Annotated in this window: 44 protein-coding genes (1 of these 44 running past the window's edge); 31 read left to right on the top strand and 13 right to left on the bottom strand. The window is 67.7% G+C overall.

Annotated features, from left to right (window positions below; genetic code table 11):
* The 3 genes in view from D3H34_RS21130 to D3H34_RS21120 are tightly spaced (at most 16 nt apart) and all read right to left on the bottom strand, a layout consistent with a single transcriptional unit that may run on beyond the window.
* Positions 1 to 790 carry the beginning of a CHASE2 domain-containing protein gene (locus D3H34_RS21130; protein WP_119556209.1) on the bottom strand. 1,583 nt of this gene lie to the left of the window's left edge, so 790 of the gene's 2,373 nt are visible here — the first part of the coding sequence; its start codon is at positions 788 to 790; the stop codon falls past the left edge of the window.
* A 16-nt stretch (positions 791 to 806) separates the two neighbouring features.
* Positions 807 to 2,126, bottom strand: a complete 1,320-nt coding sequence (locus D3H34_RS21125) for a FecR family protein (protein ID WP_119556208.1) — start codon at positions 2,124 to 2,126, stop codon at positions 807 to 809.
* The gene (locus D3H34_RS21120; protein WP_119556207.1) at positions 2,126 to 2,869 is read right to left on the bottom strand and encodes a response regulator transcription factor; all 744 of its coding nucleotides are present in this window, start codon (positions 2,867 to 2,869) and stop codon (positions 2,126 to 2,128) included. The genes D3H34_RS21125 and D3H34_RS21120 overlap by 1 nt, the downstream gene beginning before the upstream one ends.
* Positions 2,870 to 3,190: 321 nt before the next feature.
* Here D3H34_RS21120 and D3H34_RS21115 point away from each other — a divergent pair, with 321 nt between their 5' ends.
* From D3H34_RS21115 to D3H34_RS21105, 3 genes are read left to right on the top strand one after another with little or no spacing between them, the layout of a single operon-like run.
* The gene (locus D3H34_RS21115) at positions 3,191 to 17,203 is read left to right on the top strand and encodes an ESPR-type extended signal peptide-containing protein (protein WP_119556206.1); all 14,013 of its coding nucleotides are present in this window, start codon (positions 3,191 to 3,193) and stop codon (positions 17,201 to 17,203) included.
* Positions 17,204 to 17,226: 23 nt separating this feature from the next.
* Positions 17,227 to 18,087 carry an OmpA family protein gene (locus tag D3H34_RS21110; protein ID WP_119556235.1) on the top strand — a complete coding sequence of 287 codons (861 nt, stop codon included), beginning with the start codon at positions 17,227 to 17,229 and terminating at the stop codon, positions 18,085 to 18,087.
* Between the two features lie 2 nt (positions 18,088 to 18,089).
* On the top strand, positions 18,090 to 18,527 hold the full coding sequence (locus D3H34_RS21105) for a hypothetical protein (protein ID WP_119556205.1): 438 nt from the start codon (positions 18,090 to 18,092) through the stop codon (positions 18,525 to 18,527).
* A 60-nt stretch (positions 18,528 to 18,587) separates the two neighbouring features.
* Here the strand turns inward: D3H34_RS21105 and D3H34_RS21100 are convergent, their stop codons facing one another.
* From D3H34_RS21100 to D3H34_RS21090, 3 genes are all read right to left on the bottom strand, one after another.
* Positions 18,588 to 19,382, bottom strand: a complete 795-nt coding sequence (locus D3H34_RS21100; protein ID WP_119556204.1) for a winged helix-turn-helix domain-containing protein — start codon at positions 19,380 to 19,382, stop codon at positions 18,588 to 18,590.
* 3 nt (positions 19,383 to 19,385) lie between these two features.
* Positions 19,386 to 19,622 carry a hypothetical protein gene (locus D3H34_RS21095; protein ID WP_119556203.1) on the bottom strand — a complete coding sequence of 79 codons (237 nt, stop codon included), beginning with the start codon at positions 19,620 to 19,622 and terminating at the stop codon, positions 19,386 to 19,388.
* A gap of 721 nt (positions 19,623 to 20,343) precedes the next feature.
* Complete coding sequence (locus tag D3H34_RS21090; protein WP_119556202.1) at positions 20,344 to 21,165, bottom strand: ferritin-like domain-containing protein; 822 nt, start codon at positions 21,163 to 21,165, stop codon at positions 20,344 to 20,346.
* A gap of 282 nt (positions 21,166 to 21,447) precedes the next feature.
* On the opposite strand from D3H34_RS21090, the gene alaS reads away from it, so the two are divergent.
* The 21 genes from alaS (at position 21,448) to D3H34_RS20985 (ending at position 45,802) form a co-directional block, all read left to right on the top strand.
* On the top strand, positions 21,448 to 24,081 hold the full coding sequence (gene alaS / locus D3H34_RS21085) for an alanine--tRNA ligase (RefSeq protein WP_119556201.1): 2,634 nt from the start codon (positions 21,448 to 21,450) through the stop codon (positions 24,079 to 24,081).
* Positions 24,082 to 24,126: 45 nt separating this feature from the next.
* Positions 24,127 to 25,143 carry a 2-dehydropantoate 2-reductase gene (locus D3H34_RS21080; RefSeq protein ID WP_119556200.1) on the top strand — a complete coding sequence of 339 codons (1,017 nt, stop codon included), beginning with the start codon at positions 24,127 to 24,129 and terminating at the stop codon, positions 25,141 to 25,143.
* A gap of 210 nt (positions 25,144 to 25,353) precedes the next feature.
* Positions 25,354 to 26,340: a Bug family tripartite tricarboxylate transporter substrate binding protein gene (locus D3H34_RS21075; protein ID WP_119556199.1), complete on the top strand. Its 987-nt coding sequence runs from the start codon at positions 25,354 to 25,356 to the stop codon at positions 26,338 to 26,340.
* A gap of 29 nt (positions 26,341 to 26,369) precedes the next feature.
* The gene (locus tag D3H34_RS21070; protein WP_119556198.1) at positions 26,370 to 27,185 is read left to right on the top strand and encodes an SDR family oxidoreductase; all 816 of its coding nucleotides are present in this window, start codon (positions 26,370 to 26,372) and stop codon (positions 27,183 to 27,185) included.
* A gap of 39 nt (positions 27,186 to 27,224) precedes the next feature.
* On the top strand, positions 27,225 to 27,773 hold the full coding sequence (locus D3H34_RS21065) for a cupin domain-containing protein (protein ID WP_119556197.1): 549 nt from the start codon (positions 27,225 to 27,227) through the stop codon (positions 27,771 to 27,773).
* A gap of 17 nt (positions 27,774 to 27,790) precedes the next feature.
* Positions 27,791 to 28,660 carry an alpha/beta fold hydrolase gene (locus D3H34_RS21060; RefSeq protein ID WP_119556196.1) on the top strand — a complete coding sequence of 290 codons (870 nt, stop codon included), beginning with the start codon at positions 27,791 to 27,793 and terminating at the stop codon, positions 28,658 to 28,660.
* 35 nt (positions 28,661 to 28,695) lie between these two features.
* Entirely contained in the window at positions 28,696 to 29,532 is an 837-nt protein-coding gene (locus D3H34_RS21055; RefSeq protein WP_119556195.1) for an IclR family transcriptional regulator, read from the top strand.
* A 27-nt stretch (positions 29,533 to 29,559) separates the two neighbouring features.
* The gene (locus D3H34_RS21050; protein WP_119556194.1) at positions 29,560 to 30,399 is read left to right on the top strand and encodes an SDR family oxidoreductase; all 840 of its coding nucleotides are present in this window, start codon (positions 29,560 to 29,562) and stop codon (positions 30,397 to 30,399) included.
* Positions 30,392 to 32,089, top strand: coding sequence for a thiamine pyrophosphate-binding protein (locus tag D3H34_RS21045; protein ID WP_119556193.1), 1,698 nt, complete (start codon positions 30,392 to 30,394; stop codon positions 32,087 to 32,089). The genes D3H34_RS21050 and D3H34_RS21045 overlap by 8 nt, the downstream gene beginning before the upstream one ends.
* A gap of 20 nt (positions 32,090 to 32,109) precedes the next feature.
* Positions 32,110 to 32,907, top strand: a complete 798-nt coding sequence (locus tag D3H34_RS21040; protein WP_119556192.1) for an aspartate dehydrogenase — start codon at positions 32,110 to 32,112, stop codon at positions 32,905 to 32,907.
* Between the two features lie 8 nt (positions 32,908 to 32,915).
* Positions 32,916 to 34,391, top strand: a complete 1,476-nt coding sequence (locus D3H34_RS21035) for an aldehyde dehydrogenase (protein ID WP_119556191.1) — start codon at positions 32,916 to 32,918, stop codon at positions 34,389 to 34,391.
* A gap of 17 nt (positions 34,392 to 34,408) precedes the next feature.
* A complete protein-coding gene (locus D3H34_RS21030; protein ID WP_119556234.1) occupies positions 34,409 to 35,380 on the top strand; it encodes a VOC family protein in 972 nt (323 codons plus the stop codon).
* A gap of 14 nt (positions 35,381 to 35,394) precedes the next feature.
* Entirely contained in the window at positions 35,395 to 36,381 is a 987-nt protein-coding gene (locus tag D3H34_RS21025) for a Bug family tripartite tricarboxylate transporter substrate binding protein (protein ID WP_119556190.1), read from the top strand.
* Between the two features lie 32 nt (positions 36,382 to 36,413).
* Entirely contained in the window at positions 36,414 to 37,586 is a 1,173-nt protein-coding gene (locus D3H34_RS21020) for an FAD-dependent monooxygenase (RefSeq protein ID WP_119556189.1), read from the top strand.
* 35 nt (positions 37,587 to 37,621) lie between these two features.
* Positions 37,622 to 37,843 carry a recombinase-like helix-turn-helix domain-containing protein gene (locus D3H34_RS21015; RefSeq protein WP_119556188.1) on the top strand — a complete coding sequence of 74 codons (222 nt, stop codon included), beginning with the start codon at positions 37,622 to 37,624 and terminating at the stop codon, positions 37,841 to 37,843.
* Positions 37,844 to 37,854: 11 nt separating this feature from the next.
* Complete coding sequence (locus D3H34_RS21010; RefSeq protein WP_119556187.1) at positions 37,855 to 38,907, top strand: aromatic ring-hydroxylating oxygenase subunit alpha; 1,053 nt, start codon at positions 37,855 to 37,857, stop codon at positions 38,905 to 38,907.
* A 23-nt stretch (positions 38,908 to 38,930) separates the two neighbouring features.
* Positions 38,931 to 39,899, top strand: coding sequence for a PDR/VanB family oxidoreductase (locus D3H34_RS21005; protein WP_119556186.1), 969 nt, complete (start codon positions 38,931 to 38,933; stop codon positions 39,897 to 39,899).
* A gap of 53 nt (positions 39,900 to 39,952) precedes the next feature.
* A complete protein-coding gene (locus tag D3H34_RS21000; RefSeq protein WP_119556185.1) occupies positions 39,953 to 41,059 on the top strand; it encodes a porin in 1,107 nt (368 codons plus the stop codon).
* Positions 41,060 to 41,105: 46 nt separating this feature from the next.
* Entirely contained in the window at positions 41,106 to 42,422 is a 1,317-nt protein-coding gene (locus D3H34_RS20995; RefSeq protein ID WP_119556184.1) for an MFS transporter, read from the top strand.
* A gap of 651 nt (positions 42,423 to 43,073) precedes the next feature.
* Positions 43,074 to 45,311 carry a M1 family metallopeptidase gene (locus D3H34_RS20990; protein WP_119556183.1) on the top strand — a complete coding sequence of 746 codons (2,238 nt, stop codon included), beginning with the start codon at positions 43,074 to 43,076 and terminating at the stop codon, positions 45,309 to 45,311.
* An 83-nt stretch (positions 45,312 to 45,394) separates the two neighbouring features.
* Positions 45,395 to 45,802, top strand: coding sequence for a lipoprotein (locus D3H34_RS20985; protein WP_119556233.1), 408 nt, complete (start codon positions 45,395 to 45,397; stop codon positions 45,800 to 45,802).
* A 13-nt stretch (positions 45,803 to 45,815) separates the two neighbouring features.
* On the opposite strand, the gene D3H34_RS20980 is transcribed toward D3H34_RS20985, so the two are convergent.
* The 5 genes from D3H34_RS20980 to D3H34_RS20960 form a co-directional block, all read right to left on the bottom strand.
* The gene (locus D3H34_RS20980; RefSeq protein WP_119556182.1) at positions 45,816 to 46,550 is read right to left on the bottom strand and encodes a transporter substrate-binding domain-containing protein; all 735 of its coding nucleotides are present in this window, start codon (positions 46,548 to 46,550) and stop codon (positions 45,816 to 45,818) included.
* A gap of 70 nt (positions 46,551 to 46,620) precedes the next feature.
* Entirely contained in the window at positions 46,621 to 47,472 is an 852-nt protein-coding gene (locus tag D3H34_RS20975; protein WP_119556181.1) for a substrate-binding domain-containing protein, read from the bottom strand.
* 49 nt (positions 47,473 to 47,521) lie between these two features.
* On the bottom strand, positions 47,522 to 47,725 hold the full coding sequence (locus tag D3H34_RS20970) for a type II toxin-antitoxin system antitoxin (protein WP_119556180.1): 204 nt from the start codon (positions 47,723 to 47,725) through the stop codon (positions 47,522 to 47,524).
* A 51-nt stretch (positions 47,726 to 47,776) separates the two neighbouring features.
* Complete coding sequence (locus D3H34_RS20965; protein WP_119556179.1) at positions 47,777 to 48,673, bottom strand: SPFH domain-containing protein; 897 nt, start codon at positions 48,671 to 48,673, stop codon at positions 47,777 to 47,779.
* A gap of 24 nt (positions 48,674 to 48,697) precedes the next feature.
* Positions 48,698 to 49,618 (bottom strand): LysR family transcriptional regulator, encoded by a 921-nt coding sequence (locus tag D3H34_RS20960; protein WP_119556178.1) that lies wholly within the window; start codon positions 49,616 to 49,618, stop codon positions 48,698 to 48,700.
* Positions 49,619 to 49,727: 109 nt separating this feature from the next.
* Here D3H34_RS20960 and D3H34_RS20955 point away from each other — a divergent pair, with 109 nt between their 5' ends.
* Both D3H34_RS20955 and D3H34_RS20950 read left to right on the top strand, forming a co-directional pair.
* Positions 49,728 to 50,159, top strand: coding sequence for a VOC family protein (locus D3H34_RS20955; RefSeq protein WP_119556232.1), 432 nt, complete (start codon positions 49,728 to 49,730; stop codon positions 50,157 to 50,159).
* Positions 50,160 to 50,169: 10 nt separating this feature from the next.
* On the top strand, positions 50,170 to 51,084 hold the full coding sequence (locus D3H34_RS20950) for an amino acid ABC transporter substrate-binding protein (RefSeq protein WP_119556177.1): 915 nt from the start codon (positions 50,170 to 50,172) through the stop codon (positions 51,082 to 51,084).
* Between the two features lie 42 nt (positions 51,085 to 51,126).
* On the opposite strand, the gene D3H34_RS20945 is transcribed toward D3H34_RS20950, so the two are convergent.
* The gene (locus D3H34_RS20945) at positions 51,127 to 51,897 is read right to left on the bottom strand and encodes a TIGR04325 family methyltransferase (RefSeq protein ID WP_119556176.1); all 771 of its coding nucleotides are present in this window, start codon (positions 51,895 to 51,897) and stop codon (positions 51,127 to 51,129) included.
* 419 nt (positions 51,898 to 52,316) lie between these two features.
* Here D3H34_RS20945 and D3H34_RS20940 point away from each other — a divergent pair, with 419 nt between their 5' ends.
* Positions 52,317 to 52,667: an alpha/beta hydrolase gene (locus D3H34_RS20940; RefSeq protein WP_119556175.1), complete on the top strand. Its 351-nt coding sequence runs from the start codon at positions 52,317 to 52,319 to the stop codon at positions 52,665 to 52,667.
* 99 nt (positions 52,668 to 52,766) lie between these two features.
* Positions 52,767 to 53,687 (top strand): MurR/RpiR family transcriptional regulator, encoded by a 921-nt coding sequence (locus D3H34_RS20935; RefSeq protein WP_286186010.1) that lies wholly within the window; start codon positions 52,767 to 52,769, stop codon positions 53,685 to 53,687.
* Here the strand turns inward: D3H34_RS20935 and D3H34_RS20930 are convergent.
* Positions 53,624 to 54,475 (bottom strand): HAD-IIA family hydrolase, encoded by an 852-nt coding sequence (locus D3H34_RS20930; protein WP_119556174.1) that lies wholly within the window; start codon positions 54,473 to 54,475, stop codon positions 53,624 to 53,626. The genes D3H34_RS20935 and D3H34_RS20930 overlap by 64 nt on opposite strands.
* Positions 54,476 to 54,705: 230 nt before the next feature.
* Between D3H34_RS20930 and D3H34_RS20925 the strand changes: the two genes are divergently transcribed.
* The 3 genes from D3H34_RS20925 to phnE are packed head-to-tail and all read left to right on the top strand — an operon-like array spanning position 54,706 to position 57,445.
* The gene (locus D3H34_RS20925; protein ID WP_119556173.1) at positions 54,706 to 55,641 is read left to right on the top strand and encodes a phosphate/phosphite/phosphonate ABC transporter substrate-binding protein; all 936 of its coding nucleotides are present in this window, start codon (positions 54,706 to 54,708) and stop codon (positions 55,639 to 55,641) included.
* Positions 55,642 to 55,649: 8 nt separating this feature from the next.
* On the top strand, positions 55,650 to 56,450 hold the full coding sequence (gene phnC, locus D3H34_RS20920) for a phosphonate ABC transporter ATP-binding protein (RefSeq protein ID WP_119556172.1): 801 nt from the start codon (positions 55,650 to 55,652) through the stop codon (positions 56,448 to 56,450).
* Positions 56,447 to 57,445 (top strand): phosphonate ABC transporter, permease protein PhnE, encoded by a 999-nt coding sequence (gene phnE / locus D3H34_RS20915; RefSeq protein ID WP_119556171.1) that lies wholly within the window; start codon positions 56,447 to 56,449, stop codon positions 57,443 to 57,445. Before phnC ends, phnE begins: the two co-directional genes overlap by 4 nt.
* Positions 57,446 to 57,671 lie beyond the last annotated feature (226 nt).

Raw genomic sequence — 57,671 nt, 5'->3', positions numbered from 1 at the left:
CGCGGATGCCGGCGTTCGGTGTGAGCGTCTGGTCGCCGAGACCGGGCGCGGTGGCGCCGACGAGCAGCAGCTTGTCGCGCAGCAGGTCGGGCGGCACTTCGCCGCGCAGCACGCTGACATAGGGCACCGTGCGGTAGCTGCCGCGCGGGCCGGCGAACAGCAGGCGCAGCGGGCTCTGGCGCAGCCAGTCGAGCGATGTCGCGTCGGGGGCGGGCGTGGGCGGTGGGGTTCGATGCGCCATCAGCGCGCCCACGTAGGGTTGCAGATGGTTCGGGTAGCCCTCGAGCAGGTACAGCGTGCGCGCCACGCCGTCGGTGTCGGGCGCGAGGCCGGCATGTCCCACGCCGCGGGCCTGCGCGGCGAACTCCGGCAAGGGCGGCAGGAAGCCCGGCCAGTCGTGGCCCGTGAAGGCCAGGGGGCTCGCGTGCAGCAGCGGCAGGTACACGGGCAGCAGGCCCATGGCCTGCGCCAGGCGCGCATCCTCGCGCGGGTCGGTGCTCGGCTCGGTCAGGAAAAGGTCGAGCAGCACCGCGCGCGGCGCCGTCGGTGCGAGCCCTTCGAGCAGGCGGGCATGGGTTTCGCGGCTCCACGGCCAGCGCCCGAGTTCGCGCAGGCTGTGCTCGTCGATGGCGATGATGAGGATGTCGGGCGACGCCGTGTGCGCGGCGAGGATCAGCAGGCGGTCGTGGATGTACGCATCGAGCTGCAGCAGGCCGGGGCGCTGCGCCAGGCCGAGCATGGCCAGCGGCAGCAGCAGCGCCATCAGCAACCGTTCGATGAGGAGCCGCATGGGCGTGGCCCTCGTTTCAGCGCGCCGGAATGTCGAAGCTTCCGCTGAAGCCGGCCGCGGCAGGCGCGGTGCTGTCAGCGGTGGCCTGGCGCGCGCGCCAGTGGTAGCGCCCACCGAGCGCGAAGGGGCCGAGCGTCATGCCGGTGGCATAGACCGCGGGCTCGTTGACCAGCAGCACGGCGAAGTCGGCGCTGCGCGAGAGTTCGAAGGCGTAGCGCTGTCCCGCGACGCCCGGCCACCGGACTTCCACACGCCCGTCGGACAACACCGACGACGTGCCCTGGCCGGCAGTGCCGCTGCCGGCGCTCGCGGGCAGGTAGATCGTGCTGTCGCCCGGCAGCCCTTCGAGCCGCGCGGCGTCGAAGGCCGTGAGGCGCAGCTGGTAGAAGCCCGGCTCCAGTTCTGCCGGCACCTCGAACGAGGGCCCGGGCCCGCGCTGCTCGTGAACCGGCAGCAGGAAGCGCTCGTCGCGTGCCAGCTGCAGGCGGTAGGTTTGCGCGCCCGGCACGGGCGAGAAACGGAAGGTGCGATTGCTGCGCTGCGCGGTTTCGTTCAGCAGCTGGGGCGCCGGGAGCAAGCCCCTCGCCACGGACGGGCCGTTGTCCAGCAACACCGCGCCGCTGCCCGCGCGCAGCACGAGCGGTGGTTCGGCCGGGGCTGCCGAGGCTGTCGTCGTGGCCTGCGCGGTTCTTTCCACGACCACCTCGCCCGAGATGACTTCGCCGGTCAGCAGGCCGTCTTCGTCGCGCACGCGGAAGTGCGTGCCCCGCACACCCAGGCCCATCGACCGCGCGCGGATCTCGAACTGCTGGTTCGGCTGCTGCTTCTGCACCTGCGATTCGACACGCCCCTTGATCAGCCGCAGCCGGACCGTGGTCGCATCGATGGCCAGCACCTCGAGCGCGCTGCGCGAGGGCAGCACGATCCGGCTGCCACCGGTCAGCCCGAGGGTCACGAAGGCATCGGTGCCGGTGATGAGCGTGTCGCCGGCCTGGATCGGCATGCCGGGCGTGAGGGTCTGTTCGGCCCCGCCCGCGCGCTGGCGGGAGGCCTGGCCCTCGACCGCGGCGACCACCGCGGCGCCTTCGGGCACGAGCCGGCCGTCGGCAAAGTACAGCACCGTGCCCGGTTGGAGCAGGCGGGGTTCGCCCACCTGGTTGCGCTCCTGCACTTCGGGCCAGCGCAGCGGCGTGGACAGCTGCTGGCCCGAGATGCCCCAGAGGGTTTCGCCCGGCTTCACCACGTGCGGCGCTTGCGCATTCGCCGCCGCTGTGGCGACCAGCCCGGCACATGCCACGAGGCGGCGCAGGCGAAGTTTGATGTCGTTCGTCGGCATCAGGAATCCGCCTGCGGTTGATGCGTCGATTCGAGCCGGTAGCCGCGGCCATAGACCGTGCGCAGGCTCAGTCCGCTCTCGGCTTCGAGGCCGAGCTTGCTGCGCAGGCGGTAGATGTGGCTGTCCAGCGTGCGCGAAGGCAGCTCTTCGGTGCTGTAGCCGGCGCTTTCGAGCAGGTGGGCGCGCGACACCACGTCGCCCATGTGCTGGAACAGCGTCAGCGCCAGCTTGAATTCACGGTCGGTGAGGGCGTGCCGCTGCGGCGGTGCGTCGTCGCCCGGCGCGGGATGGATCAACACGCTTTGCGACACCCGTTCGAACTCCCAGCGGCCGAAGCGCTCGCCGTCGGACGGCGCGACCGGCACGCGCCGGGCCATCAGGCGTTGCACACGCGCACGCAGTTCGAGCGGTCGGAAAGGTTTGACGATGTAGTCGTCGGCGCCGAGGTTCAGCGCCTGCACCACGTCCTGTTCGGCGGCGCGCGAACTCAGCATGAGCACCGGCACCTTGTCGGTCTGCCACTTGCGCAGCCACTGCAGCAACTCGACGCCGGCCATCCCGGGCACGTTCCAGTCGAGTACCAACAGATCGAAGCTTTCGCGCCGAAGCGCCTGCTGCAGGGTCGACCCATTTGAAAACGTGATGCAAGTCACAGACGTCTCGCCAATTGTTAACAGCTGCTCCAGGGTTCGCACCAGATGCGAGAGCTGGTTTGGGTCGTCTTCAAGGATGGCGATGCGCATGGACTCCAGAGGTGGCGAGGGCAATTCTGACAGTGAATCCAAACCGGAAATCTGACGAATTCCAAAACGTGAACTTAAGCAACATTGTTGGCGATGGTTATGAAGTAGTAAAGAAATTCACAAACGCGAACGAAAGCTGCTTCCAAATCTGACCAAACCTCACGTTTGCCCTTTGCCCTCCGAGGGCCCTCGACATCATCCGCCCCCTGTAGCGCCACCCGGCGCTCCGATCACTCCACATCTGCGGCCATCTCCGCCGACCCGCCACGTTGCGGTTCAGCGAAGAACGGCCGGCTTGAATGAATCCGAGGAACTGGGGAAATGAACAAGTCATATCGATCCATCTGGAATGAGGCGCTGGGCGCCTGGGTTGCCGCGTCGGAAATCGCGTCGGCCCGAGGCAAGAAGAGCCGCAGCGCGCAACGCCAGCTCGCGACACTGGGCCTGGGCATGCTCCTGCTGGGCGGTCCAGCACTCGCGCAGGTCGGTATCGGGACGCCGAACCCGGATCCCAGTGCCTGGTTGACGATCGGTGCGGAACCGGGCCCGGGTGTGCCGAACAAGGGCGTCCTGATGCCGCGCGTGGCATTGGGCGATGCGACGACCTGGGGGCTTGCCGCGCCCACGCCGGTGGAAGGCATGGTCGTTTTCAACACCACCGCAGGCACTTCGGCCAACGGTCTGGGCGTGGGGCTGATGACCTGGAAGGGCGGCCGCTGGGTGAATGTCGACGAGACGCCGTACCTGCATGTGAATTCGACGGCGGTCGGCAATTCGACGCAGGCGAATTCGGGGGCCGTTGGCGCCGACAGCGTGGCCATCGGACCCGACGCGAAAGCGCTCGAGGCCAACACCATCGCCATGGGCAACGGTGCCCAGGCCGTCAAGAAGGGCGATGTCGCCACGGGCTTCAATGCCGTCGCCAGCGGGGGCGATGTCCTGACCGCACGCGACAACAACTGGAGCTCCGTGGCGGTGGGCGCCTATGCCTCCGCCACGGAGGGCAACTCCGTGGCCCTGGGCGGCTCGTCGAAGGCCGAGGGACGTGGCACGGCGCTGGGTTCGCGCGCCGAAGCAGGCTATGACACCGTGGCGATCGGCGTTTACGCAGGCATGGGCCGGCCCGCCAAGGCCGACCCCAATGACTTCAGCAACGGACTCAACACTTTCGTCGGCAGCGGTTCGGGCGCGTCCGGCGATGGTGCCCGCAACTCCTTCGTCGGCAACCAGGCCGGCGCCATTGCCAGGGGCGATGAGAACAGCGGTCTGGGCTTCGGCGCGGGTGGTGGAAGCGTGGGCAACCGCAATGTTGCAGTGGGGCATCGCGCGGGCCAGTTCGTGACGGGCGACCAGAACATCTTCCAAGGCACGCAGGCGGGCCTGCAAGCCAAGGGCAGCAACAACATCGCGCTGGGCACCGCGGCCAATGCCAACCTCGCGCTGGCCGTGCAAGACCCGAACAGCCCCATCTCCCAGGCCACCGTGCAGGCCGCGAGCCTGGCGGCGCAGAGCCAGTTCATGGGTTTTCTTGCCTCGCGCGGCGTGACCGAAGCCGGCCTGGCCGACGGCACCTACACCCAGGATGCCAGCGGCAATGTCATCGAGGCCAGCAGCGGCAACGTCCTGGTCACGGCCGCTGAGTTGCAGAAATCGATCACCACGGCGTATCAGCGCAACGGCGTGGCCGGCATCGACGCCAGCCGGACGACCGCCATCGGTCACTTGTCGCGCGCCATCGGCGACGATGCCGTGGCACTGGGCTCGTCCGCTGTCGCGGGCGAGAAGGCCGCCATCGCGATCGGCAGTGCCAGCAAGGCCTATGGCGCTTCCAGCGTCGCGCTGGGAGATGGCGCCTCCGCCGAGAAAGACGCCGCCATCGCCATCGGCAAGGGCGCCCAGGCCAATGGCACCCAATCCATCAGCATCGGCACCGGCAACGTCGTCAATGGCAACAACAGCGGCGCCATCGGCGACCCGAGCGTGATCGACGGCGCCAACAGCTACAGCGTGGGCAACAACAACACGCTGGGCGCAGCAGCCAGCAACACCTTCGTGTTGGGGAACAACGTCAATGTGAATGTGGCCAACGCCACGGCACTGGGCGACTCGACCAGCGTGACGGTGGCCGACGGCGCGGCGCTGGGCAGCAAGTCGGTGGCGAGCACCGACAAGGGGGTGGCGGGTTTTGACCCGGCCAAGGGCGCGGCCTCGACGGACACCTCGGCCACGTGGAAGAGCACGCTGGGCGCGGTGAGCGTGGGCGGCAACGGCCAGACGCGACAGATCACGAACGTGGCCGCAGGCTCCGCCGCCGCCGATGCCGTCAATGTGGCGCAGCTGAAAGCGGCGCAGACGCATTACTACAGCGTGAACGACAACGGCAAGCAGGGCGGCAATTACAACAACGACGGCGCCACGGGCGCCAACGCACTGGCGGCGGGCGTGGGCGCCGAGGCGAACGGCGAGCGCAGTGTGTCCATCGGCTATCTGGCCGGCGTGGGCGCCAGCGCCGGCCTGGCTGGCCAGAACAACATCGGCATTGGCCACGAAGCCGGTGGCGGTGTCGTGGGGTCCGCCAACACCGCAGTCGGCTCCGCTGCGGGCAAGGATGTCACCGGCAGCTCGAACGCATCGTTCGGCATCGCTGCAGGCCAGGGTGTCCAGGGCGATTTCAACCTGGCGATGGGCGTCTACAGCGGCATGGGCACCAAGGGCACCTACAACACCGCGATCGGCGGCAGCGCGGGCCAGTCGGTGACCGGCAACGACAACATCGCCATGGGCGACCTGTCGGGCAGCGGCGTTGCCGGCGATGCGAACATCGGCATCGGCGCGCTGGCCGGCAGCGGAACCAAGGGCAACAGCAACATCGCCATCGGCAGCCTGGCAGGCATCGTCGACACCACCACCTTTGCCGGCATCACCGCCGACAACACCGTGAGCATCGGCAACGGCGCCGTGGCTTCCAAGAACGACGGCGTTGCCATTGGCCGCCAGGCGCAGGCCAGTGCCACCAACAGTGTGGCGCTGGGGGCGGATGCGAAGGCGACGCAGGACGCGGCGGCGCTGGCACTCAAGGACGCCTACAAACCGGCAGGAGCGACCGTCGCCGGCACCGCGCCTGTGGGCGAGGTGTCGGTGGGCAGTGCGGGCAAGGAGCGCCGCATCACCAACCTGGCGGCAGGCTCGGACGCGACGGACGCCGTGAACGTGAGCCAGCTCCAAGCTGCGCAGACGCACTACTACAGCGTCAACGACAACGGCGCGGCAGGCGGCAACTACGACAACAAGGGTGCCACGGGCCTCAACGCCATCGCCGCGGGGGTCGACGCCAAGGCCATCGGGGACCACACGATCGCCATGGGCGATGGCGCGACCGCGCGCATGAGCGGTGCGATTGCCATCGGCCAGGGCGCCGACACCGGGCGGCAAGCGGTGGCCAGGGACGCCATCGCCATCGGCACGGGCGCGAGCACGGGGGAGTACGCGCAAGCCGCCATCGCCATCGGCGCGAAGGCCGTCGCGGGGACAGGCCGGCCGGGCGCCATCGCCATCGGCGAAGGGGCCCAGGCGATCGGAGGCAACGCCATCGCGATGGGCAATGGAGCCACCGCCAAGGATGCGTCTTTTGCCGTGGCCATCGGCGACGATGCCCGGGTGGCTGCGGACTACGCCGTGGCGGTGGGTTCCCGCGCGCAGGCCGGAGGTGCCTATGCGACGTCGGTCGGTGTCGGAGCCGGCGCCTATTCCACCGGCGAGAGCGTCGTCGCCATCGGGCATGCGGCGGGCGATTCCGTGACCGGTGCCACGAACATCGCCATCGGCCGGAGTTCCGGCGCCAGGATCAGCGGCGAAGGCAACATTTCCATCGGCGCGGATGCGGGCAACGGCGCCAGCGCGCGCAACCATACCGTGGCCATCGGCACCGGCAGCGTGGTGCAGGGCGACCAGGCCATCGGCATTGGTCAACTGAGCATTAGCGGAGGCGCCAACGCCGTGGCCATCGGCGGTGCCGCAACGCAGGGCGCCAACGGCGTCGACGGCGCCGCACGTGCCGAAGGCGCTCGCAGCGTGGCGCTGGGTTACGGCAGCATGGCCAACAGCGCCGACAACATCGCCCTCGGCGATGCCACCACCAACGGCAACGACGCCATCGCGGCGGGACGTGGCTCGCTGGCGCAGGGAACCTTCACAGCGGCCATCGGCGCCAACACCCAGGCCACCGCCGACAACGCCACGGCGCTGGGCGGCGCCGCGAGCACCGCGAACGCCGCAAAGGCCTCGGCCGCGCGCGCCACCGCGTTGGGCTATGGCAGCCTGGCCAGCGGCACGGACAGCGTGGCCATTGGCGACAGCACCGCCGTCGGAGCCAAGGCGATTGCCCTTGGCAATGGGGGCCAGGCCAACGGCACGCAGTCGATCAGCATCGGCACCGGCAACGTCGTCAATGGCAACAACAGCGGCGCCATCGGCGACCCGAGCGTGATCGACGGCGCCAACAGCTACAGCGTGGGTAACAACAACACGCTGGGCGCGGCGGCGAGCAACACCTTCGTGCTGGGCAACAACGTCAATGTCAACGTGGCCAACGCCACGGCACTGGGCGATTCGACCAGCGTGACGGTGGCCGACGGCGTGGCGCTGGGCAGCAAGTCGGTGGCGAGCACGGACAAGGGCGTGGCGGGCTTCGACCCGGCCAAGGGCGCGGCCTCGACGGACACCTCGGCCACGTGGAAGAGCACGCTGGGCGCGGTGAGCGTGGGCGGCAACGGCCAGACGCGGCAGATCACGAACGTGGCGGCGGGCGCTGCTGCCACCGATGCGGTCAATGTGGCACAGCTCAAGGCGGCGCAGACGCACTACTACAGCGTCAATTCGACGAAGCAGGCTGCCGGTTCGAACTACAACAACGATGGCGCCACCGGGATGGACAGCCTGGCCGCCGGCGTGAGTGCCGCGGCCAGTGGGCCTAGTGCCATTGCCGTAGGTGTGGGCAGCAACGCTGCCGGAACGCTCGCCATTGCCATGGGCAGGAACGCGTCGGCAACCACGCAGGCTGCGGTCGCCGTCGGTGTCGACGCTACGGCATCGGGAAGCTCTGCGCTCGCGATAGGGTCTGCCTCGGTCGCCAGCAGTTCAGCTGCAGTCGCCATCGGTGGAGGCAAGGCGACCGCAGCGAGTGCCATCGCAATCGGGGGCAGCACGGTATCCGCCACTCAGAGCAGCGCGGTGGGCTACGTCAATACCGTTCAAAACACGGGCAGCGATGGGGCGGCCTTCGGCTCTTTCAATACCGTGTCCGGAACAGGCCGAGGCACGTTGGCGCTCGGCTTCGTGAATACGGCTTCTGCAGATGCCGCCACCGCCGTGGGACAGCGCAACACGGCTTCCGGCGTCCGAAGCGTGGCCCTGGGCCACGGCAACAACGCGGTGGGTGACAACAGCATCAGCATCGGTACCGGCAACATGGTCAACGGCAACAACAGCGGCGCCATCGGCGACCCGAGCGTGATCGACGGCGCCAACAGCTACAGCGTGGGCAACAACAACACGCTGGGTGCGGCGGCCAGCAACACCTTCGTGCTGGGCAACAACGTCAACGTCAACGTGGCCAACGCCACGGCACTGGGCGACTCGACCAGCGTGACCGTGGTCGACGGCGTGGCGCTGGGCAGCAAGTCGGTGGCGAGCACCGACAAGGGCGTGGCGGGCTTCGACCCGGCCAAGGGTACGGCTTCGACGGACACCTCGGCCACATGGAAGAGCACGCTGGGCGCGGTGAGCGTGGGCGGCAACGGGCAGACGCGGCAGATCACGAACGTGGCAGCGGGTGCCGCCCCCACGGATGCGGTCAATGTGGCCCAACTGACGGCGGCGCAGACGCACTACTACAGCGTGAACGACAACGGTGTCGTCGGCGGCAACTACAAGAACGACGGTGCGACCGGCATCAATGCGATCGCAGCGGGTGTGGATGCCGTGGCTGCGGGCGTCGGGACCGTGGCGGTCGGCAACACCGCCGGCTCGGGCAGCACTGCGGCCGTCAACTCGCACAACACCTTTGTCGGCTACAGCGCAGGTCGACTGGTCGCGGGAGCTGACAACACCGCTGTCGGCTCCAACGCCGGCATATCCGTGACAGGGGGGACCAACACCGCGTTGGGGTCGAGCGCGGGCCAGCGTGTCACGGGCGATTCCAACATCGGCATTGGCGTGAATGGCGGATCGATCACCGACGGATTCTCGAACGTGGGCATCGGCAGTAGCGCAGGACAGGGCACCACCGGCAATTTCAACGTTGCGCTGGGCGGCCTGGCCGGGCAGAGCGCGCAAGGAGATGCCAACGTCGCAATCGGCCTGAATGCGGGCGGGAGCATCAACGCAAGCAACACCGTCGCCATCGGCAACCGCGCCAAGGCCACGGGCAACAACGGTGTCAGCATCGGCACTGATGCCAGCGCCACCTACGCGAACGCGGTGGCACTGGGAGCGAACAGCACCACGGCCGCGGACCTGGCGACGTTGAATGCCAACGCGGCCTACGCGCCGCCGGGCGCGGCATCGGTCGCCGGTGCGACGCCGGTGGGCGAAGTGTCCGTGGGCGGCGTGGGCGCAGAGCGGCGCATCACTAACGTCGCGGCCGGCGCGGTCGACACCGATGCGGTGAACGTGAGCCAGCTCAAGGCCGCACAGACGCACTACTACAGCGTGAACGACGGCAAGTCGCAAGGCGGCAACTACAACAATGATGGCGCTGTCGGGCTCAACAGCCTGGCCGCGGGCAAGGGAACGATCGCCGGCGGCGCGGACGATGTCTCGATCGGCTCCGCTGCGGGCAGCGCCCTGAGCGATGGTGGAAACACCTCCGTGGGCGCCAGCGCTGGCAGCGGCGCGACCGGCCGGAATTTCAGGAACTCCGCACTTGGCGTGAACGCGGGTGCTCAGGTCGTTGGAAGCTTCAACACGGCCGTGGGCGCGGAAGCCGGGAGCCGGGTGGAGGGCGACGGGAACCTTGCGATCGGTTCCAGCGCTGGCGTGAACCTGAAGGGCGGCAACAACCTTGCCATGGGAACGGCAGCGGGGCAGTGGGTCGAGGGCGAGAGCAACACCGCGATCGGCGGCTGGGCAGGTTCTGGCGTGAGAGGCTCGGGCAACGTGGCGCTGGGTGCCGGTGCCAACTCTGAAGTCGAGATCGACCCGGCCACCGGCAAGCCCACGGCCGTGGCGCCCATCGTGCAGGCCCGCAACACCGTAGCCATCGGTACCAACAGCCGCGCCAGCGCGGACGATGCAATCGCTGTCGGCACTGGGGCTCAGGCCACCGGCGTTGACGCCATCGCCGTCGGCCGGGGAGCCTTGGCCACAGGCTCGATCGCACAGGGTGCCCAAAGCCGCGCGGGCGGCGGCGGCGCGGCGTTCGGCGACTTCGCCGACGCGGGCGGCACGCCCCTGAGCGTGGCCACCGCCGTGACCAAGGGTACGGCCCTGGGCAACAGCGCCGGGGTCGAGGTCGACAACGGCGTGGCGCTGGGCAGCAATTCCCTGGCCAACACGGCGGCAGGCATCGTGGGCTACGACCCCAAGACCGGGACTGCTGCGCAGAGCGGCACGGACATCGCCAACACCACCAGCACGCTGGCTGCGGTGAGCGTGGGAGGCAACGGCCAACTCCGCCAGATCACCAATGTGGCGGCGGGCGCCGCCGACAGCGACGCGGTGAACGTGAGCCAGCTCAAAGCTGTCAGCGAGGTCGCCAACGCGGGCTGGAACGTGGCAGCGAACGGCGAAGCCACGGGCGGTAATGTGGCGCCCGGTGCCAAGGTCGACTTCAGCAACTCGGACAGCAACGTCACGATCACGCGGACGGGCACCAACCTGGACTTCAAGCTGGCAGACGACGTGAAGGTCAACAACAGCGTGACCGTGGGCCAGAGCGTGTTGAACACCACGGGCCTGACAGTCAACAACGGCACGACCACCACAGCAGTCGCCGCGGGCGGCGTGACCAGCGGCACGGTGAACCTCAGTGGTGTCACCAATGACGTCACGGGCCTGAGCAACAAGACGCTGACCGATCCGAGCTTTGCCACGGTGGGCCGTGCAGCGACGGAAGAGCAACTGAAGAAAGTCAACGACACGGCCAGCGCAGGCTGGAACGTCGCAGCCAACGGTGAAACCACTGGCGGCAACGTTGCACCAGGCGGCAAGGTGGACTTCAGCAACTCGGACAGCAACATCGCGATCACGCGGACTGGCACCAATCTGGACTTCAAGCTGGCTGACGACGTGAAGGTCAACAACAGCGTGACCGTGGGCCAGAGCGTGTTGAACACCACGGGCCTGACAGTCAACAACGGCACGACGACCACGGCAGTCGCCGCGGGCGGCGTGACCAGCGGCACGGTGAACCTCAGTGGTGTCACCAATGACGTCACGGGCCTGAGCAACAAGACGCTGACCGATCCGAGCTTTGCCACGGTGGGCCGTGCAGCGACGGAAGAGCAACTGAAGAAAGTCAACGACACGGCCAGCGCAGGCTGGAACGTCGCAGCCAACGGTGAAACCACTGGCGGCAACGTTGCACCAGGCGGCAAGGTGGACTTCAGCAACTCGGACAGCAACATCGCGATCACGCGGACTGGCACCAATCTGGACTTCAAGCTGGCTGACGACGTGAAGGTCAACAACAGCGTGACCGTGGGCCAGAGCGTGTTGAACACCACGGGCCTGACAGTCAACAACGGCACGACGACCACGGCAGTCGCCGCGGGCGGCGTGACCAGCGGCACGGTGAACCTCAGTGGTGTCACCAATGACGTCACGGGCTTGAGCAACAAGACGCTGACCGATCCGAGCTTTGCCACGGTGGGCCGTGGGGCCACGGAAGAGCAGCTCAAGATCGTCAACGACACCGCCAGCAAGGGCTGGAATGTCGCGGCCAACGGCGAAGCCACGGGCGGCAATGTGGCACCTGGTGCCAAGGTCGACTTCAGCAACTCGGACAGCAACGTCACGATCACGCGTACGGGAACGAACCTGGACTTCAAGCTCGCAGACGACGTGAAGGTCAACAACAGCGTGACGGTGGGCCAGAGCGTGCTCAACACCTCGGGCCTCACGGTCAACAACGGCACGACCACCACAGCTGTGGCTGCTGGCGGCGTGACCAGCGGCACTGTGAATCTCAGTGGTGTCTCCAACGACATCACCGGCCTGAGCAACAAGACGCTGACCGATCCGAGCTTTGCCACGGTGGGCCGTGGGGCCACGGAAGAGCAGCTCAAGATCGTCAACGACACCGCCAGCAAGGGCTGGAATGTCGCGGCCAACGGCGAAGCCACGGGCGGCAATGTGGCACCTGGTGCCAAGGTCGACTTCAGCAACTCGGACAGCAACGTCACGATCACGCGTACGGGAACGAACCTGGACTTCAAGCTCGCAGACGACGTGAAGGTCAACAACAGCGTGACGGTGGGCCAGAGCGTGCTCAACACCTCGGGCCTCACGGTCAACAACGGCACGACGACCACGGCAGTCGCCGCTGGCGGCGTGACGAGCGGTACGGTGAATCTCAGCGGTGTCAGCAACGACATCACGGGGCTGAGCAACAAGACCCTGACCGATCCGAGCTTCGCGACCGTGGGTCGTGGGGCCACGGAAGAGCAGCTCAAGATCGTCAACGACACCGCCAGCAAGGGCTGGAACGTCGCGGCCAATGGTGAAGCCACGGGCGGCAATGTGGCTCCGGGTGGCAAGGTCGATTTCAGCAACTCCGACAGCAACATCGCGATCACCCGTACGGGCACGGATCTCGACTTCAAGCTGGCCGATGACGTCAAGGTCAACAACAGCGTGACGGTGGGGCAGAGCGTGCTCAACACCACGGGGCTCACGGTCAACAACGGCGCGACCACGACCGCTGTGAACGCTGGCGGCGTGACCAGCGGGACTGTGAACCTCAGCGGTGTCTCCAACGACGTCACGGGCCTGAGCAACAAGACGCTGACTGATCCGAGCTTCGCGACCGTAGGCCGTGGGGCTACGGAAGAGCAGCTCAAGATCGTCAACGACACGGCCAAAGCAGGCTGGAACGTCGCGGCCAACGGCGAAGCCACGGGCGGCAATGTGGCGCCGGGCGGCAAGGTCGACTTCAGCAATTCGGACAGCAACATCGCGATCACGCGCACGGGCACGGATCTCGACTTCAAGCTGGCTGACGACGTGAAGGTCAACAACAGCCTGACGGTGGGTCAGAGCGTGTTGAACACCACGGGCCTGACGGTCAACAACGGCACGACGACCACGGCCGTCGCAGCCGGCGGCGTGACCAGCGGCACGGCGAACCTCAGTGGTGTCTCCAACGACCTCACGGGCCTGAGCAACAAGACGTTGACCGATCCGAGCTTTGCGACCGTGGGCCGTGGGGCTACGGAAGAACAGCTCAAGATCGTCAACGACACCGCCAGCGCAGGCTGGAACGTCGCAGCCAACGGTGAAGCAACCGGCGGCAATGTCGCTCCGAAGGGCAAGGTGGATTTCAGCAACTCGGACAGCAACGTCACGATCACGCGCACAGGCACGAACCTGGACTTCAAGCTGGCCGACGATGTGAAGGTCAACAACAGCGTGACGGTGGGTCAGAGCGTGCTCAACACCACAGGCCTGACGGTCAACAACGGCACGACCACGACCGCCATGAACGCTGGCGGTGTAACGAGCGGCACCGTGAATCTCAGTGGCGTCAGCAATGACGTCACTGGCCTGAGCAACAAGACGCTGACCGATCCGACGTTCGCCACGGTTGGACGTGCAGCCACCGAAGAACAGCTCAAGCTGGTGGATCAGACCGCCAACGCTGGCTGGAACGTGGCCGCCAATGGAGAAGCCACGGGTGGCAATGTGGCGCCGGGCGGCAAGGTGGACTTCAGCAACTCGGACAGCAACATCGCGATCACCCGCACGGGCACGGATCTCGATTTCAAGCTGGCCGACGACGTGAAGGTCAACAACAGCGTGACGGTGGGGCAGAGCGTCCTGAACACCACGGGGCTGACGGTCAACAACGGCACGACGACCACGGCAGTCGCCGCTGGCGGCGTGACGAGCGGTACGGTGAACCTCAGTGGCGTCAGCAATGACATCACCGGACTGAGCAACAAGACCCTGGCCGATCCGAGCTTCGCGACCGTGGGTCGTGGGGCCACGGAAGAGCAGCTCAAGATCGTCAACGACACGGCCAGTGCAGGTTGGAACGTGGCGGCCAACGGTGAAGCCACCGGCGGCAATGTCGCTCCGAAGGGCAAGGTGGACTTCAGCAACTCGGACAGCAACGTCACGATCACGCGCACGGGCACGAACCTGGACTTCAAGCTGGCCGATGACGTGAAGGTCAACAACAGCGTGACGGTCGGTCAGAGTGTGCTCAACACCACGGGCCTGACGGTCAACAACGGCACGACGACCACGGCTGTCGCCGCTGGCGGCGTGACGAGCGGTACGGTGAATCTCAGCGGCGTCAGCAACGACATCACCGGCCTGAGCAACAAGACGCTGACCGATCCGAGCTTCGCCACGGTGGGCCGTGCAGCGACCGAGGAGCAACTGAAGCAGGTCAACGACACCGCCAGCGCAGGCTGGAACGTCGCGGCGAACGGTGAAGCCACCGGCGGCAAGGTCGCGCCGGGCGGCAAGGTCGACTTCAGCAACTCGGACGGCAACGTCAAGATCACCCGCACGGGCACGGATCTCGACTTCAAGCTGGCCGACGACGTGAAGGTCAACAACAGCGTGACCGTGGGCCAGAGCGTGCTCAACACCACCGGCCTGACCGTGAACGACGGCGCGGGCAATGTCACGAAGACAACGGCCGTGGGCACCACGGTGACCAACGGGGCGACGACCACGACATTGGCGGCCGGCGGCGTGACCAGCGGCACGGTGAACCTCAGCGGTGTCAGCAACGACATCAAGGGCCTGAGCAACAAGACGCTGACCGATCCGAGCTTTGCAACGGTGGGCCGCGCAGCGACCGAAGAGCAGCTCAAGCTGGTCGACGCCACGGCCAGCAAGGGCTGGAACCTGAGCGCGAACGGCGAGGCGACCCCGCAGAACATCGCGCCGGGCGGCACCGCCAACTTCGCCAACGGCGAGAACATGGTGGTCACCCGCAACGGCAACACGCTGACCGTGGCCACGGCCAAGGACGTGAAGTTCGACAGCGTGACCACCGGCGACACGGTGATGAACAACGCCGGCGTGACCGTGGGCCCGAACGTCACCCTCGGTGCGACCGGCCTGACCATCGTCGGCGGGCCGAGCGTGACCACGGCGGGCGTCAATGCGGGCGGCAAGGTGATCACGAACGTGGCACCGGGCGTGGCCGACACCGACGCGGTGAATGTCAGCCAGCTCAAGGACACGGTCGCCGAGAGCAAGACCAAGTACTACAGCGTCAACTCGTCCGGCGGCGGCAACGAGAACAACGACGGTGCCACGGGTGCCGACGCGATCGCGGCGGGCAAGGATGCGCAGGCGACGGCCGTCAACGCGGTGGCGATGGGCACGGCGGCGCAGGCCGCAGGCATCAGCGCCACGTCGATCGGCAATGCCGCCTGGGCAATGGGCGACCGCAGCACGGCGGTCGGCTACTTCTCGACCGCCGACGGCATCGACAGCGCAGCCTTCGGTGCCTGGGCACGGGCCGCGGGCAATGCCAGCGTGGCGGCGGGTGCGCTGTCGAACGCCTCGGGCGTGGCAAGCGTCGCGATGGGCGCGGCGAGCGCCGCGGTCGGCGATGTCAGCGTGGCGGTGGGTGCCGCAAGCACGGCTACCGCGACCGGCGGTGCGGCCCTGGGCGCAGGCTCGGTGGCCGACCGCGCGGGCGGCGTGCAGGGTTATGTGCCGCCGGAGGCGACCACTGCGCAAGCGAACGCCATTGCCGCCACCACCAGCACGACGGGTGCGGTGGGCGTGGGCGACGTGGCCAACGGCGTGTTCCGCCAGATCACCGGCGTGGCCGCCGGCTCCGCACCGAGCGACGCCGTCAACGTGGCACAGCTGCAGGCGGTGGCGAGCCAGGCCGCGGCGGCGGGCAACAAGTGGATCACCGGTTCGCCGACGACCTACGTGGCGCCCACGTCGAAGGGCGCTGACAGCACGGCGGTGGGCTCAGGCGCGGTCGTCAATGCCGACAAGGGCGTGGCGGTCGGCACCGGTGCCGTGGTCACCACGAAGAACAGCGTGGCGCTGGGCAACGACTCCAAAACGTCGGACGCCAAGCCGACGGAAAGCGTCACGCTCCAGGGCACGACCTACCAGTTTGCCGGCACCAAGCCGGTGGGCGTGGTCAGCGTCGGCGACAAGGACGCGGAGCGCCAGATCACCAATGTCGCCGCCGGCGAGATCAGCGCCACCAGCACCGACGCGGTGAACGGCAGCCAGCTCTACGCGACCAACCAGGCAATCAACAACATGACCACGGGCGGTGGTGGCATCAAGTACTTCCATGCCAACTCGAAGGAGGCCGACTCCAGCGCGGTGGGCGCGGAGAGCGTGGCCATCGGGCCGAAGGCCGTCGCAACGGGCAACAACTCCATCGCCACCGGCAATGGCGCACAGGCCAAGGCGGCGGGCAGCATCGCGCTGGGTGCCAACAGCACGGCTGCCACCGCCAACAGCGTGGCGCTGGGCGACGGCGCGGTGGCCAACCGCGCCGGCATGAACGGCCAGCGCGAGATGTTCTCGAACACGGTGGTGCAGTCGGCGCAGGGCGCGGTGTCGGTCGGTTCGACCGGCAACGAGCGCCAGATCACCAACGTGGCCGGCGGTACGCAGGCCACCGACGCGGTGAACGTGCGCCAGCTGCAGGCGGTTCAGCAAAGCACCGTGCGCTACGACACCAACCCGGACGGCACGGTCAACTACAACAGCGTGACCATGGGCAACGGGGCTTCCACCGGCCCGGTGACGGTGCAGAACGTGGCGCCGGGCGTGGCACCGACCGACGCGGTCAACGTGCAGCAGCTGAACCAGGCGAACGTGGCCAACACGGCCTACACCGACGCGCGCGTCAACGCGCTGGGCAGCGAGATCCGCAACACCGCGAAGAACGCCTACTCCGGCGTGGCCGCCGCCATGGCCGTGCAGATGCCGGGCACCTCGGTGCCAGGCAAGACGGTGATGCGCGTGGGCTACGGCACGTTCAAGGGCGAAAGCGCGGTGGGCATCAGCTTCCGCCGCACGGCCGAGAACAACGGCTGGAGCGTGACCGGCGGCGTGGGCATGAGCCGCGCCGGCGCCGCGGCCACGGTCGGCGCGGAATGGGTCTTCAATTGAAGCGGGAGAGCACAAGAATGAACATGAATCGAACCCTGACCGCGGCCGCACTGGCGGCATTGCTCGCGGCCCTTCAAGGCTGCGCTTCGCCCGGCGCCGCCATCGACAAGGATGCGCAGGCGCGCGCGGCGGCCGAGAAGCCGTCGCCGCCGAAGGCTGAGGAGTTTCCCGCGCCGGGCAACGCCAAGTGGAAGCAGGGCGCTTTCCCGGGCACCGAGAAGTTCCAGCGCGTGCGCGCCGGCATGGGCAAGGACCAACTGCGCGAGCTGCTGGGCTGGCCGCATTTCAGCGAAGGGCTGTGGGGCGTGCGCGAGTGGAACTACCTCTTCCACTTCTACACGGGCAAGGGCAGCGACTACGTCACCTGCCAGTACATGGTGCGCTTCAACGGCGATGAGCTGATGACCGGCGGCTGGTGGAAGAACCCCGACTGCGCGTTGCTCGCGCAGCCGCCGGCGGCCACGCCGATTCCGGCCAGCACCAAGCTGGCGCCGCCGCAGAAGGTCACGCTCAACGCGGACGGCCTGTTCCGCTTCGACGGCGCCTCGCTCTCCGACCTGCTGCCCGCAGGGCGTGCGCGGCTGGAGCATCTGGCGCGCGAGCTGCGCAGCAACTTCAGGTCGCTGCACTACATCGTGGTGACCGGGCACACCGACCGGCTGGGCAGCGATGCCTACAACGAGGCGCTGTCGCTGGAGCGCGCCAACACCGTGCGCGAGCTGCTGGTGCAGCAGGGCCTGGACCGCAAGCAGATCCGCACCGTCGGCATGGGCAAGCGCCAGCCGGTGGTGTCCGACTGCGAAGGCTCCCAGCGCTCGCCGGCGCTGCTGCAATGCCTGCAGCCCAACCGGCGGGTGGAGCTCGACGTCGCAGGGGAGCAGTGACGATGAACGCGCCCGCTCCCTCGGGCTACCGCATCGCCCTGGTGGATTCCGACGCGCTGCAGCGCGCCTGCACCGGCAACTCGCTGACGGCGCTGGGGGCCGACTTCATTCCGTTCGTGCGCATCGCCGACCTGATCCAGGTGCTGGAGGTCGGGCAGCGCTTCGACGGCGTGATCATCGGACTGCACGCCGATGCGCAGAAGACGGTGGCGCGCGTGCCCGCCATGCACCAGGCCGCCGACTGGAGGCTGCCGTTGCTGTACCTCACGCACCGCTCGGAGCTGGAGAGCGTGGAAGCGGTGCCGGTCGCGGTGCGCGCGCAGCGCTCCTTCGAGCTGCTGCTGACGCCCGTGGCGAACGAGGACCTGGGCGCCTGGCTGGCTTCGCTGGACAACCGGCTGCGGCCGGCGCGGCTCGTGCGGGTGGGTGTCGACGCCTGATGCGCCTTCGGGCCCTCGACCCGGGGGCCCGGGGCCCGGCCCGTTCAGGGGCCGGGCCTGTCAGAAATTCACGGCAAGGGCGGCATGACGTCGGCCGCCTTGTCGCGTGAACTCCCTCTCCTTGATCTGTCCGGGGGCGGGCGACACCGGAATCAGCTGGTAGCCCCGCTTGTAGACCGCGCGCAGCACGAACCCGTTCTCGGCGCACAGGTTCAGGCGCTTGCGGATGTTGGCCGCGCACACGTCGAGCACGCGCGTGCCTTCGTAAGGCGTGGTCTTGTCCCAGATCGATTGCCACAGCCAGTCGCGCGTGATCACCTGCCCGGCGTTGCGGAACAGGGTCACGGCAAAGGCGTACTGGCGCGGCTGCAGGCGGATGCGCCGGTCGCCCAGCAGCACCGTGTGGGCCATGTCGAGAAACTGATAGGGGCCCCAGCTCGTCGTGTGGAGGTGGGTGGTCTGCGCCGCATGCCGGGCGCGCAGCAGCAGGGTGCGCATGCGCCAGGCCAGTTCGTTCATGGCGCCTTCGACGCCGGCGCCATGCAGTTCGATGAAGTCGTCCCAGCCCGGTGCGTCGCGCCACGGCATGAGCTGCTCCCAGCGCTTGTCGCGCACGATGAGCAGCGTCGGGATGTTCAGTGCCCGGCAGGCGGCAAAGAGGCTGCGGGAGGCCAGTTCGTTGTCGACCATCAGGAGCAGGATATCGACCTGCCGCCCGCAGTCCAGCGAGGACAGGAAGTCGGACAGTCTCGTGAACGGGATGGCCTCGTAGCCCAGCCGGGGCAGGCTGTGCAGCAACGGCCCTCCGATTTCACCCTGCTCGTCGAGCAGGGCCACGCGTGCGGTGCCCAGCATGGTTCAGTCCGTCTTCCTGCCGTCCCGGACGGCCAGCACGACGATGCCCACGGCGCAGGCGGCGAACAGGAGGCCCGACGGGACGGAGCCGATGGTGCCCATCAGCCAGCCGTACAGGTCGGTCAGCATGCCGATGAGCCGGTTGCCGCTGCGCTGGCGGCTCAGGTCGTTGGCAATGAATGCATTGAACGACAGCACGGCAAAGACCAGCGCCACAAAGCCAGCCACGATCCACTTCACGATGTTCTGCTCCCTTTTTCCCCGGCGCGGCGCAAGCGGGCTGCCCGGGTCTCTGGATGCTAGCCGGGGCCTCGGGGCAGGAGTCTGATGAATTCTTTCGGCGTCGTTTGCCTGGGCGGGGCGGGCATCGACGGCTGGAAAAGGCCCGGAAATTTATTTTTTCCGGTTTTCTTCGCGCGTTGCCTCTTTTGCAGGCACCGCGTTGCAGGCCCCGCCGGGCAACGGTTTGGCGCGCTGCGCACAAGGTTTTCCACAGCGTTGTCCCCGTGGAACTGGGAGAACCCGTCATTTCGGTGTGGTAGGGGCGACGGAAGGCGCTGCGGCGGGCAAAAAAATACCCGCCGGAGCGGGTATCTCGAGATGCGCCCTGAGGGCGCGCTCTAAGGCAAACAGAGAGCTCTTCTTCTGCGGCCCTGTTGCGTGACAGCGAATCCATCGTCGGCGACGACGGGCGTCCAGCATGTCAGCGGAAAAATGTCGTAACCGTAGGACAAGTTAAAAAGTGTGAAGAATTTGGCAGTTTTTGGGGCTGGATGGGTACCGTCCGCCCGCACGATCGTTCGGAAGTGTCGGTGTTGTCTGACAACCCGGGCGGGGCGCCGGCCCTAAATTTTGAGGACTCGCTTCTAGTGCGGGTTCTCTGTGCGTGACAGCAATCCAGAGATTCAGCCCAGCATCGAGCTGGGTTTTTTTTGCCCGTCTTTTCGGTGCGTTCGGCCTCTCAGCGCAGGAAGACGTGCTCCATGAACTGCCGGATCGGGTACTGGATCACCGTCTGGACCCGGGCCGGCAGCTCCAGCGGCCGCATCAGCATCTTGAGCGTGGTGCCGGGGCTCAGGTTCGTGCGGATTGTGCTGTTCATGCGCGCGCTGAGTTGCTGAATGTAGGCGGCGTCGTCGGCCCGGTGGGGCGCGCGGGCCTTCACCACGTGGCGGATGGCGCAGTCGGCGTCCTCGCTTTTCAGCTCCAGCGTGCGCCGGCCGATGGTGCCCATCACGCGGAAGCGGTTCAGCCGCTCCTGGGCGCGGTAGCGGCGGAAGAACCGGTAGAAGTGCTTGTAGTGGTTGACCTCGTCGGTCGCGATGCGGGTCGCCAGGTCGCGCAGCACCGGCTCGGTGGTGCTGCGGGCCATGGCGCGGTAGTAGGTGGCGGTGCCGGTCTCGACCACGCAGCGGGCGGTCATTTCCAGGGCGCGGGTCGGGGCCAGCAGCTCGACCTTGCAATAGGTGGCGTACTCCGCCAGGAAGCCGCGGTAGGCGGTGTCCCATTCGAACTCCGGCCACACGTGCCGCACGTAGGCGCGCAGGGCCTGGCCGTGCTGCAGCTCTTCCTGCTCCCAGTGATTGGACAGCCACCCGGTGACTTCGTCGTCGCCCCGGAAGAAATCGACCAGGTTCTGCGTGTACAGGTCGGAGCCGCTCTCGATGAAGGAGGCGGACGCCACCAGGTAGAAGAGGTTTTCGTCCGTGCGCACCTGCTCGCGTGCGATGCGGGAGAAATCGAGGTCTTCGATCTTCCAGTGTTCCGACGCCTGACCTGCCATGCGTGCTCCTTGATTCATGGAATGCCGATGAAAACAGGGGCGAAACAGGCTACGGCCGGGGAGGGCGAGCGCCGCTTCAGCCGCCCATGTTAGCCCCGGCTCCCGGATCACGGTGAGGGCAAGATGAGGGCGGCGCGGCATGGCCCCGGGCCGGCTCGGGCACCATGGGCAAACCTATAATCGATTGTTCAAGCAAATCAAGCAGTTAGGCCGGTTCAACGCAGTGGTTTCGACGCAGGGTCGCCATCGCCAGGCCGCCCCACCGCAGACGAAATCCAAAAGATGAGCCAGCCCAGCCAGCCCACATTCACGGTCGCGGACATCCGCAAGACCTTCCTCGATTTCTTCGCCTCCAAGGGCCACACCGTGGTGCCTTCGAGTTCGCTGGTGCCGGGCAACGACCCGACGCTCATGTTCACGAACTCCGGCATGGTCCAGTTCAAGGACGTGTTCCTGGGCGAAGACAAGCGTCCCTACGTGCGCGCCGCCTCGGTCCAGGCCTGCCTGCGCGCCGGCGGCAAGCACAACGACCTGGAGAACGTGGGCTACACCGCCCGCCACCACACTTTCTTCGAGATGCTGGGCAACTGGAGCTTCGGCGACTACTTCAAGCGCGATTCGCTGAAGTGGGCCTTCGAGCTGCTGACCCAGGTCTACAAGCTGCCGGCCGAGAAGCTCTGGGCCACCGTCTACATCGAGGACGACGAGGCCTACGACATCTGGACCAAGGAAATCGGCCTGCCGCCCGAGCGTGTCGTGCGCATCGGCGACAACAAGGGCGGCCGCTACATGTCCGACAACTTCTGGATGATGGCCGACACCGGCCCGTGCGGCCCGTGCTCCGAGATCTTCTACGACCACGGCCCCGAGATTCCCGGCGGCCCGCCCGGTTCGCCCGACGAAGACGGCGACCGCTACATCGAGATCTGGAACAACGTGTTCATGCAGTTCGACATGCAGCCCGACGGCTCCGTGAAGAAGCTGCCCGCACCCTGCGTCGACACCGGCATGGGCCTGGAGCGCCTGGCCGCGATCCTGCAGCACGTGCACAGCAACTACGAAATCGACATCTTTGACGCGCTCATCAAGGCCGCCGCCCGCGAGACCGGCACGAGCGACCTGTCGAACAACTCGCTGCGCGTGATCGCCGACCACATCCGCGCCACCTCGTTCCTGGTGGCCGACGGCGTGATCCCGTCGAACGAAGGCCGCGGCTACGTGCAGCGCCGCATCGTGCGCCGCGCCATCCGCCACGGCTACAAGCTGGGCCAGAAGAAGCCCTTCTTCCACAAGCTGGTGCCTGACCTCGTGAAGCTCATGGGCGACGCGTATCCGAAGCTGGTGGCCGACGAGAAGCGCATCACCGACACGCTGAAGGCCGAGGAAGAGCGCTTCTTCGAGACGCTGGCCAACGGCATGGAAATCCTCGACGCGGCGCTGGCCGGCGATGCCAAGGTGCTGCCGGGCGATGTCGCCTTCAAGCTGCACGACACCTACGGCTTCCCGCTCGACCTGTCGGCCGACGTGTGCCGCGAGCGCGGCCTGAGCGTCGACGAAGCCGGCTTCCACGCCGCCATGGAAAAGCAGAAGGCCGCGGGCCGCGCCGCCGGCAAGTTCAAGATGGACCGCAACGTCGAGTACGCCGGTGCGGGCAACACCTTCACCGGCTACGACCACCTGGAAGAAAACGCCAAGGTCGTCGCGCTGTACCTCGACGGCGTGGCCGTCAACGAACTGAAGGAAGGCCAGAGCGGCATCGTGGTGCTCGACACCACGCCGTTCTATTCGGAGAGCGGCGGCCAGGTCGGCGACCAGGGCGTGCTCGTGGCCGAAGGCGTGCAGTTCGGCGTCGAAGACACGCAGAAGATCAAGGCCGACGTGTTCGGCCACCACGGCACGCAGACCCAGGGCACGCTGAAGGTCGGCGACGCCGTGAAGGCGGCGGTCGACACCGCGCGCCGCGCCGCCACCATGCGCAACCACTCGGTCACCCACCTGATGCACAAGGCCCTGCGTGAAGTGCTGGGCGACCACGTGCAGCAGAAGGGTTCGCTGGTCGACGCCGACAAGACCCGCTTCGACTTCGCGCACAACGCACCCGTCACGCGCGAGCAGATCACCGAGATCGAGAAGCGCGTCAACGCCGAGATCCTCGACAACGCACCCACGCAGGCCCGCGTGATGGACCTCGAATCGGCCCAGAAGACCGGCGCCATGATGCTGTTCGGCGAGAAGTACGGCGAGACCGTGCGCGTGCTGGACATCGGCACCAGCCGCGAACTGTGCGGTGGCACCCACGTGGGCCGCACGGGCGACATCGGTCTGTTCAAGATCGTCAGCGAAGGCGGCGTGGCCGCCGGCGTGCGCCGCATCGAAGCGGTCACGGGCGCCAATGCGCTCGCTTACCTGCAGGACCTCGAATCGACCGTGCAGAGCGTGGCCGCCACGCTCAAGTCGCCGGCCGCCGAGCTGCAGGGCCGTCTCTCGCAGGTGCTCGAGCAGGTCAAGACGCTCGAACGCGAAGTGGGTGCGCTCAAGGGCAAGCTCGCGTCGTCCAAGGGCGACGAACTCGTGGCGCAGGCCGTGGACGTCAACGGCATCAAGGTGCTCGCGGCCAAGCTCGACGGCGCCGACGCCAAGACGCTGCGCGACACCATGGACAAGCTGAAGGACAAGCTGAAAACCGCCGCCATCGTGCTGGCCGCCGTCGACGGCGACAAGGTGCAGATCGCGGCCGGCGTCACGGCCGACAGCATCGGCAAGGTCAAGGCCGGCGAACTGGTCAACTTCGTGGCGCAGCAGGTCGGCGGCAAGGGCGGCGGCAAGCCCGACATGGCCATGGCCGGCGGCACCGATGCCGCGGGCCTGCCGGCCGCGCTGCAATCGGTGCAGGGCTGGGTCGCCCAACGCACCTGATCCAGCGTCTGAGGCTCCTCCCGCTCACTTCTCACACAGCACTTCATGTCCGACGCGATCCCCGGTGAAGTGCTCGTGATGGGGGCGGGCACCATCGGTTGCTTCATCGGTGGCAGCCTGGCCGCAGCGGGCGTGCCCGTCACCTTCGTCGGCCGTCCGCGTGTGCTCGACAAACTCGCGCGCCACGGCCTCACGCTCACCGACCTCGACGGCGCCCGGCACAAGCTGGCGGCGCCCACACTGCGGCTGTGCGAGCAGGTGCCGGTGGGTGCCCGACCCGCACTGGTGCTGCTGTGCGTGAAGAGCGGCGCCACTGCCGAGGCGGCGCGCGAACTGGCCTTTGCCTTGCCGGCCGGCACCACGGTCGTCTCGTTGCAGAACGGCATCTCGAACAGCGCCGCGGCAGGGCAGGCCGGGCCTTCGCTGAACATCCGCGCCGGCATGGTTCCGTACAACGTGGCGGAGATCAGCGACGGCGCCTTCCATCGCGGCACGCCCGGCCGCCTGGCCGCGGAAGACGACCCCACGCTGCGCCACTGGCTGCCCGTGTTCGAGCGCGCCGGCGTGCCGCTCGACCTGCATGCCGACCTGCTGCCGGTGCAGTGGGGCAAGCTGCTGCTCAACCTCAACAACCCGGTCAACGCGCTGTCGGGCCTGCCGCTGCGCGAAGAGCTCATGCAGCGTGGTTACCGCCGCTGCTTCGCAGCGCTGATCGATGAAACGCTGGGCGTGCTGCGTGTGAGCGGCATCGCGCCCGCGCAGGTGGCGGCCGTGCCGGCACGGCGGTTGCCGGGTCTGCTGCGGCTGCCCGACTGGCTGTTTCGCATCGTCGCGGCGCGCATGCTGCGCATCGATGCCAAGGCCCGCTCCAGCATGGCCGACGACCTGGCACTGGGCCGTCGCACCGAGATCGACGCCTTGAGCGGCGAGGTGGTGCGGCTGGCGCAAGACCGCGGCCTGAGCGCCCCGCGCAACGCGCGCATGGTCGCGCTGCTCGAGGCCTGGCCGCAGGACCCCAAGCGCTGGACCGCGCGCCAGCTGCAGGACGCCCTGGGCCTGTAGCGCCGTCGAACCTGCGCTACCGCGCACCCGCATTCCCCCGAAGGGCGGCCCGAAATGGCCGCCCTTTTTCACTGGCGCGCGCCTCCCACATGGGATGCTCCTAGGGTTTTTACTTAGTCACGAAGTTGTCTTCGTCGGTATTCTCGCGGTGTTCCATTAATAAATCGTTGTTTCTTTAGTGAAGCAAACCTTCGATTCCACGGACCCACGATGACACACACACGTCGCTTCGCCATCGCCGCCGCCATGTCCCTGGCGGCCGCTTGCGCTTCCGGGCTTGCCTGGGCCGCAGACACGTACCCCAGCAAGCCGATCACGCTGGTCGTGGCCTATCCGGCGGGCGGCGACACCGACGCCCTGGCACGCCTGTATGCCGAGAAGCTCTCGGCGCGCGTCGGCCAGCCCGTGGTGGTCGACAACCGCCCCGGCGCCAGCGGCATCATCGGCAGCGCCTTCGTGTCCAAGGCCGCGCCCGACGGCTACACGCTGCTGCTCGCGCCCAGCACCTTCTCGATCGCGCAGCTGGTGCTCAAGACCGGCAGCGGCTCGGGCTACGACGTGCTCAACGGCTTCACGCCGATCGTGCAGACCGGCAACCTGCCGCTGTTCCTCGTGGCCAGCGGTGGCAAGGGCTACACGGGCCTGAAGGACGCGGTGGCCGCGGCCAAGGGCGGCAAGTCGCTGAGCTACGCCAGCCCGGGCAGCGGCTCGCCGATGCACATCCTGGGCGAGATGTTCGCCCGCGCCTCGGGCACCAGCCTGGCGCACGTGCCGTACAAGGGCGTGGCGCCCGCCGTCAACGACGTGCTGGGCGGCCACGTGCCGATCACCTTCATCACGCTCGGCCCGGTGGCGCCCTACATGCCCAACGGCAAGATGGTCCCGCTGGCCGTGGCCTCGCGCGAGCGTTCGCCGCTCGCGCCCAAGGTGCCGACTTTCGCCGAGCTGGGCTACAAGGACGTGGAGCTGACCGCGTGGAACGGCCTGTGGGGCCCGCGCAACCTGCCGCCCGAGATCGTCAAGACGCTCAACGGCCACTTCAACGAAATCCTGAAGATGCCCGACATCGTCGCGCGCATGGCCGTGCTGGGCACCACGCCCGTGGGCGGCGATGCCGACGTGCTCGCCAAGACCAACGCCGCGGACTTCGCGCGCTTCGGCAAGGTCATCAAGGAACTCGGTATCCAGGCCGACTGAACCTCACCCAACCCGACGCGACACCCGCCATGACCGACCTCAAAGCCATCGCCGATCCCTCCAGCCTGCAGGCCCTGCTGGCCGAGATGCCCGCCAACCTGCTGGCCGGCCGCCGCGTGCTCGTGACCGGTGGTGCGCGCGGCCTGGGCCTGGCGTTCGCGCAGTGCATCGCCGCGGCGGGTGCGAGCGTGGTGCTGGCCGACATCCTCGGCGAGCTGGCCGAGACCGAAGCCAAGGCGCTGCGCGATGCGGGCCGCACGGCGCACGCACTGGTGATCGACCTGTCGGACCCGGCCTCGATCGAAGCGGGCGCCGCAGAAGCGGTGCGCCTGCTCGGCGGGCTCGACGGCCTCGTCAACAACGCCGCCATCACCAACTCGGGCGGCCGCGACGCGCACCAGCTCGAGATCGACATGTGGGACCGCGTGATGAACGTCAACGTGCGTGGCAGCTGGCTCATGGGCCGCGCCTGCCGCCCCGCGCTGGCCGCGAGCGGCCGTGGCGCCGTCGTCAACCTCGCGTCGGACACGGCGCTGTGGGGCGCACCCAACCTTCTGGCCTATGCGTCGAGCAAGGGTGCCGTCATCTCCATGACGCGCTCGCTGGCGCGCGAGTGGGGGGGCGACAACATCACCGTCAACGCCGTGGCGCCCGGCCTCACGCTGGTCGAGGCCACCGAGTACGTGCCGATGGCGCGCCACCAGAAATACCTCGAAGGCCGCGCCATCCCGCGCGAGCAGCAGGCGGCCGACGTCTGCGGCGCCACCGTGTTCCTGCTGTCCGGCCTGTCGCGCTTCGTCACCGGTCAGCTGCTTGCCGTCAATGGCGGCTTCGCGATGCACTGAACGACTTTTTCTTTCGATCAAGGAACCAAGGAGTAACCCATGAGCGATCTGTCCGAACAACAGAAGATCAACACCGCCGCCGCCAGCACCCTGGCGCAGCCCGAAGGCAGCAGCCTGGCCGAGTGGATGAACACCCGCATCGCGCGCTATGAAACCCGCAAGTACGACTGGGACGCGCTGAAGTTCCAGGCCGACTTCGACCCCAAGTTCCGCCGCGCGCAGATGCGCTACGTGGGCACCGGCGGCACCGGCGTCGCCGCTGACGTCAACACCGTGCCCTCGGAGCACTTCACCTTCTCGACCATGGTGATCCCGGCCGGCCATGAAGGCCCGCCGCACCTGCACACCGACGTGGAGGAAGTGTTTTTCCTGATCCGCGGCAAGCTCAAGGTCGTCATCGAGAAGGATGGCGAGCGCTTCGAAACCATCATGACCGACCGCGACCTGATCTCGGTGCCGCCCGGCGTGTACCGCGAAGAGATCAACATCGGCGACGAAGACGCGCTGATGTGCGTGATGCTCGGTGCCAAGAAGCCGGTCACGCCGACGTACCCGGCCGACCACCCCCTCGCCAAGATCAAGCGCTGAGCGAGAGCGAGCAGGCTATGAGCATCACCGACCTCCAGGCGCAGACCCTGCCGGCTTCCGAGCTGGCGCGGCTCGACGCACGCTTTCCGGCCCGCGACGTCGCGGTCGGCGGCGGCGCGGTGGTGTCGGTGCGCGAATGCGGGCAGGGCCCGGTGGTCGTGTGCCTGCATGGCATCGGCTCAGGCGCTGCTTCGTGGCTCGACACCGCGGCACTGCTGGCGCCGCAGGCCTGCCTTATCGCCTGGGACGCACCGGGCTACGGCCGCTCGACGCCGCTGGCGTCGGCCGCACCCACCGCCGCCGATTACGCCGAGCGCCTGGACGCGATGCTCGACGCCCTCGCGATCCGCTCCTGCGTGCTGGTCGGCCATTCGCTGGGCGCCATAGTCGCCGCGTCGGCCGCGCGCAAGGATTCGAGCGCCAGCGCGCGCATCCGCCGCCTCGTGCTCGTGAGCCCCGCCGTCGGCTACGGCGCTGCCGGGCGCATCGATGACCGCGCCAAGGTGCGCGCCGAACGCCTCGCCACGCTCGACGAACTCGGCATTGCCGGCATGGCCGCCAGGCGCGCGGGCCGGCTCGTGTCCGACGGCGCTTCCGAGCACGCCCGCCAGTGGGTGCGCTGGAACATGGCCCGCCTGAACGACCACGGCTACCGCCAGGCCGTCGAGCTGCTGTGCAACGCCGACCTGCTGGCCGACCTGCCGCCGCCGATGCCCGTGCGCGTGGCCTGCGGCGCGCTCGACGTCGTCACGCCGCCGGCCGCTTGCGAAACCGTGGCGCGCCGCTGCGGCGTGCCCCTCGAATTGGTGGACGATGCGGGTCACGCCGGCTATGTGGAACAACCGCAGGCCGTCGCCGCACTGCTGCGCGAAGCGCTCGCCAGCTGAACACGACAACCGAGACAACCCCGAGGACTTTCGAGATGGCCACCAACGACAACGAAGTGATGGAAGAGGGCGCCGACCGCTACAACGTGCCCGCGCTCGAGCGCGGCCTGCGCCTGCTGTGCGAGTTCAGCCGCGAGAGCCGCACGCTCTCCGCGCCCGAGCTGGCGCGCCGTTTCGACCTGCCGCGCTCGACCGTCTTCCGCCTGCTGACCACGCTGGAGAACATGGGCTTCCTCGAGCGCACCGAAGGCGGGCGCGACTACCGCCTGGGCCTGGCCGTGCTGCGCCTGGGTTTCGAATACCTGGCCTCGCTGGAGCTCACGCAGCTGGGCACGCCACTGCTCAACCGCCTGTGCGACGAGCTGCGCACGCCGTGCAACCTCGTGGTGCGCGACGGCCGTTCCATCGTCTACGTCGCCAAGGTCGCACCGGCCACGCCCTTCGCCAGCTCGGTCACGGTGGGCACGCGCCTGCCGGCCCATGCCACGGTGCTGGGCCGCATCCTGCTCGAAGACCTCACGCTGCCGCAGCTGCGCGCGCTGTACCCCGAAGACAAGCTCGAGACCTTCTCGCCGAGCACGCCCAAGACCGTGAACGAACTGTTCGACATGGTGCAGGCCGACCGCCAGCGCGGCTATGTGCTGGGCGAGGGCTTCTTCGAATCGAACATCTCCACCATCGCCGCGCCGGTGCGCGACCACAGCGGCCACATCGTGGCGGCACTGGGCGCCACCATCACCTCGGGCCACATCGACGAGAACCGCATGGACGAGATGGTGCAGCGCGTGCGCGGCACCGCCGACGAGATATCGGGCCTGCTCAATTATTCGCCAGCGCGCGCCAACAAGGTGGTTCCGCTGCGCAGCGCCTGACGGCGAACGCTTTCCGATCGACAGACCATGACGACCTCCGCCCCTTTATCCTCCTTCTTCGCCGCCGACGCACTGGCCGGCCGCGTGGCCGTGGTCACGGGCGGTTCGTCGGGCATCGGCCTGGCCACCGTCGAGCTGCTGCTCGGCTGCGGCGCCGCCGTGGCGCTGTGCGGCCGCAATGCCGAACGGCTCGATACCGCCGTGGCCGGGCTGCGTGCCCAGTACCCGAACGCCAAGCTGTTCGCACAGACCTGCGACGTGCTCGATGCCGCCTCGGTGCGCGCCTTCGCCGCCGCCAGCGAGGCCGCGCTCGGCCCGGCCTCGATGCTGGTCAACAACGCAGGGCAGGGGCGTGTGTCCACCTTCGCCGACACCGACGATGCGGCCTGGATGGAAGAGCTGAACCTGAAGTTCTTCTCGGTCATCCACCCGACGCGCGCCTTCCTGCCGCAACTCGCGGCGCAACGCGCGGCGCTGGGCGATGCTTCCATCGTCTGCGCCAACTCGCTGCTGGCACGCCAGCCCGAGCCGCACATGGTCGCCACCTCGGCTGCGCGCGCCGGCCTGCTGAACCTCGTGCGTTCCATGGCCACCGAGTTCGCGCCGCAGGGCGTGCGCGTCAACGGCATCCTGATCGGCCTGGTCGAATCGGGCCAGTGGCGCCGCCGCTTCGAGGCGCGCGAAGACAAGTCGCAAGACTGGGCCGCCTGGAGCCGCCAGCTCGCCACCACCAAACACATCCCGCTGGGTCGCCTGGGGCTTCCGACCGAAGCCGCGCGCGCGATCCTTTTCCTTGCTTCACCGCTCGCGTCGTACACGACCGGCAGCCATATCGATATTTCCGGAGGCCATTCACGCCATGCATAACCCCAACAACACCGTCACGGTCGGCGCCGTCGTCGCCGCCTTCCTCGAGCAGTGCGGCGTCAAGGCAGCCTTCGGCGTGATCTCGATCCACAACATGCCGATCCTGGATGCCTTCGCGCAGCGCGGTACGGTGCGCTTCATCTCGGCGCGCGGCGAGGCCGGCGCGGGCAACATGGCCGACGCCTATGCGCGCTCCACCGCCAGCCTGGGCGTGTGCATCACCAGCACCGGCCCGGCCGCGGGCAACATCGCGGGCAGCATGGTCGAGGCCCTGACCGCCGGCGCGCCGCTGCTGCACATCACCGGCCAGATCGAGACGCCGTACCTGGACAAGGGCATGTCGTACATCCACGAGGCGCCCGACCAGCTCACCATGCTCAAGGCCGTGTCGAAGGCCGCACTGCGCGTGCGCAGCGTCGAGACGGTGCTGGGCACGCTCAAGCGCGCGGTGCAACTCGCGATGACGGCGCCGACCGGCCCGGTCAGCGTGGAGATTCCGATCGACATCCAGTCGGCCCTGACCACCATGCCGGCCGACCTGTCGCCGCTGCCCATCGAGCGCGCCGTGCCCTCGGCCGCCGGCCTCGATGCACTGGCTTCGCGCTTGGCAGCCGCAAAACGCCCGCTGCTGTGGGTCGGTGGCGGTGCCCGCCATGCCCGCGCCGCCATCCAGCGCCTGCAGAAGCTGGGCTTCGGCGTGGTCACGACCACGCAGGGCCGTGGCACGGTGCCTGAAGACGACGCCGGCTCGCTCGGTGCCTACAACATCCAGAAGCCTGTCGAGGCCTTCTATCAGACCTGCGACGCGATGCTCGTGGTCGGTTCGCGCCTGCGCGGCAACGAGACGCTCAAGTACGAACTGAAGCTGCCGCGCCCGCTGTACCGCATCGACGCCGACGCGGCTGCCGAAGGCCGTTGCTACGCCTCGGAAGCCTTCGTCTGCGGCGATTCCGCGCTGGCCCTCGAAGGCCTGGCCGACCGCCTCGAAGCCGCGAAGTACCAGGCCGACCCGCAGCTGCTGGTCGATCTGCGCGCCGCGCACGACCAGGCCGTGGCCTCGCTGCGCGACGGCCTCGGCCCGTACGCTGAACTCGTGCGCCAGCTGCAGTCGGTGGCCGGCCGCAAGTTCAACTGGGTGCGCGACGTCACCGTGTCCAACAGCACCTGGGGCAACCGCGAGCTGCGCGTGTTCGAGCCCAGCGCCGGCGTGCACGCCACGGGCGGCGGCATCGGCCAGGGCATGCCCATGGCCATCGGCGCGGCCATCGGCGCGGCGGTGACGGGCTCGGGCCGCAAGACCTTCTGCCTGGCCGGCGACGGCGGCTTCATCCTGAACCTGGGCGAGCTGGCCTGCATGGTGCAGGAGAAGGCGCCCATGGTCATCGTGCTCATGAACGACCAGAGCTACGGCGTCATCAAGAACATCCAGGACGCGCAGTACGGCGGTCGCCAGTGCTACGCCGAGCTGCACACGCCCGACTACGACCTGCTGTGCAAGTCGATCGCGCTGCCGCACGCCCGCGTGAAGGACCTGGCCGACCTGCCGGCGCGTCTGGACGAAGCCCTGAAGGCCGACGGCCCGTTCCTGCTGGAGATCGACATGCTCTCGATCGGCGGTTTCAAGACCACCTTCGCCGGCCCGCCGACGAACACCATCACGCAGATTCCCGCCCTCGGCGCGGCCAAGTGAGCCAGAGCGGAGCCCCACGCATGACCGCCATCACGCGCATCGCACTCGTCGGCTGCGGAGCCATCGGCACCTCGGTGCTCGAACTGCTGCACGGCGATCCCGCCCTGAAGGTGGTGGCCATCGTCGTGCCGGCCGAAGGCGTCGCCGCCGCGCAGAAGGTCGCGCCCGACGCGCAGGTCGGCAGTGCGGTGCCCGCGACTGGCATCGACCTCGTGGTCGAGACCGCCGGCCACGCCGCCATCGAAGAACACGTGCTGCCTGCGCTGGCACGCGGCACGCCCTGCGTGGTCGCTTCGGTCGGCGCGCTGTCGGCCACGGGTTTCGCCGAGAAGCTCGAAGCCGCCGCCGTCGCCGGCAAGACGCAGGTGCAGCTGATTCCCGGCGCCATCGGCGGCATCGACGCGCTGGCCGCGGCCCGCATCGGCGGCCTGGACAGCGTGCGCTACACCGGTCGCAAGCCGCCGCAGGCCTGGAAGGGCACACCGGCCGAGCAGGGCCGCAACCTCGACACGCTGGCGCAGGAAACCGTGATCTTCGAAGGCAGCGCGCGCGAAGCGGCCTTGCTCTATCCGAAGAACGCCAACGTGGCGGCCACCGTGTCGCTCGCGGGCCTGGGCCTGGACCGGACGCTGGTGCGCCTCATTGCCGACCCGGCCACCACCGAGAACGTGCACACCGTCGAAGCCGAAGGCGCCTTCGGCAGCTTCGCGCTCACCATGCGCAACAAGCCGCTCGCGGCCAACCCCAAGACCTCGGCCCTGACCGTGTACAGCGCCGTGCGTGCGCTGCGCAACCGCGTCGCGCCCCTCGCCATCTGAGTCACCCCATGATCTCCACCGAACTCCTTCCGATCTGCATCGCCGGCGAATGGCGCCTGGGCGGCGGCGACGTCTACGAAAGCCTGTACCCGGCCACCGGCGAGCCCATCGCCCGCCTGAAGGCCGCGAGCCTGGCCGACGTCGAAGAGGCCATTACCCGCGCCGATCACGCCTTCCGCACCAGCGGCTGGGCCCAGCGCCTGCCGCACGAGCGCGCCGCCGTGCTGCACCGCGTGGCGCAGCTGATCCGTGAAGAAGCCGAATCGCTCGCGCAGAAGCAGCGCCTGGACAACGGCAAGCCGATCAGCGAAACGCGCAACCTCGTGGCCAGCGCCGCGGGCACCTTCCAGTTCTTTGCTGCCGCGCTCGAAACGCTCGAAGAAACCATCACGCCCTCGCGCGGTGCCTTCGTCACGATGAGCGTGCACGAGCCCATGGGCGTGGTCGCGGCCATCACGCCGTGGAACTCGCCCATCGCCAGCGAAGCCCAGAAGCTGGCGCCCGCGCTGGCCGCCGGCAATGCGGTGGTCGTGAAGCCCGCCGAAGTCACGCCGTTGATGGCGCTGGAACTGGCGCGCATCTGCGAGCAGGCCGGCGTGCCCAAGGGCATCGTCAGCGTGCTGCCGGGCAAGGGCTCGGTCATCGGCGACGCGATCACCAAGCATCCGCTGGTCAAGCGTGTGTCGTTCACGGGCGGCACCACCACGGGCAAGCACATCGCCCACATCGCGGCCGACAAGATGATGCCGGTGTCGCTCGAACTCGGCGGCAAGTCGCCGACCATGGTGCTCGACGATGCCGACCTCGACCACGCAGTGAACGGCGTGCTCTACGGCATCTTCAGCTCGTCGGGCGAGTCGTGCATCGCGGGCTCGCGCCTGTTCGTGGCGCGCGGCATCTACGACGAGTTCCTCACGCGGCTGGCCGAAGGCGCCAACGCACTGCGCGTGGGCGACCCGGCCTCGGAGCGCACGCAGATGGGCCCGCTCATCACGGCCAAGCACCGCGAAGGCATCGAGCGCTATGTGGACCTGGGCGTGTCGGAAGGCGGCCGCATCCGCACCGGCGGCGTGCGCCCGCACGGTGCCGACTACGACAAGGGCTACTTCTACCAGCCGACCATCCTCGAAGGCCTGACCAACAACGCCCGCATCAGCCAGGAGGAAATCTTTGGCCCGGTGCTGGTCGCGATGCCTTTCGACAACGAGGAAGAGCTGATCGCGCAGGCCAACGACAGCATCTACGCGCTGGCGGCCGGCGTGTGGAGCCGCGACTTCAAGCGCGCCTGGAAGCTGGGCCGCGCGGTGCAGGCCGGCACGGTCTGGGTCAACACCTACAAGCAGTTCTCGGTCTCGACGCCGTTCGGCGGCTGGCGCGACAGCGGCCTGGGCCGCGAGAAGGGCCGCGAAGGCATCTTCCAGTACATGGAGCAGAAGAGCATGTACTGGGGCACGAACGAACAGCCCCTGCCTTGGGCGAACTGAACGAGAGCGAAAAGATCATGAGCGTACTTGGCATCGACCAGATCACCTACGGCGCGGACGACCTGCCCGCCTGCCGCCAGTTCTTCCAGGACTGGGGCCTCGCACTGAAGTCGGAAGCCGCCGACGAACTCGTCTTCGAGTGCCTCAACGGCTGCAAGGTCGTCGTTGCGGCGTCGGACAAGCCGGGCCTGCCGCCCGCGATGGAAGAGGGCCCGACACTGCGCGAAGTGGTGTGGGGTGTGGAAAGCGACGCCGACCTGGACCGCTACGCCGCCGCCATCGCACAGGACCCGGCCTTCATCGACAGCACGGTCGACGGCGCGCGCCGCATCGGCTGCACCGATCCCAACGGACTGGCCGTGCGCCTGCAGGTCAGCCGCAAGCGCGCGGTCGAGGTCGACTGCGGCGCGATGAACACCTGGAACGCCAAGCCGCGCGTGAACCAGCCCGCGCCGATCTACGAGCGCGCCACGCCGATCGAGGTGGGCCACGTCGTGTTCTTCGTGAGCGACGTGAAGGGCACGAGCGCGTTCTACGCGCAACGCTTCGGCTTCGTCTCGTCCGACGGCTATCCGAACCGCGGCGCCTTCATGCGCTGCGCACCCGAGGGCGGCCACCACGACCTGTTCCTGCTGCAGATTCCCTCGGGCAAGCGCGGGCTCAACCACGTGGCCTTCACCGTGCGCGACATCCACGAGGTGTTCGGCGGTGGTCTGCATTTCTCGCGCTGCGGCTGGGAAACCCAGTTGGGCCCGGGCCGTCACCCGGTGTCGTCCGCCTACTTCTGGTACTTCAAGAACCCGGCCGGTGGCCTCATCGAGTACTACGCCGATGAAGACCAGCTCACCGCCGACTGGCAGCCGCGCGAGTTCGAGCCCGGTCCCACGGTGTTCGCCGAATGGGCCGTCGATGGCGGCCTCGATGGCAACACGCGCCGCCAGAAGAACGCGGAAGGCCCAAAAGGCGCTTTCCTGACGGAAAAGAAGTGAATCCGGTGACCTCCATGCAACGACGTCTTTCCTTCTCCCTGATGGCTGCCGCAGCGCTGGCCATCGCCTTGCCCGCACATGCACAGAGCGATGCACAGAAGCAGCTGTCGAGCGACCGCTTCACCATCGTCTCGCCGTTCCCGCCCGGCGGCCCGGTCGACACGCTGGCCCGCGTGCTGTCCGACGGCCTGGCCAAGCGCTACGGCCAGGCGGCCGTGGTGGAGAACCTGGTGGGCGCGGCCGGCAACATCGGCATCGACAAGGTCAAGCGCGCGAAGGGCGACGGCCACACGCTGCTCGTGGTGCCCGCCGGCAACCTCACGATCAACCCGACGCTGATGCCGAACTTCCCGTTCAACATCGAGAAGGACTTCGTGCCCGTCACCATGCTCGCCAAGGCGCCCAACGTGCTGGTGGCCGCGCCGGCCTCGGGCATCAAGAGCGCGAAGGAACTGGTGGCAATGGCCAAGGCCAAGCCCAACACGCTGTCGTATGCCTCGCCCGGCGTGGGCAGTGGCCTGCACCTGGCGGGCGAGCTGTTCAAGCAGCAGGCCGGCGTCGACCTGCTGCACGTGCCGTACAAGGGCACGGCGCCGGCGCTCAACGATGTGCTCGGTGGCGCGGTGCCGCTGATGTTCAGCAACCTGCCCGCGACCATGCCCTTCATCAAGAACGGCAAGCTCGTCGCACTGGGCGTGACCGAAGCCAAGCGCAGCGCCGCCGCACCCGACATTCCCACGCTGGCGGAGCAGGGCATCCAGGGCGTGACCGTGACCTCGTGGTACGGCCTCTTGGCCCCCAAGGGCACGCCGCCCGCCGTGGTCGAGCAGCTCGCGAAAGATGCGGCCGACATGCTGGCCCAGCCCGACGTGCGCGAACGCCTGAAGGCCCAGGGCATGACCGACGCGGCCATGAAGCCGGCCGAGTTCGCCAGCTACATCCGAGACGAGACGGCGGTGTGGGCCAAGATCATCAAGGCCCGCAACATCGTGGCCGAGTGAGCCACGCACAACAACAAGCAGAGACAGACACCATGAACACAAGCGAATCCACCATCGGCATCGTCGGTGCCGGCATCGGCGGCCTGGTCGCCGCCATCGCACTGCGCCGCGCGGGGCACGACGTGGTCGTGTTCGAGCAGGCCAAGCAGTTCGCCCGCGTCGGCGCCGACATCAACCTCACGCCCAACGCCGTGCGCGCACTCGACGGCCTGGGCGTGGGCGAGGCCGCCCGCGTGACGGCTGCGCGCCCGTCGCACCGCATCAGCCGCACCTACGACAGCGGCGAGGAAACCTCGCGCCTCGAAATGGCCGACTCGGCCGAACAGCGCTACGGCGCGCCGCAGCTCACGATCCACCGCGCCGACCTGCTGGCCGCACTGGCCGACATGTTCCCCGCCGAACGCGTGGCGCTGGGCAAGCGCGCCGAGACCATCGCCGCCGACGACAAGGGCGTGACCCTGTCGTTCAGCGACGGCACCAGCGCCCGCGTGGGCGTGCTGATCGGCGCCGACGGCATCCACTCGGGCGTGCGCACCGCGATGTTCGGCGCCGAGAGCCCGCGCTTCACGGGCATCGTCGCCTACCGCGCCGTGGTGCCCGCCGAGCGCGTGGCCGGTGTGCCCAACCTGGGCGCCTTCACCAAGTGGTGGGGCCCGAACCCGCAGAGCCAGATCGTCACGTTCCCGCTGAACCGCGGCAAGGACATCTTCATCTTCGCCACCACGCCGCAGGACACCTGGCACCTGGAGTCGTGGACCGCGCCGGGCAGCGTCGACGAGCTGCGCGAGCAGTACGTCGCCTACCACCCCGAGGCGCGCGCGCTGCTCGATGCCTGCGACACGGTGCTCAAGACCGCGCTGTACGAGCGCGACCCGATGCCCGCCTGGGCACAGGGCCGCATGGCGCTGCTGGGCGATGCCGCGCACCCGATGCTGCCTTTCATGGCGCAGGGCGCCGGCATGGCCATCGAAGACGCCGTGGTGCTGTCGCGCCACCTCGACGGTGTGGCCATGGCCGACATTCCCGCCGCGCTGCAGGCCTACCAGACGGCGCGCATCGAACGCGCCAGCCAGGTGCAACTCGGCTCGCGCGGCAACAACTGGCTGCGCGAAGGCGGCAACGCCGACTGGGTGTACGGCTACGACGCCTGGGCCGTGCCGCTGGGCGTGCCGGCGCAAGGCGCCGTCGCTGCCGCTACCGCCTGAACCTTTTTCTCCCCCTCGCTCCACGGAGGCTCACGATGCAACAAGACCGCTTTCTCCAACCGCACCAGGCGCGCCAGCGCCCCGCGACCACCTACGAAGACCTGCTGGGCGACGTGATCGAACGCGCCTACGCCGACGGCATCCATGACCTGGCCGGCCTGGTGCAGCGCCTGAACGACAGCGGCCTGGCCACGCCGGGCGGCCTGGCGTGGACCGAAGCGCTGTACAGCAAGGAAATGGCCGCGCTGGCCGCCTGAGGAGACCCATCATGACCATCGCCATCCATCCCGTCGCACCTGCACCTGTCGATCCTGTCGACCACCTGCTCGAGATCGGCCTGAAGGACCTCTGGTACCCGATCTGCCCCTCGCACTTCATCAAGGAGAACCCGATCTCCCTGCGCCGCCTCGGCCGCAAGATCGCGCTGTGGCGCGATGGCGAAGGCGTGCTGCATGCGCTGGAAGACCGCTGCCCGCATCGCGGCGCGCCGCTGTCGCAGGGCGTGGTGCTGGGCGACCGCCTCTCGTGCCCGTACCACGGCGTCGAAGTGCGCCACGACGGCGTCGTCACGCGCGTGCCCGGCAGCCCCGGCTGCAAGCTCGAAGGCTCGCGCGCCACGCGCCACTTCCATGTGCAGGAGCGCGCGGGTGCCGTGTTCCTCTACAACGCGAAGGAGCCGGTCGACGTGCCGCCGCCGCTGGTGCTGCCCGAGCAGCTGACCGACGAGGCCGAGTACTCGAACTTCCTGTGCTACACGGAATGGAAGGGCGACTACCGCTACGTGCTGGACAACGTGATGGACCCGATGCACGGCACCTACCTGCACAAGCAGTCGCACTCGATGGCCGAGGGCGATTCGAGCGCCAAGTTCGGCGTCCGCCCGACCGACATCGGCTTCGTGTTCGAGAAGGAAGGCCAGCGCAACGTCAACTTCGACTGGACCGAATGGGCCGACACCGGCATCCACTGGATGCGCCTGGAGATCCCGTACCCGAAGACCGGCGGCCCCGGCGGCAACTTCATCATCATCGGTGCCTTCTCGCCGATGGCGAACGGCATGACGGCCACCTTCTTCTGGCGCGCGCGCAAGCTGCCCAAGGGCTGGGAGCGCGACACCTGGCGCTTCCTGTACAAGAACCGCCTCGAGGCGCGCCACTGGCACGTGCTGGAGCAGGACCGCGTGATGCTCGAAGAGATGGAAGCCGACGCCAACCAGCACGAGAACCTGTACCAGCACGATCTGGGCATCGTCCGCCTGCGCCGCCACATGCGCAACCTGGCCCAGGCGCAACTGGCCGAGGCCGAAGCCGCCACGGCCTGAACTGCAAGCAAGCGAGCATCGCCATGTCTTCTCCCACGCTGAACGCCCTCGTGCACACCATGCGCTACGAGGCCGACGGCATCGTCAGCGTCGAGTTCCGGCCGGCCACGCCGGCGGTGGACTTTCCCGCCTTCGAGGCCGGCTCCCACATCGACCTGCACCTGCCCAACGGGCTGGTGCGCAGCTATTCGCTGTGCAACCCTTCGAGCGACCGCCAGCGCTATGTGGTGGGCGTGCTCAACGACCGCAAGAGCCGCGGCGGCTCGCGCTACGTGCACCAGCAACTGCGCGTGGGCATGACGCTGCCGATCTCGGCGCCGCGCAACAACTTCAAGCTGGAAGAGGGCGCCGAACGCTCGGTGCTCGTGGCCGGCGGCATCGGCGTGACGCCCATCTGGTGCATGCTGCAACGCCTGATCGCCATCGGCAAGCCGGTGGAAATCGTGTACTGCGCGCGCACCCGCAAGGAGGCCGCCTTCTGCGATGCCATCGAGGCGCTGGCCACCGAGAAGTCGGTGCAGCTCACCTGGCACTTCGACGACGAGAAGGGCGCACCGCCCGACCTCGCATCGCTGCTGGCCGGCAAGGGCGCCGCCAGCCACTACTACTGCTGCGGCCCCACGCCGATGCTCGACGCCTTCGAAAAGAGCTGCGAGCAACTGGGCTACGCCAACGCACACATCGAGCGCTTCGCCGCCGTGCATGTGGAGGCGCCCAGCGCCACCCAGACGTGTGTGGTGCAGTGCGCCAAGAGCGGCAAGAGCGTCGAAGTGCCTCCGGGCAAGTCGATTCTCGACAGCCTGATCGACGCTGGCCTCAACCCCGACCACAGCTGCAAGGAAGGCGTCTGCGGCGCCTGCGAAACGGCGGTGCTCGAGGGCGAAGTCGATCACCACGACGGCATCCTCACCAAGATCGAACGTGCGTCCAACAAGACCATGATGATCTGCGTCTCTCGCTGCAAGGGCGAGCGATTGGTGCTGGACATCTAAGCAAGGCCACAAACCACAAGACGGCCAAGAGAAAAAACCAACCGAGACATTCCATGAAAAAGTACTTGATCGCGATGGCCGCGGCCACCGCGGCTGGCGGAGCGCTGGCCCAATCTTCCGTCACGCTCTTCGGCGTGGTCGATGCTTCCGTCGTCTACACACGCGGCAGCGGCGACGGATCGGCCCACAAGACGCAGCTGGGCAACAGCGGCAACATGTTCAGCCGCCTTGGTTTCCGCGGCACCGAAGACCTCGGCGGCGGGCTCTCGGCCAGCTTCTGGCTCGAGATGGGCCTGCAGAACGACAGCGGCACGGGCTTCCCGTCGAACTCGAACAACCAGGCCAGCGGCAACGGCACGCCCGGTGTGATGAGCTTCAACCGCCGCTCGACCGTGAGCCTGGCCGGCCCCTTCGGTGAAGTGCGCCTGGGCCGCGACTACGTGCCGGCCTTCTGGAACACCGCGATCTTCGATCCCTTCGGCACCGGCGGAGGCATCGGCGCCAACCAGATCTACTTCTCGGGCCTGGGCGGCCTGGTGGCACCCACCGGCACGCGTGCCTCGAACAGCATCGGCTACTTCCTGCCGGCCAACCTGGGCGGCTTCTACGGCCAGGTGATGTACGCCATGGGCGAGAACGATTCGACCTCGGTGCTGGCCGGCACCAAGGTGTCGAACAAGCGCGACGGTCAGCACACCGGCGCGCGCTTCGGCTACCAGAGCGGCGGCCTCAACGTGGCCATCGCCACCGGCCGCACGCGCTACGTGAGCGGCGATTTGCGCGTGACCAATCTCGGCGCGGCCTACACCTTCGATGCCTCGCTCATGAACCTCAAGCTCACGAGCGAGCTGTACAAGGAATCGAAGGGCACCACCGATGCCAAGGGCGTGCTGATCGGCTTCCAGCTGCCCATCGGGCCGGGCGAGATCAAGGCCTCGTACGCGCGCTACAAGCTGGAGCCCGTCAATGCGGTGCGCGAGCCCACGACGTCGAAGCTGGCCATCGGTTACGTGCACAACCTGTCCAAGCGCACGGCGGTGTACGGAACGATTGCGCGCATCAGCAACAAGAACGGCGCGGCGCAGGCCCTGGCCGGTGCCATCACCATGCCCAACCGTTCCTCCAGCGGCATGGAGTTCGGCATGCGCCACATGTTCTAGGCGCGGCAGGACAGCGCGCCCCATCCACGCAGAGAGAGCCCCGATCATGCAGAGCAAGAACTTCCGTTGGTACGGCGTGATCACGCTGTTCGTGATCGTCGCGATCTCCTACGTGGACCGCATCAACATCGCGGTGCTGATCACCGATCCGGCCTTCCTGAAGCACGTGGGCCTCGACGCCTCCGACCGGGTGAGCCAGGGCCTGCTGGCCACGGCCTTCATGCTGGGCTACGGCATCTCGGCCTTCGTGCTCACGCCGTTCTGCTCGGCGCTGTTCGGCGTGCGGCGCAGCCTCATCTACGGTCTCATCCTGTGGGGTGTGGTGACCTGGGCGTCGCCGATGTTCAACAGCTATGGGCTGCTGCTGGCCTCGCGCGTGCTGCTGGGCGTGTCGGAAGGGCCGCTGTTCTCGCTGGCCTCGTCGTACATCAAGGCGCACTTCCAGAGCCACGAGAACGGCAAGCCCAACGCGCTGGTGAACATGGGCACGGGCCTGGGGCTGGCGGTGGGTTATCCACTGGTGGGCTACCTGCTCACGCAGTTCGAATGGGACAGCTCGTTCCACGTGCTCGGTGTGCTCAACATCGTGCTGGGCATTCCGCTGGTGCTGGCCTTCGTGCGCATGCCCGCGGGGCACGGTGACGGCGTGAAGCCTTCGTCGATCGGCGATGCGATGGCGCGCGTGGCCGGCATCGTGAGGGGCGCGCTGCACACGCGGCACCTGTTCCTCATCACGCTGCTGACCTCGGCGGCACTGGCCTACCTCTGGGGCAGCAGCAACTGGCTGCCGACCTACCTGCGCGAGGCGCGCGGCTTCTCGATGCGCGAGATGGGCTGGATCGCCTCGCTGCCGCAGTACGCGACGGTGCTCGCGGTGTTTACCGGCGGCGTGCTCATCGACAAGCTCGGGCGCGACCGTGTGCCCTTCATCTTCATGGGTGCGAGCGCGGGCGTGGCGCTGTCGGTGCTGCTGGCCATCAATGCGCGCGACCCGTACATGGCCGCGACCTGCCTCGTGGCGGCCAACTTCTTCTGGGGCCTGCAAAGCCCGGCCATTCCGAGCACGGTGCAGCACTGCTCGCGGCCCGAGCACACGGCCAGCGCCTTCGGCGTGACCAACGGCGTGGGCAGCCTCGTGGCGGGCTTCATGCCGGCGCTGATGGGCGGTGTGATCAGCGCGGTATCGCACGGCTCGGGCGCAGCGCACACAGCGGTGACCGCGGCCTCGTCGGCGGCAGGTTTCTTCGCGGGCTTCGCACTGCTCGTCGGCACGCAGGTCGTCGTGTTCGGCTGCGGCTTCCTGCTGTGGTGGCGCGAGCGTGCGCAACGCACCGCTGCAGTCTCTGGTTCACAGCTTTCGTAGCCTTCTTCGCGGCTTGTACCTTCGTACTGTGGCCGCTTCGTCACAGTGCGCAGCCTTCGTTTTTGTCATCTGCGTGAGCAGGTGTTTCGGGCGCAGAACCATCTTCGTATCGCATGGCACACGTCGCGTGCCATGACGCCATTCGGCCTATCGCGCGCGAACAATTGGAGAGAGAAAAGTTCCGCGAATCGTTGAGCTGACTGCATCGATCAGCTACAACTGCGTGCACTTCAACGGACGAGGGAATGCGCGTGAAACCAACCACAAGAGCCGCAGCCAGTCTTGCCGTCGCCATTGCTTTTGCCATGGCCCCGGCCGTTTGCCTTTCGGGTGAACGCATCGCATCGATGCACGGGCACTGAGCCCGACCCGCACACCCCACCGCGTTCACACGCTCCCCCGACACCCCGTGTCCTGACGGGAATGGCGCCGCTCGCCCCGCGCATTCTGGGACCACCGCTGCACACGCGGTGCGGTCCGGCCTGAGCCTGCGTTTCTGACGAACTGTCTGTTCGCCGGAAGGGCACAGTGCCGCCCGCATTTTTCGATCTGTCGTTCAACTCATCCCGCGCGCGTCACGTGCATCGCCGGCTATCCGCCGGTGCCTGCGGTGCGGCGCATGTTCCTTACCAAGAGTACCCAGAGGCGATCATGAAAAAACTGAATACACCTGTCGTTCATTGCCTGGCCCTCACAGCCGTGACGCTCGCCGCGCTGACGGCCTGCGGTGGTGGCGGAGACAGCGGCGGTGGCGCATCGTTCGGCGGCGCGGGCCTCGGTGCGCCCTCGCTGGCCAACGCGCCCGCGGCCGACAGCGGCGACACCACCAAGAAGACGCCCGACGACGGCGTGCCTGCCGCGTCCGATTCGTCGGTTGCCGCGGTCGACCGCTCGGCCCGGCCGATGGAGCTGCCCGACACGGTCTGGCCCATCAACTACAAGCTGTGGTTCCGTCCCGATGCGGCGCTCAAGACCTTCGTGGGGCGCGCCGACGTGGAGATCGAAGTGCTCAAGCCGGTGGACGCCATCGTCGTTGCCGCACATGACCTCAACTTCGCGCGCGGGCGCACCACGCTGCGCAAGCTGTCGAAGCCGGGCGAGGCGATCCCGCTGATTCCCACGCCGCAGACGCGCGGCGACTTCGTGCAGATGCGCCTGAACGACGGCCAGATCGCCAAGGGCAAGTACCTGCTGCACATGGAGTGGGACGGCAAGATCCAGTTCTCCGACGCCGAATACTGCACGCCCGAGGTGATGGCGAAGAACCCGCTGTGCTCGGCCGCGTCGGGCATCTTCAAGGTGGGCCTCTCGACACCCGAGGGCGTGAGCAGCGATGCCATCGTGACGCAGGGCGAAACCAACTTCGCGCGCCAGTGGTTCCCGGGCTGGGACGAACCGGCCTTCCGCCACACCTTCGAGATCTCCGCCGAGGTGCCGGGCGACTGGAAGACGGTGTCGAACGGCGCGCAGACCGAGGCCGTGAAGCTGCCCGACGGCTACCAGCGCGTGGCCTTCGAGAAGACGCCTTCGATGCCGATGTACCTGGCCTTCTTCGGCGGCGGCAAGTTCGACATCCTGGCCGACACCTTCAAGAATCCGCTCGACGGCAGCGACATGGCGCTGCGCTGGTTCACGCCGCCGGGCCGCTCCGACTGGGCCAAGTTCGCGATGGAGTGGACCAAGGTGTCGATGGACTACTACTACAAGTACACCGGCATCCCGCTGCCGTTCAAGAAGTTCGACACCGTGGCCGCCAACGACAGCTACGACAACAAGCCCAACACGGGCTTCGGCGGCATGGAGAACTGGGGTTCGATCTTCGAGTTTGCCGATGCCGTGCTCACCAAGCCCGGCGACAGGCCCACGCTGTACTCGGTGACCGTGGTGACTCACGAAGTGGCGCACCAGTGGTTCGGTGACCTGGTCACGCTCGACTGGTGGGACAACGTGTGGCTCAACGAGTCGTTCGCGCGCTGGTTCGAACGGCGCACCACGATCAAGTTCCACCCCGAGTACTACAGCTTCTCCGACTATGTGCTCGACAAGCACAACGTGATCGTGGCCGACCTGAAGCCCTCGGCGGTGCCGGTGCAGCGCAACCTGAACGACGCAGGCTCGTTCGGCTTCATCAGCCCCGCGATCTTTGTCTACAACAAGGGCAGCCACGTGCTGGAGATGGTGCAGAACTACATCGGCGAAGAGGCGATGCAAAAGGGCCTGCAGATCTACCTGAAGGACTACGCGTACGGCAACGTCACGCCCACGCGGCTGTGGACCTCGCTGGAGAAGGCCGCGGGCGGCAAGAAGGTGGCCGATATCGGCGACAGCTTCATCCGCCAGACCGGCATTCCGCTGCTCACGGTGGACGCGCAGTGCGCCGGCAACCGCACCTACGTGAACATCACGCAGGAGTCGTTCCCCAACCAGAACCAGTTCCCGGCCTCGACGTGGACCATTCCCGTCACGCTGGCGTATGGCGATGCGATGGAAAAGCGCGAGACCTTCGTGATGTCCAACAACGCGACGCAGTTCGAGCTGCCGGGTTGCACCGCGGTGCTGGCCGGGCCGACGGGGCAGGACTACTACGTGAGCAACTACAGCGCCCAGTCGTGGAGCAACCTGCTGGCCAAGGTGCAGAACTTCGCGGGCAACAAGCCGCTGTTGCTGAACATCGAGCGCGATGCCTTCCGCCTGCTGGGCGTGGGGCGCATCACGCAGGCGCAGTACGACCAGATCAAGGGCGTGCTCAACCTGCCGGCGCCGCTGCTCGCCAAGACGCAGCTGAGCCAGCAGAAGATGGCGGCGGTGGAGGCGGGCGGGAAGGAAGAGTACCCGCACGCACTGCGCTTCCAGGGCAACCTGACGCTGCGCGAGAACCAGAAGCGCTGAGTTGAACTGAGCTTGCTTTCGTGAACCCCGCATGTGCCGCCGGGTGTGCCTGGCGGCACATGCGCCACCTCATTTCGAACCTCATGAAAACTCTTCTGAACTTTCTGCTCGCGGTGGCCTGCGCGTCACTGCTTTCGGCCTGCGGCGCACGCGGCGAGCCCGAGACCGAACTGGTCGGCGTCTACGCCGTCGAACGCAACGGCGTGCTCAAGGAGGTCGTCAAGATCGAGCGCGACGGCGACCGCTACGTCATGCGCGACAAGGTGCGCACGCCCGAATGGAGCGAGCCCAAGATGCAGATGAAGCCCGTGACGCGCGAACGCTGGAGCCGCATCACCACGGACACGGAGAACACGTCCTTCGTCGGGATCTCGAGCGACCAGCTCGGCGTCTTCAAGGTGCCGCCTGGGTGGCAGAAGAACGGCTTCAAGACGCAGACGGGGTACTTCCTGTTCTATTCACAGGGGCCTGTGGAGGCGCACAAGCTTTGAGGCGGTCGGCCGCTCAAGGCGCGACGATCGCGCCTTCGATGCGGTGCCGCTTCAATGCATTGGCCACAAAGCCGGACGCCTTCATCTCTTCGACAAAGGCCGCCAGCAGCGCCTGCGCCTCGGCCCCGCGACTGGCCGGCGTGCCCATCGCCTGCTGGATCACCATGAAGCGACCCGGCAGCACGCGCACGCCCGGTGCGCGGGCCGCTTCGCCTTCGAGCAGCTGACGGATGCCGGCGGCCACTTCGACCTCGCCCGCACGCAGTGCGGCGAGCGCAGGGCCCGCGCCCTGCAGGCGCACGATCTCGGCGGCCTTGATCTCGCGCGTGAGGAACAGGTCGTAGGCGCTGCCCGAGCCGACCGAGATGCGGTGGCCCTTCGCATCGACCTGTGCGTTGTCGGTCAGCGGCGATGCGTCGGACACGAGGTAGCTGCCTTCGATGAGCACATAGGGCGCCGTGAAGCGCAGGCCTTCGCTGCGCGCGGGGTCGACGGCGAAGAAGCCGATGTCGGCCTTCTCGTTCTTCACCGCGTCCACCGAGGCTGCGGCCTTCTCGAACACCACCAGCTCGATGCCCACGCCCAGCCGCCGCGCGAACTCGCGGGCCAGGTCGATCGACACGCCGACCGGCTCGCCGGTGGCGGGGGCCTTGTTGGCGAGGATCGGGTTGCCGAGGTTGATCGATGCGCGCAGCGTGCCGCTGGGTGCGAAGGCTGTCACGAGGGCGGGAGAGACAAAGGTGGTCATGGCGTCCGTTCGTCGGGAAGGCGGAAGGAGGGGATGAAGGCCGCCAGTTTACGGGTCGAGGCCGCGGCGCTCAGCGCGCCGACATCGGCTCCAGCCCCGTCTTTGCGATGGTCGGTGCCGCGGCCGGCGCGTTGAGGTAGCGGATCAGCTGTCGCGCCGCTTCGGGTTGCTTCGACGCGGTGGCGATGCCGGCCGAGAACACCGTCACGCGTTGCACCTCGGCGGGCAGCGGGCCGATGTAGTCGATGCCCTCGATGGGCAGAAGCTCGCTCACCTGCTGCAGGCCGAGCGCCGCGTCGCCGCGCGCCACCACCGTGCCCACGCGCTCGCTCAGGATGCGCTTGCTCTTGGGCTTCACCTGGTCCTCGATGCCCAGCTTCTTGAGCAGCTCGGTCTCGTAGTAGGTGCCGCTCGCGCTCGCCGAGTAGGCGATCGACGGCGCCGCAAGCAGCGTGCGCTTGAGTGCATCGACCGTGCCGATGTCGGGCTTGGGTGCGCCCTTGCGCACCGCGAAGCCGATCGACGAACGCACCAGGTCGACCTGGCTGCCCGCCACCACCTTGCCTTGCGCCACCAGCGCATCGAGCGCCGGGCGCGCGAGGATCACGACGTCGGCCGGCTCGTTGCGCCCGAGGCGGCTGGGAATCGAGTCGCTGGCGTTGCCCATCGAGGCGCCGTAGGCCGTCTTCACGCTGCGGCCGCTGCTGCGTTCGAAACCGGGGCGCAGCTCGTTGTAGGCGGCGGTGAAGCCACCGGAGGTCATGACGTGGATGTCGCCGGTGGCTGTTGCTGTGGGCGGGGTGCCGGCGCAACCGGCAAGGACGAAAGAGGCGGCCAGCGCCAGTGCGGCGCGGCGGGTCAGGGCGGAACGGGGAACGAAAGCTTTCACGGCGTAGGTCTCCTGAAGATCGTGCCGTGTCATCGTAGGGGCCGAGGCTGTCAATCGGCCCTCAGGAAATACGGGGTTACTACTAGCGTGACGGCTTGGGCGCAGCCGCGTCCTTGTCGGGCGCACTCGCCGCCGGCAGGCGCCCCCGCTTCGCGAGCCCTTCGCGCAGCAGGAACTCGACCTGCGCGTTCGCGCTGCGCAGTTCCTGCGCCGCCAGCCGCTCGATCTCGGCCCACAGGGCCGGATCGATGCGCAGCGGGTAGGACTTCTTACCAGGACTGGCCATCAGGGAACAACAACGTGGTAGTGGCGGCGACGGATGCGTGCCGTGGATGCATCAGGTGTAGAGCGTGCCCGTGTTGACCACGGGCTGGGTCTCGCGGTCCGAGCACAGTACCACCAGCAGGTTGGACACCATCGAGGCCTTGCGCTCGTCGTCGAGCACGACGAGGTTGCGCTCCGACAGCCCCTTGAGCGCCGCCTCGACCATGCCGACCGCGCCCGCCACGATCTGGTGCCGCGCGCTCACGATGGCCACCGCCTGCTGGCGCCGCAGCATCACCTGCGCGATTTCCGGCGCATAGGCGAGGTGGGTGAGCTTGGCGTCGAGCACCTCGACGCCGGCACTGGCAAAGCGCTGGTTCAGCTCGGCCTTGAGCGCGTCGGCCACCACGTCCAGGCCGGCGCGCAGCGTGACCTCGTCGCTTTGCAGGTCGTCGCCGCTGTCATAGGCATAGATCGTGGCCAGGTGACGGATGGCGGCTTCGGACTGGATGGCGACGAACTTGTTGTAGTCGTCGATCTCGAACACGGCCTGTGCCGTGTCGTGCACGCGCCAGACCACGGCCGCGCCGATCTCCACCGGGTTGCCGCGCTTGTCGTTCACCTTCAGCGGCGGCGTGTTCAGGTTGCGTGCGCGCAGCGAGATCTTCTGGCCCGACTGGAACGGGTTGGTCCAGCGCAGGCCCTCGCTGCGGTCGGTGCCCTGGTACTTGCCGAAGAGCGTGAGGATGATGCCCTCGTTGGGCTTGAGCATGTACAGCCCCGGCAGCAGCGTGACGCCGACGACGATCAGCAGGATGCTCAGGGGCAGCGGCATCACCCGCCGCACGAGAACCCAGGCGCCGACCGCAATGATCAGCAGCGCCACGGCGACGATGCCGTATCCGTTGACGGACCGATACGGCCGCTCCCTGCGGACCGGGCGAGGGATGGACGGGGTCTGCTCATGCATGAAGGCCTCCTGTTTAAAGTGATATCACTTTAATATCTTTTTGGAGGTCGTCAAGAATTTCTTTCGGCCCGCCTTCGCCGGTTCGGCTGCCTCGCGCAGGCACTGTGCGAACTGCGCGACGAGGGGCGGGCTGGCCCGTGGCTTGCGCTGCAGGAGCCCGATCTCGCGGTGGAACGTGGCCTCGCCCAGCGACAGCATGCGAACGCCCGGCGGCAGCGGAAGGTGGGCCTCGACCCATGGCACGAGCGCAACGCCCAGGCCCTTGGAGGCCAGGTGGATGAGCCCGGAGATTTCGTCGACCTCGATGGCGTCGCTGACCACGAGGCCTTCGCGCTGGAGGAATCTCTCGACCATGCGCCCGCCGAACGATGCGCGGTCGTAGCGCAGGAACGGCTGTTCGCGCAGCAGGGTGCGCCAGTTCCTGCCCGGCACGTTCGCAGGGGCAAGGAGCACATAGGGCTCGCGCACCAGGGTCTGCCACGTCAGCTCCGGAAGAATGCCGAAGGGCGGCCGGATGATCACGGCCGCATCGATGTTGCCGGCGTCCAGGTCGTCCATGAGCCGCATCGAAACGCCGGGCGAGATGTGCACGCGCAGCAGGGGGAAGCCGGCGCGCAATTTCTCGAGCGCGCGTGCCACCAGCGTCGGCTGCGCGGACGCAATGGCGCCGATGCGCAGCAGCCCGGCGTTCGCCGCGTCGTCGGGCAACTCGCCGAGCCTGGCGAAGAGCGCGCAGATTTCCTCTGCTCGCCCCAGCGTCGTTTCGCCGGCTGCATTCAAGGTGGCGGAGCGGCCCGTGCGATCGAAGAGCGGGAACCCCAGCGATTCCTCGAGGCGCTTGATCTGGCTGCTGACCGCCGATTGCGTCAGGCCGATGCGCTCTCCCGCCGCGGCGAATGTGCCGTGGCGGCACACGGCGATGAAGGTTCGAAGCTCGGTGATCATTCTTGATTCATCGAATTTGGTGTTGCTCAGCGTAGAAATATATCGTTTTCGGTTATGTGGCCCGCTGCTTAGAGTTCGCTCACCCTGAACTCCTTGATCGATGAACCCCATGAGCACCCCCACTGCACGCATCCCCTTCCACCTGGCCTTTCCCGTGCGCGACATCGCTGAAGCGCGCGCCTTCTACGGCGAGTTGCTCGAATGCCCGGAGGGCCGCAGCTCGGCCGAGTGGGTCGACTTCAACTTTCATGGCCACCAGATCGTGGCGCACCTGGCGCCTGACGAGTGCGGCCACAAGACGCACAGCGCCGTGGATGGCCACGACGTGCCCGTGCGCCACTTCGGCGCCGTGCTGCCGATGGACCTGTGGCAGGCGATGGCCGACAAGCTCATCGCACGCCAGACGCAATTCGTGATCGAGCCCTACATCCGGTTCAAGGGCGAGCCCGGCGAACAGGCGACGATGTTCTTTCTCGACCCGTCGGGCAACGCGATCGAGCTGAAGTCCTTCGCGAACCTGGATTCGCTGTTCGCCGTCTGAAAGCGTCGACGTGAAAAAGAGCCAATGCCTTCTGGCGGCCGCGACGGCTGCGGCGCTCCTGTTGTGCGCCGGGCGTGCATCCGCCCAAACCGACGTGCTGAAGAAGATCAAGGCGTCCGGCGCCATCACCATGGGTGTGCGCGACGCTTCGGGCGCCATGTCCTTCACCCTGGGGGGCGGCAGCTACACGGGCTTTCACGTCGAGGTCTGCGAACGTGTCATTGCCGATATCGGAAAGGCGCTGCAGATCGGCAAGGTCCACGTGAAGTACCAGCTCGTCACGCCGCAGAACCGCATGCCGCTCGTGCAGAACGGAACGGTCGACATCGAGTGCGGTACCACCACCAACAATGCGGCGCGTCAGAAAGACGTCGCGTTCGCCCCGACGCTCTATGTCGAAGGCGTTCGCATCGCTGTCAAGGCGGCATCCGGCGTGGCCTCCGTGGCGCAGCTGGCCGGCAAGGCCGTGGCCGTCACCACGGGGAGCACTTCCGTCCAGCTCCTGAGAAAACTCAAGCGCGACAACGCCCCCGAGATCGCCGAGGTCTACGCCAAGGACAACAGCGAAGGCTTCCTGCTGCTCGAATCGGGCCGTGCAGAGGGCTTCGTTGCCGACGGCCAGATCCTTGCCACCTTGATTTCGAAGAGCAAGGCGCCGGCGCAGTACCGGTTGCTCGACCAGGTGCTCAGCGTCGAGCCGATCGGGATCATGATTCCCAAGGGCGACGCCGCGTTCAAGAAGCTGGTCGATCAAAGCGTCGCATCATTGGCAAGGAGCGGGGAGGCCGCGCGGATCTACGACAAGTGGTTCATGCAGCCCATTGCGCCGCACGGCGCGAAGGTGGGGCTGCCGGCCAGCGCCCTGACAAAGGCCGCCTGGGCCAACCCCACCGACAAGCCGATGGAAGACTACGAGCTGCGATAGGACGGCACCCGCAAGGCGATCAGGTCGAATGATCAGTTCGAATCAGGCGATCAGGTCGAAGCAGCAGCCCGCGTAGTAAGGCTTGTCGCCGCCATCGACGAAGGGCACCTCGATCGGCTTGCCCTCGTTGCGCCACACGTCCCGCTTCCGGTAGCCGGAACGTGCGAGGTCGGCCAGCAGCTCGTCGTGGTGCTGGATGCGGTAGGCGCACACGGCCACGCCGATGCTGTTGAGCGTGTAGATCGTGCGCTCGGGGTGCACGGCCGTGGTGTTCATGACGATGCGCCGGGGCTTCACGGCGAGTGAAGAAAGAATCGCGTCCATGCGGGTCGGCAGGTACTGCAGGCTGCCCGAGACATACAGCACGTCGCAGCCGCTCGCATCGCGGTAGTCGGTGGTGAAGCCGAGCTGCCCGGTCGCTTCGCGCTTGATGGCCATCGCGCGGCCGCTCTCGACCACGCCGGGCACGTCGCACACCGTCCAGCGCAGGGTGTCGGGATAGGTCAGTACGCGCCGGAAGGCGTAGTACTTGATGCCGACGTGCCCGCCCAGGTCGAACACACGCGTCAGACCCGCATCGATGGAGCGGCCCAGCCAGAAGAGGCCGGGATAGTCGTAGAAGTAGATCTGCGGGCTGTAGAGCTCGCCCGCGTCGGCATTGGCATAGCCGACGGCCTTGCTGGGCGGTGCACCGGCCTCGGCCGCCGCGAAGCTCTCGAACGACCCCATGAAGAGGTTCTCGTCCGTGTTGTTCAGGAACTTGCGCTTGTACGCGCTTTCGCGGGGCGGGAAGGGCAGCAGGCTTGAAAGCATTTCTCTCTCCTGTGGCTTGCCCATTCTGAGCGTAACCGCGGCCTTGAAGGGCGATAGCCCAGCGCTGCGGGGGCGGTTACCCCGTGGGGGTTTACATGCCGCTTGCCTGCGCCGCGGGCTGCGCCCAGGTCTCGGGCTGCGGCTGTGGCGTGGCCCCTTCGCGGCGGCCCGGGATGACCTCGGACGCAGGGGGCGGTGCGCATTCTTTGCATGCGCTCGGCGCATGCAAAGAATGCCGATGACTAGAACTTTCTTGTTCTTCTCCTCTGGGAATCCGGATTTCGGCCGCCGTATCGCATGCGTCAGCGGTGCGTGATTGTTTCAATCCCGTGAACGCCGCGATTCCTTTTGCTGCCGTTTTTTTGGGCGCTTCAGGTTCAAACTTCATCCCATCAACACACCACCTGAAGGAGATTGAAATGAATGCCTCGAAGACCCTCGCTGCCGTTGCGCTCTCGCTCCTGGCTGTTGCCGGTGCCCACGCAGAAACCTATGACGGCGTGCACACCGTGCACTCGACCCTCTCGCGTTCGGAAGTGACGTCGCAAGCCGTTGCCGCCGCCCGCGCCGGCAACGAGTACAGCGATGCCGCCAGCGCCGGCGCACAGACCTTCACCTCGACCGCCGACCGCTCGACGATCCGCGCTGAAGCCGTCGCCAAGGCCCACGACCCGCTCGCCAGCCTCGACCGCCGCGCGTTCTACCGTGACGAAGTGCCGGCCGCGTACAAGAAGCCCAGCGTGTCGTTCACGCGCCAGGCTGGCCTCTGATCCTGCAGCGCTTGCGGGAACGAACGGACCTTCGGGTCCGTTTTTTCGTTTGCGCGTCCCGCACGAAACCGCCACGGCGGGCGGGTAAGCTCGCGCCCCATGAAGCGCAACAGCACGCCCCGAACCTCCAGCACCAAGGCCACCGGCGCACCGCCGCCCGAGGCACCGGACGGTCAGGTCTCGGCAGTGCTGGCGCGCATCGAGACCCTGTGGTCGTCGCTCGGCCCCGTCGGGCAGCGCATCGCGGACTTCATCGTGAAGAACCCGCGCGAGGTGGTCCACATGTCGGTGAGCGAGGTGGCGGAGCGCACGGGCTCGAGCGAAGGCAGCATCGTGGGCCTGTGCAAGAACCTCGGCGCCACGGGCTTTCAGCAGATCAAGATCGCGCTGGCGCAGGAGATCGTGCGGCCGGTGCAGTTCATCCACGAAGACCTCGATCCCCAGGACAAGGCGGACGCGGTGATTCGCAAGATCTTCCAGAGCAACGTGCAGACGCTGCACGACACGCAGTCGATGCTCGATGCGAAGGCCATGGAGCGCGCGGTGCAGCTGTTTCGCAAGGCCGAGCGCATCGAGATCTACGGCATCGGCAGCTCGGCCACCATCGCGGAAGACGCGCACTACCGCATGCTGCGCATCGGCCTCAATGCCAAGGTGGTGGTCGATTCGCATGTGCAGGCGATCAGCGCCTCGCTCACCAGCCCCAAGGTGGCGGTGCTCACCATTTCGCATTCGGGCAGCACGCACGAGACGGTGACGGCCACGCGACTGGCCAAGGAGGCCGGCGCGGCCACGGTGTGCATCACCAACTTCGGCAAGTCGCCGATCCAGGCCTTTGCCGACGTGCTGCTGTTCACCATGGCACGTGAGACCCACTTCCGCACCGAGGCGATGACGAGTCGGCTCGCGCAGTTGGCGATCATCGATGTGCTGATCGCCTGCCTGGCGCTGTCGGACTACGACACCTCGGTGCGCACGCTGCGCCAGACCTTCGACGTGCTCTCGCTCAAGCGGTACTGAGGCGCGGCCTCCACGGTTTCCGGGATGGTTCCCGGGATGGGGGAGGCCAGCAGCCCCGCCACGCTCGGCGCCACAGCACCCGGTGATTCACCCACGAGCAGGCAGGCCAGGCCGAGCCGCGCGGCGCCTTCGCCGTCGGTCAGCGGGTTGTCGCCGACCACCACCGTGTCTTGTGCATTCGCGCCGAGGCAGCGCAGGCCTTCCTCGAACAACAGCGGCGCGGGCTTGCCCACCACGCGCCACGGCTGCACGCCGCTGGCTGCGAGCACGGCCGCGAGCAGCGCGCCGGTCTCGGGCACCACGCGGCCTTGCGGGCCCGGGTGCGTGGCGTCGGCGTTGGTCACCATCAGCTTCGCACCGCGCCGCAACTCGTTCGCGATGACCGACAGGCGCGCGTGGCTGAAGTGCATGTCGAGCGCGAGCAGCACGAAGTCCGCCTCGGCCGGCACCAGCCGGCAACCCTGCGCACGCGCATAGCGCTGCAGGGCAGGGCTCGCGGCCAGGAGCACGCGCGCCTGCGGATGCGCCTGCGCCAGCTGGCGCACCGCGAGTTCGCCGGCCAGCACGATGCGTTCCGGCGGCACGCGCAGGCCCGACTTGCGCAGCCGCACCGACAGGCCCTGCGCCGTGTGCGTGGAGTTGTTGGACACGATGGCGTAGCGGTCGTCGAAGTGGGCCAGCAGCCGGGCTGCGCCGTCGATGGCTTCCTGCTGGCGCACCAGCGTGCCGTCGAGGTCGACCAGCAGGTGGCGGGCCCGTGCGAGCGCGCTGAAGGCGCTGGCGTTCATGGTCCCGTTCGTGGTCCCTGGTGTCTTGTGTTGTGTGCTCATGGATCTCCGCGGATGGGGGCCGTCCTGGGGGCTCGGCCATGGCGGCGGATTCTATTGAATATTGCTCAGTGGTATTTGAATTTTGAAATGAGCTTATTTCATTTTCCTGTCATCTATGGCTCCTAAAGTTCTCTTCATCCCGGCGTTGCAACCGCACGCCGATCGCTTTCCAAACGAAGGAACCGACCATGAAAAAGCTCCTGGCCACCGCGGCCGCCGCCCTCTCGCTGTGCGCAGCGCTGACGCTTCCGGCCCATGCCCAATCGGTGGCCGACGGCTCGCGCGAACGTCCGCTGCGCGTGCTGCTGATCCCGGCCGACGGCGGCACAGAGTCGGGCACCAAGGCCGACTACGCGCCGGTGTTCAACGCCATCACGCGCAGCACCGGCTTGAACTTCGATCTCAAGGTCGGCCAGTCGTACGGCGCGGTGGTCGAGGGCATGTGCAACCAGTTGGCCGACATCGCCTTCTTCGGCCCCGTGTCGTACGTGCAGGCGCACAAGCGCGGCTGCGCGCAGCTGCTGGCGGTGGGTGTGGAGAAGGGCGCCTCGGTGTACTACGCCGGCATGTTCGCCAAGGCCAACGCACCCATCGCGTCGGTCAAGGACCTCAAGGGCAAGCGCGTGGCCTTCGGTGATGTCAACTCGGCGTCGAGCTTCACCTTCCAGGTCGCGATGCTGCTGGACGCCGGCATGGACCCGGCGAAGGACCTCGGCGCCATCCGCATGACCGGCAGCCACGCCAGCAGCCTGGCCGCGCTGGTGCAGGACCAGGTCGATGTGGCCTCGCTGTCCTTCGACTCCTACGAGAAGGCCGTGAAGCAGGGCGTGGTCGACCCGAAGACGGTGAAGGTGGTCGCGCGCAGCATGGCCATTCCGTACCCGCCGCTGGCGCTCAACTCGAAGCTGCCCGAGCCGCTGAAGGTGAAGCTGAAGGACGCCTTCCAGACGGTGAACAAGGCTCCCGGCGTCACGCCCGACATGATCCGCGGCTACGGCGGCGGCAAGATCGACGGCTACGACACCAAGTTCTCCGAAGACGAGTTCAACGTTGCCGCCGAGAAGCTCGGCCTGCTGACCGACGAGCTCAAGGGCCGCATCCTCGCCAAGTCCGCCGAGCGTTGAGCGCCGCCATGCTGAATTTCGAATCGGTCGCCATGCACTACGCCGACGGCACGCGTGCCCTCGACGGCGTGTCGCTGCAGGTGCCGGCAGGGCAGTTCTGCGTGGTGCTGGGCGCCTCGGGCGCGGGCAAGTCGACGCTGCTGCGCATGGCCAACGGACTGGTCAGGCCCACGCAGGGCTCGGTGCGGGTGGAGGGCGTGCAGATCGCCGCGAACTCGCTGGCCCGCATCCGCCCGCGCATCGGCATGATCCACCAGCAGTTCAACCTGGTGCTGCGCGCTACCGTGGCCGACAACGTGCTGGCCGGTGCGCTGCCTGCGTTGCCGACGTGGCGCGCGCTGCTCGGGCTCTTCTCCGAAGTACAACGCGCCAAGGCCTGTGCGCTGATCGAATCGGTCGGCCTGCAGGAGCAGCACCTGCTGCGCCGCGTGAGCGAACTCTCGGGCGGGCAGCAGCAGCGCGTGGGCATTGCCCGCGCCTTCATGCTCGAGCCGCCGCTGGTGCTGGCCGACGAGCCGGTGGCCAGCCTCGACCCGCAGACCAGTCACGACGTGTTGTCGCTGCTGCGCACGCAGGCACGCGAACGTGGGACCACGGTGCTGTGCAGCCTGCACCAGATCGAGCTGGCCTGCGAGTTCGCCGATCGCATCGTCGCGCTGCGTCATGGCGCGGTGGTGTTCGACGGCGCGCCCGCGGCCTTCGACCCGACGGTGTTCGATGCGGTCTACGGACGTGCGTCGGTACCTGCGCGGCCGGTGCCCGAAGCGCTGCGGCCGCTGCACACCGGCACGCTGGAGCTGGTGCCATGAGCCGGCCCGCGTCCGCCTGGGAACTGCCGCGCCCCTTCGGCGCCCGCAGCCTCGCCGTGCTGCTGCTCGTGGTGGTGGTCGGTTTCTTCGCCGGCCAGCGCGTGGAGATGGGCCGCATGTTGTCGCTCACGGGCGAGGGCGTGCTCGCGGCCGTCGGCCTGCGCGACCAGTCGCAGGTGCTGTCGGGCCTGGGCACCATCGCGAAGTCGCTCTTTCCGCCGCAGATATCGGAGCGCACCGAGGTCTCGCGCATCGAGGGCTTTGACCGCGCGCAACTCCCGTGGTTCTCGCATGTCGAGACCGAAGAGTCGCGTCAGCCCAAGCTCAACCCGCAGACGCTGCAGATGGAAGAGGTGGTCGACCGGCGCGAGGTGCTGGTCGAGCCCTTGGGCTACCTCTGGCATGTGGCGGTGAAGATGCTCGAGACCTTCGAGATCGCCATCTGGGCGACGCTCCTGGCCATCGTGCTGAGCGCGCCGCTGGCCTGGTGCAGCGCGAAGAACTACACGCCGAACCGCGCCGTCTATGCGCTGGCGCGCGGCATTGTCGGCATGTTCCGCGCGGTGCCCGAACTGGTGAGCGCGCTGTTCCTGGTGCTCGCCTACGGCTTCGGCCCCATTGCCGGCGTGCTTGCGCTCGCACTGCACTCGGCGGGCTTCCTCGGCAAGTTCTATGCGGAAGACATCGAGACCGCCGACGACAAGCCGCAGGAAGCGCTGCGCGCCATCGGCGCCAACAAGCTCAAGGTGATGCGCTTCGCGGTGCTGCCGCAGGTGATGCCGCAGTTCATTGCCTACACGCTGTACATCCTCGACCGCAACGTGCGCATGGCCACCGTGGTGGGGCTGGTGGGCGCGGGCGGCATCGGCCAGGAGCTGAAGGGCCGCTACGACATGTACAACTACGCGCATGTCGGAACGATCCTGATCGCGATCTTCCTCACGGTGCTCGTGCTCGACAGGGTCGCAGCCCGGTTGCGCAGCCGCTATGCCTGAGCGCTGACGTTCATCGATTCGCCCATTCCGGGCACTGAGTTCATTCCGTTTTTCCCCGTTCCGGTGCAAGCCCTTCGAGGCCTGCACGGCCCGGCTTCGCCCTGCGTTTCTTCCCACGCCCCTTCGATCCAGAAAAGGACACCTCCATGACCACACGTTCTTCCCGGTATGGCCTCGCTGCGGCGGGCTTTCTCCTGTGCCTGAGCCTCGCCGCGTGCGGCGGCGG

Source organism: Acidovorax cavernicola (assembly GCF_003581445.1).
This window is presented reverse-complemented; position numbering and strand designations above follow the sequence as displayed.

Excerpts from the sequence above, each read along its gene's own strand:
- D3H34_RS21125 (WP_119556208.1), bottom strand. The coding sequence starts at position 2,126 with ATGCCGACGAACGACATCAAACTTCGCCTGCGCCGCCTCGTGGCATGT.
- D3H34_RS21120 (WP_119556207.1), bottom strand. The coding sequence starts at position 2,869 with ATGCGCATCGCCATCCTTGAAGACGACCCAAACCAGCTCTCGCATCTG.
- D3H34_RS21115 (WP_119556206.1), top strand. The coding sequence starts at position 3,191 with ATGAACAAGTCATATCGATCCATCTGGAATGAGGCGCTGGGCGCCTGG.
- D3H34_RS21110 (WP_119556235.1), top strand. The coding sequence starts at position 17,227 with ATGAATCGAACCCTGACCGCGGCCGCACTGGCGGCATTGCTCGCGGCC.
- D3H34_RS21105 (WP_119556205.1), top strand. The coding sequence starts at position 18,090 with ATGAACGCGCCCGCTCCCTCGGGCTACCGCATCGCCCTGGTGGATTCC.
- D3H34_RS21100 (WP_119556204.1), bottom strand. The coding sequence starts at position 19,382 with ATGCTGGGCACCGCACGCGTGGCCCTGCTCGACGAGCAGGGTGAAATC.
- D3H34_RS21090 (WP_119556202.1), bottom strand. The coding sequence starts at position 21,165 with ATGGCAGGTCAGGCGTCGGAACACTGGAAGATCGAAGACCTCGATTTC.
- alaS (WP_119556201.1), top strand. The coding sequence starts at position 21,448 with ATGAGCCAGCCCAGCCAGCCCACATTCACGGTCGCGGACATCCGCAAG.
- D3H34_RS21080 (WP_119556200.1), top strand. The coding sequence starts at position 24,127 with ATGTCCGACGCGATCCCCGGTGAAGTGCTCGTGATGGGGGCGGGCACC.
- D3H34_RS21075 (WP_119556199.1), top strand. The coding sequence starts at position 25,354 with ATGACACACACACGTCGCTTCGCCATCGCCGCCGCCATGTCCCTGGCG.
- D3H34_RS21070 (WP_119556198.1), top strand. The coding sequence starts at position 26,370 with ATGACCGACCTCAAAGCCATCGCCGATCCCTCCAGCCTGCAGGCCCTG.
- D3H34_RS21065 (WP_119556197.1), top strand. The coding sequence starts at position 27,225 with ATGAGCGATCTGTCCGAACAACAGAAGATCAACACCGCCGCCGCCAGC.
- D3H34_RS21060 (WP_119556196.1), top strand. The coding sequence starts at position 27,791 with ATGAGCATCACCGACCTCCAGGCGCAGACCCTGCCGGCTTCCGAGCTG.
- D3H34_RS21055 (WP_119556195.1), top strand. The coding sequence starts at position 28,696 with ATGGCCACCAACGACAACGAAGTGATGGAAGAGGGCGCCGACCGCTAC.
- D3H34_RS21050 (WP_119556194.1), top strand. The coding sequence starts at position 29,560 with ATGACGACCTCCGCCCCTTTATCCTCCTTCTTCGCCGCCGACGCACTG.
- D3H34_RS21045 (WP_119556193.1), top strand. The coding sequence starts at position 30,392 with ATGCATAACCCCAACAACACCGTCACGGTCGGCGCCGTCGTCGCCGCC.
- D3H34_RS21040 (WP_119556192.1), top strand. The coding sequence starts at position 32,110 with ATGACCGCCATCACGCGCATCGCACTCGTCGGCTGCGGAGCCATCGGC.
- D3H34_RS21035 (WP_119556191.1), top strand. The coding sequence starts at position 32,916 with ATGATCTCCACCGAACTCCTTCCGATCTGCATCGCCGGCGAATGGCGC.
- D3H34_RS21030 (WP_119556234.1), top strand. The coding sequence starts at position 34,409 with ATGAGCGTACTTGGCATCGACCAGATCACCTACGGCGCGGACGACCTG.
- D3H34_RS21025 (WP_119556190.1), top strand. The coding sequence starts at position 35,395 with ATGCAACGACGTCTTTCCTTCTCCCTGATGGCTGCCGCAGCGCTGGCC.
- D3H34_RS21020 (WP_119556189.1), top strand. The coding sequence starts at position 36,414 with ATGAACACAAGCGAATCCACCATCGGCATCGTCGGTGCCGGCATCGGC.
- D3H34_RS21015 (WP_119556188.1), top strand. The coding sequence starts at position 37,622 with ATGCAACAAGACCGCTTTCTCCAACCGCACCAGGCGCGCCAGCGCCCC.
- D3H34_RS21010 (WP_119556187.1), top strand. The coding sequence starts at position 37,855 with ATGACCATCGCCATCCATCCCGTCGCACCTGCACCTGTCGATCCTGTC.
- D3H34_RS21005 (WP_119556186.1), top strand. The coding sequence starts at position 38,931 with ATGTCTTCTCCCACGCTGAACGCCCTCGTGCACACCATGCGCTACGAG.
- D3H34_RS21000 (WP_119556185.1), top strand. The coding sequence starts at position 39,953 with ATGAAAAAGTACTTGATCGCGATGGCCGCGGCCACCGCGGCTGGCGGA.
- D3H34_RS20995 (WP_119556184.1), top strand. The coding sequence starts at position 41,106 with ATGCAGAGCAAGAACTTCCGTTGGTACGGCGTGATCACGCTGTTCGTG.
- D3H34_RS20990 (WP_119556183.1), top strand. The coding sequence starts at position 43,074 with ATGAAAAAACTGAATACACCTGTCGTTCATTGCCTGGCCCTCACAGCC.
- D3H34_RS20985 (WP_119556233.1), top strand. The coding sequence starts at position 45,395 with ATGAAAACTCTTCTGAACTTTCTGCTCGCGGTGGCCTGCGCGTCACTG.
- D3H34_RS20980 (WP_119556182.1), bottom strand. The coding sequence starts at position 46,550 with ATGACCACCTTTGTCTCTCCCGCCCTCGTGACAGCCTTCGCACCCAGC.
- D3H34_RS20975 (WP_119556181.1), bottom strand. The coding sequence starts at position 47,472 with ATGACACGGCACGATCTTCAGGAGACCTACGCCGTGAAAGCTTTCGTT.
- D3H34_RS20970 (WP_119556180.1), bottom strand. The coding sequence starts at position 47,725 with ATGGCCAGTCCTGGTAAGAAGTCCTACCCGCTGCGCATCGATCCGGCC.
- D3H34_RS20965 (WP_119556179.1), bottom strand. The coding sequence starts at position 48,673 with ATGCATGAGCAGACCCCGTCCATCCCTCGCCCGGTCCGCAGGGAGCGG.
- D3H34_RS20960 (WP_119556178.1), bottom strand. The coding sequence starts at position 49,618 with ATGATCACCGAGCTTCGAACCTTCATCGCCGTGTGCCGCCACGGCACA.
- D3H34_RS20955 (WP_119556232.1), top strand. The coding sequence starts at position 49,728 with ATGAGCACCCCCACTGCACGCATCCCCTTCCACCTGGCCTTTCCCGTG.
- D3H34_RS20945 (WP_119556176.1), bottom strand. The coding sequence starts at position 51,897 with ATGCTTTCAAGCCTGCTGCCCTTCCCGCCCCGCGAAAGCGCGTACAAG.
- D3H34_RS20940 (WP_119556175.1), top strand. The coding sequence starts at position 52,317 with ATGAATGCCTCGAAGACCCTCGCTGCCGTTGCGCTCTCGCTCCTGGCT.
- D3H34_RS20935 (WP_286186010.1), top strand. The coding sequence starts at position 52,767 with ATGAAGCGCAACAGCACGCCCCGAACCTCCAGCACCAAGGCCACCGGC.
- D3H34_RS20930 (WP_119556174.1), bottom strand. The coding sequence starts at position 54,475 with ATGAACGCCAGCGCCTTCAGCGCGCTCGCACGGGCCCGCCACCTGCTG.
- D3H34_RS20925 (WP_119556173.1), top strand. The coding sequence starts at position 54,706 with ATGAAAAAGCTCCTGGCCACCGCGGCCGCCGCCCTCTCGCTGTGCGCA.
- phnC (WP_119556172.1), top strand. The coding sequence starts at position 55,650 with ATGCTGAATTTCGAATCGGTCGCCATGCACTACGCCGACGGCACGCGT.
- phnE (WP_119556171.1), top strand. The coding sequence starts at position 56,447 with ATGAGCCGGCCCGCGTCCGCCTGGGAACTGCCGCGCCCCTTCGGCGCC.